This window comes from Kitasatospora sp. NPDC088742, assembly GCF_055584905.1.
The window spans coordinates 271653-327569 of the sequence record NZ_JBVJLD010000002.1; the positions used below are offsets into that span (position 1 = coordinate 271653).

50 protein-coding genes and 1 riboswitch (1 of these 51 cut by a window edge) are annotated in these 55917 nt (G+C 72.6%); of the genes, 22 read left to right on the top strand and 28 right to left on the bottom strand.

Features of this window, described 5'->3' with window-relative positions; genetic code table 11:
- The 6 genes from ACZ6ZR_RS03395 to ACZ6ZR_RS03420 form a co-directional block, all read right to left on the bottom strand.
- A protein-coding gene (locus ACZ6ZR_RS03395) for a sensor histidine kinase (protein WP_465638889.1) crosses the window boundary here: on the bottom strand, nt 1-49 show its start. 1112 nt of this gene lie to the left of the window's left edge; 49 of the gene's 1161 nt are visible here — the first part of the coding sequence; the start codon lies at nt 47-49; the stop codon falls past the left edge of the window.
- Between the two features lie 14 nt (nt 50-63).
- Nucleotides 64-618 carry a hypothetical protein gene (locus ACZ6ZR_RS03400; RefSeq protein ID WP_465638891.1) on the bottom strand — a complete coding sequence of 185 codons (555 nt, stop codon included), beginning with the start codon at nt 616-618 and terminating at the stop codon, nt 64-66.
- A 187-nt stretch (nt 619-805) separates the two neighbouring features.
- Nucleotides 806-2521: an SDR family oxidoreductase gene (locus ACZ6ZR_RS03405; protein WP_465638893.1), complete on the bottom strand. Its 1716-nt coding sequence runs from the start codon at nt 2519-2521 to the stop codon at nt 806-808.
- On the bottom strand, nt 2518-3375 hold the full coding sequence (locus ACZ6ZR_RS03410) for a M24 family metallopeptidase (RefSeq protein WP_465638894.1): 858 nt from the start codon (nt 3373-3375) through the stop codon (nt 2518-2520). Before ACZ6ZR_RS03410 ends, ACZ6ZR_RS03405 begins: the two co-directional genes overlap by 4 nt.
- On the bottom strand, nt 3372-4445 hold the full coding sequence (locus tag ACZ6ZR_RS03415) for a PDR/VanB family oxidoreductase (RefSeq protein ID WP_465638896.1): 1074 nt from the start codon (nt 4443-4445) through the stop codon (nt 3372-3374). Before ACZ6ZR_RS03415 ends, ACZ6ZR_RS03410 begins: the two co-directional genes overlap by 4 nt.
- 189 nt (nt 4446-4634) lie before the next feature.
- The gene (locus ACZ6ZR_RS03420; protein WP_465638898.1) at nt 4635-5528 is read right to left on the bottom strand and encodes a metal-dependent hydrolase; all 894 of its coding nucleotides are present in this window, start codon (nt 5526-5528) and stop codon (nt 4635-4637) included.
- A 194-nt stretch (nt 5529-5722) separates the two neighbouring features.
- Between ACZ6ZR_RS03420 and ACZ6ZR_RS03425 the strand changes: the two genes are divergently transcribed.
- A complete protein-coding gene (locus tag ACZ6ZR_RS03425) occupies nt 5723-6685 on the top strand; it encodes a DUF6528 family protein (RefSeq protein ID WP_465638900.1) in 963 nt (320 codons plus the stop codon).
- Nucleotides 6686-6716: 31 nt separating this feature from the next.
- Here the strand turns inward: ACZ6ZR_RS03425 and ACZ6ZR_RS03430 are convergent, their stop codons facing one another.
- On the bottom strand, nt 6717-7475 hold the full coding sequence (locus ACZ6ZR_RS03430; RefSeq protein ID WP_465638902.1) for an IclR family transcriptional regulator: 759 nt from the start codon (nt 7473-7475) through the stop codon (nt 6717-6719).
- Between the two features lie 200 nt (nt 7476-7675).
- Here ACZ6ZR_RS03430 and ACZ6ZR_RS03435 point away from each other — a divergent pair, with 200 nt between their 5' ends.
- Both ACZ6ZR_RS03435 and ACZ6ZR_RS03440 read left to right on the top strand, forming a co-directional pair.
- Nucleotides 7676-8713, top strand: coding sequence for an SPFH domain-containing protein (locus ACZ6ZR_RS03435; RefSeq protein ID WP_465638904.1), 1038 nt, complete (start codon nt 7676-7678; stop codon nt 8711-8713).
- A complete protein-coding gene (locus tag ACZ6ZR_RS03440; RefSeq protein ID WP_465638906.1) occupies nt 8710-9606 on the top strand; it encodes a hypothetical protein in 897 nt (298 codons plus the stop codon). Before ACZ6ZR_RS03435 ends, ACZ6ZR_RS03440 begins: the two co-directional genes overlap by 4 nt.
- A gap of 6 nt (nt 9607-9612) precedes the next feature.
- Here ACZ6ZR_RS03440 and ACZ6ZR_RS03445 read toward each other — a convergent pair whose 3' ends face one another.
- From ACZ6ZR_RS03445 to ACZ6ZR_RS03475, 7 genes are all read right to left on the bottom strand, one after another.
- A complete protein-coding gene (locus ACZ6ZR_RS03445) occupies nt 9613-10809 on the bottom strand; it encodes a L,D-transpeptidase (RefSeq protein WP_465638908.1) in 1197 nt (398 codons plus the stop codon).
- A 147-nt stretch (nt 10810-10956) separates the two neighbouring features.
- Nucleotides 10957-12420, bottom strand: coding sequence for a catalase (locus tag ACZ6ZR_RS03450; protein ID WP_465638910.1), 1464 nt, complete (start codon nt 12418-12420; stop codon nt 10957-10959).
- Between the two features lie 151 nt (nt 12421-12571).
- Complete coding sequence (gene alc, locus ACZ6ZR_RS03455; RefSeq protein WP_465638912.1) at nt 12572-13837, bottom strand: allantoicase; 1266 nt, start codon at nt 13835-13837, stop codon at nt 12572-12574.
- The gene (gene allB / locus ACZ6ZR_RS03460) at nt 13834-15219 is read right to left on the bottom strand and encodes an allantoinase AllB (RefSeq protein ID WP_465638914.1); all 1386 of its coding nucleotides are present in this window, start codon (nt 15217-15219) and stop codon (nt 13834-13836) included. The genes alc and allB overlap by 4 nt, the downstream gene beginning before the upstream one ends.
- A gap of 125 nt (nt 15220-15344) precedes the next feature.
- Nucleotides 15345-16469: a glycerate kinase gene (locus ACZ6ZR_RS03465; protein ID WP_465638916.1), complete on the bottom strand. Its 1125-nt coding sequence runs from the start codon at nt 16467-16469 to the stop codon at nt 15345-15347.
- Nucleotides 16470-16772: 303 nt separating this feature from the next.
- The gene (locus ACZ6ZR_RS03470) at nt 16773-17660 is read right to left on the bottom strand and encodes a 2-hydroxy-3-oxopropionate reductase (protein WP_465638918.1); all 888 of its coding nucleotides are present in this window, start codon (nt 17658-17660) and stop codon (nt 16773-16775) included.
- A gap of 35 nt (nt 17661-17695) precedes the next feature.
- Entirely contained in the window at nt 17696-18535 is an 840-nt protein-coding gene (locus ACZ6ZR_RS03475; protein WP_465638920.1) for a TIM barrel protein, read from the bottom strand.
- A gap of 169 nt (nt 18536-18704) precedes the next feature.
- On the opposite strand from ACZ6ZR_RS03475, the gene ACZ6ZR_RS03480 reads away from it, so the two are divergent.
- The 11 genes from ACZ6ZR_RS03480 to ACZ6ZR_RS03530 all read left to right on the top strand — a co-directional run bounded on the left by ACZ6ZR_RS03480 (nt 18705) and on the right by ACZ6ZR_RS03530 (nt 30234).
- Entirely contained in the window at nt 18705-18959 is a 255-nt protein-coding gene (locus ACZ6ZR_RS03480; protein WP_465639194.1) for a thiamine-binding protein, read from the top strand.
- Nucleotides 18956-19333 (top strand): helix-turn-helix domain-containing protein, encoded by a 378-nt coding sequence (locus tag ACZ6ZR_RS03485; protein ID WP_465638922.1) that lies wholly within the window; start codon nt 18956-18958, stop codon nt 19331-19333. Before ACZ6ZR_RS03480 ends, ACZ6ZR_RS03485 begins: the two co-directional genes overlap by 4 nt.
- A 180-nt stretch (nt 19334-19513) precedes the next feature.
- Entirely contained in the window at nt 19514-20026 is a 513-nt protein-coding gene (gene uraD, locus ACZ6ZR_RS03490) for a 2-oxo-4-hydroxy-4-carboxy-5-ureidoimidazoline decarboxylase (protein ID WP_465638923.1), read from the top strand.
- 40 nt (nt 20027-20066) lie between these two features.
- Nucleotides 20067-20402 (top strand): hydroxyisourate hydrolase, encoded by a 336-nt coding sequence (gene uraH / locus ACZ6ZR_RS03495; protein ID WP_184912256.1) that lies wholly within the window; start codon nt 20067-20069, stop codon nt 20400-20402.
- Between the two features lie 28 nt (nt 20403-20430).
- Nucleotides 20431-21351: a factor-independent urate hydroxylase gene (gene pucL, locus ACZ6ZR_RS03500; protein ID WP_465638926.1), complete on the top strand. Its 921-nt coding sequence runs from the start codon at nt 20431-20433 to the stop codon at nt 21349-21351.
- 264 nt (nt 21352-21615) lie between these two features.
- A complete protein-coding gene (locus tag ACZ6ZR_RS03505) occupies nt 21616-23079 on the top strand; it encodes a nucleobase:cation symporter-2 family protein (protein WP_465638928.1) in 1464 nt (487 codons plus the stop codon).
- Between the two features lie 62 nt (nt 23080-23141).
- Complete coding sequence (locus ACZ6ZR_RS03510; protein WP_465638930.1) at nt 23142-24524, top strand: 8-oxoguanine deaminase; 1383 nt, start codon at nt 23142-23144, stop codon at nt 24522-24524.
- A 177-nt stretch (nt 24525-24701) separates the two neighbouring features.
- The gene (locus ACZ6ZR_RS03515) at nt 24702-26213 is read left to right on the top strand and encodes a sensor histidine kinase (RefSeq protein WP_465638932.1); all 1512 of its coding nucleotides are present in this window, start codon (nt 24702-24704) and stop codon (nt 26211-26213) included.
- A 51-nt stretch (nt 26214-26264) separates the two neighbouring features.
- Entirely contained in the window at nt 26265-26948 is a 684-nt protein-coding gene (locus ACZ6ZR_RS03520) for a response regulator transcription factor (protein WP_465638934.1), read from the top strand.
- A gap of 57 nt (nt 26949-27005) precedes the next feature.
- Nucleotides 27006-29285, top strand: a complete 2280-nt coding sequence (locus tag ACZ6ZR_RS03525) for a PE-PPE domain-containing protein (RefSeq protein WP_465638936.1) — start codon at nt 27006-27008, stop codon at nt 29283-29285.
- Nucleotides 29286-29319: 34 nt separating this feature from the next.
- The gene (locus ACZ6ZR_RS03530) at nt 29320-30234 is read left to right on the top strand and encodes a hypothetical protein (protein WP_465638938.1); all 915 of its coding nucleotides are present in this window, start codon (nt 29320-29322) and stop codon (nt 30232-30234) included.
- On the opposite strand, the gene ACZ6ZR_RS03535 is transcribed toward ACZ6ZR_RS03530, so the two are convergent.
- Nucleotides 30212-30598, bottom strand: a complete 387-nt coding sequence (locus ACZ6ZR_RS03535; RefSeq protein WP_465638940.1) for an allophanate hydrolase-related protein — start codon at nt 30596-30598, stop codon at nt 30212-30214. The genes ACZ6ZR_RS03530 and ACZ6ZR_RS03535 overlap by 23 nt on opposite strands.
- 134 nt (nt 30599-30732) lie before the next feature.
- Nucleotides 30733-32385 carry a malate synthase A gene (gene aceB / locus ACZ6ZR_RS03540; RefSeq protein WP_465638942.1) on the bottom strand — a complete coding sequence of 551 codons (1653 nt, stop codon included), beginning with the start codon at nt 32383-32385 and terminating at the stop codon, nt 30733-30735.
- Nucleotides 32386-32574: 189 nt separating this feature from the next.
- Here aceB and ACZ6ZR_RS03545 point away from each other — a divergent pair, with 189 nt between their 5' ends.
- A complete protein-coding gene (locus ACZ6ZR_RS03545) occupies nt 32575-33369 on the top strand; it encodes an IclR family transcriptional regulator (RefSeq protein ID WP_465638944.1) in 795 nt (264 codons plus the stop codon).
- Nucleotides 33370-33392: 23 nt separating this feature from the next.
- On the opposite strand, the gene ACZ6ZR_RS03550 is transcribed toward ACZ6ZR_RS03545, so the two are convergent.
- Nucleotides 33393-33722, bottom strand: coding sequence for an antibiotic biosynthesis monooxygenase (locus ACZ6ZR_RS03550; protein WP_465638945.1), 330 nt, complete (start codon nt 33720-33722; stop codon nt 33393-33395).
- An 82-nt stretch (nt 33723-33804) separates the two neighbouring features.
- Here ACZ6ZR_RS03550 and ACZ6ZR_RS03555 point away from each other — a divergent pair, with 82 nt between their 5' ends.
- Nucleotides 33805-34272, top strand: a complete 468-nt coding sequence (locus ACZ6ZR_RS03555) for a hypothetical protein (RefSeq protein ID WP_465638946.1) — start codon at nt 33805-33807, stop codon at nt 34270-34272.
- 22 nt (nt 34273-34294) lie between these two features.
- On the opposite strand, the gene ACZ6ZR_RS03560 is transcribed toward ACZ6ZR_RS03555, so the two are convergent.
- Nucleotides 34295-35500: a glycoside hydrolase family 16 protein gene (locus tag ACZ6ZR_RS03560; RefSeq protein ID WP_465638948.1), complete on the bottom strand. Its 1206-nt coding sequence runs from the start codon at nt 35498-35500 to the stop codon at nt 34295-34297.
- 5 nt (nt 35501-35505) lie between these two features.
- Nucleotides 35506-35674, bottom strand: a riboswitch (cyclic di-AMP (ydaO/yuaA leader).
- Between the two features lie 136 nt (nt 35675-35810).
- Nucleotides 35811-37049 (bottom strand): esterase/lipase family protein, encoded by a 1239-nt coding sequence (locus ACZ6ZR_RS03565; RefSeq protein ID WP_465638950.1) that lies wholly within the window; start codon nt 37047-37049, stop codon nt 35811-35813.
- A 202-nt stretch (nt 37050-37251) separates the two neighbouring features.
- Here ACZ6ZR_RS03565 and ACZ6ZR_RS03570 point away from each other — a divergent pair, with 202 nt between their 5' ends.
- Nucleotides 37252-37647, top strand: coding sequence for a guanyl-specific ribonuclease (locus tag ACZ6ZR_RS03570; protein WP_465638952.1), 396 nt, complete (start codon nt 37252-37254; stop codon nt 37645-37647).
- A 60-nt stretch (nt 37648-37707) separates the two neighbouring features.
- On the opposite strand, the gene ACZ6ZR_RS03575 is transcribed toward ACZ6ZR_RS03570, so the two are convergent.
- From ACZ6ZR_RS03575 to ACZ6ZR_RS03585, 3 genes are all read right to left on the bottom strand, one after another.
- Nucleotides 37708-38562, bottom strand: coding sequence for a hypothetical protein (locus ACZ6ZR_RS03575; protein ID WP_465638953.1), 855 nt, complete (start codon nt 38560-38562; stop codon nt 37708-37710).
- Nucleotides 38563-38633: 71 nt separating this feature from the next.
- Nucleotides 38634-39752, bottom strand: a complete 1119-nt coding sequence (locus ACZ6ZR_RS03580; protein ID WP_465638955.1) for a fatty acid desaturase family protein — start codon at nt 39750-39752, stop codon at nt 38634-38636.
- A gap of 7 nt (nt 39753-39759) precedes the next feature.
- Complete coding sequence (locus tag ACZ6ZR_RS03585; RefSeq protein ID WP_465638957.1) at nt 39760-40815, bottom strand: ferredoxin reductase; 1056 nt, start codon at nt 40813-40815, stop codon at nt 39760-39762.
- A gap of 88 nt (nt 40816-40903) precedes the next feature.
- Between ACZ6ZR_RS03585 and ACZ6ZR_RS03590 the strand changes: the two genes are divergently transcribed.
- Nucleotides 40904-42043 carry a PucR family transcriptional regulator gene (locus ACZ6ZR_RS03590; protein WP_465638959.1) on the top strand — a complete coding sequence of 380 codons (1140 nt, stop codon included), beginning with the start codon at nt 40904-40906 and terminating at the stop codon, nt 42041-42043.
- Nucleotides 42044-42087: 44 nt separating this feature from the next.
- On the opposite strand, the gene ACZ6ZR_RS03595 is transcribed toward ACZ6ZR_RS03590, so the two are convergent.
- Complete coding sequence (locus ACZ6ZR_RS03595) at nt 42088-42993, bottom strand: LysR family transcriptional regulator (RefSeq protein WP_465638961.1); 906 nt, start codon at nt 42991-42993, stop codon at nt 42088-42090.
- Between the two features lie 114 nt (nt 42994-43107).
- Between ACZ6ZR_RS03595 and ACZ6ZR_RS03600 the strand changes: the two genes are divergently transcribed.
- The 4 genes from ACZ6ZR_RS03600 to ACZ6ZR_RS03615 all read left to right on the top strand — a co-directional run bounded on the left by ACZ6ZR_RS03600 (nt 43108) and on the right by ACZ6ZR_RS03615 (nt 48483).
- A complete protein-coding gene (locus ACZ6ZR_RS03600; protein ID WP_465638963.1) occupies nt 43108-43890 on the top strand; it encodes an inositol monophosphatase family protein in 783 nt (260 codons plus the stop codon).
- Nucleotides 43891-43960: 70 nt separating this feature from the next.
- Nucleotides 43961-44557 carry an NADPH-dependent F420 reductase gene (locus ACZ6ZR_RS03605; protein ID WP_465638965.1) on the top strand — a complete coding sequence of 199 codons (597 nt, stop codon included), beginning with the start codon at nt 43961-43963 and terminating at the stop codon, nt 44555-44557.
- 178 nt (nt 44558-44735) lie between these two features.
- Nucleotides 44736-48053: a carbohydrate binding domain-containing protein gene (locus ACZ6ZR_RS03610; RefSeq protein WP_465638967.1), complete on the top strand. Its 3318-nt coding sequence runs from the start codon at nt 44736-44738 to the stop codon at nt 48051-48053.
- 100 nt (nt 48054-48153) lie between these two features.
- Nucleotides 48154-48483 carry a MoaF-related domain-containing protein gene (locus tag ACZ6ZR_RS03615; RefSeq protein ID WP_465638969.1) on the top strand — a complete coding sequence of 110 codons (330 nt, stop codon included), beginning with the start codon at nt 48154-48156 and terminating at the stop codon, nt 48481-48483.
- A 17-nt stretch (nt 48484-48500) separates the two neighbouring features.
- Here the strand turns inward: ACZ6ZR_RS03615 and ACZ6ZR_RS03620 are convergent, their stop codons facing one another.
- From ACZ6ZR_RS03620 to ACZ6ZR_RS03640, 5 genes are read right to left on the bottom strand one after another with little or no spacing between them, the layout of a single operon-like run.
- A complete protein-coding gene (locus tag ACZ6ZR_RS03620; RefSeq protein WP_465638971.1) occupies nt 48501-50822 on the bottom strand; it encodes an arylsulfatase in 2322 nt (773 codons plus the stop codon).
- A complete protein-coding gene (locus tag ACZ6ZR_RS03625; protein ID WP_465638973.1) occupies nt 50819-52444 on the bottom strand; it encodes a dipeptide ABC transporter ATP-binding protein in 1626 nt (541 codons plus the stop codon). The genes ACZ6ZR_RS03620 and ACZ6ZR_RS03625 overlap by 4 nt, the downstream gene beginning before the upstream one ends.
- Entirely contained in the window at nt 52441-53289 is an 849-nt protein-coding gene (locus ACZ6ZR_RS03630) for an ABC transporter permease (RefSeq protein WP_465638974.1), read from the bottom strand. Before ACZ6ZR_RS03630 ends, ACZ6ZR_RS03625 begins: the two co-directional genes overlap by 4 nt.
- A gap of 4 nt (nt 53290-53293) precedes the next feature.
- The gene (locus ACZ6ZR_RS03635; RefSeq protein WP_465638976.1) at nt 53294-54238 is read right to left on the bottom strand and encodes an ABC transporter permease; all 945 of its coding nucleotides are present in this window, start codon (nt 54236-54238) and stop codon (nt 53294-53296) included.
- Between the two features lie 59 nt (nt 54239-54297).
- Complete coding sequence (locus ACZ6ZR_RS03640; RefSeq protein WP_465638978.1) at nt 54298-55857, bottom strand: ABC transporter substrate-binding protein; 1560 nt, start codon at nt 55855-55857, stop codon at nt 54298-54300.
- Nucleotides 55858-55917 lie beyond the last annotated feature (60 nt).

The following is a 55917-nucleotide window of genomic DNA, read 5'->3' on the forward strand; positions in this document are numbered from 1 at the left end:
CCAGGGCGAGGTCCTGCGCCCAGGGCGAGCGCGGCCAGCGGACGGACACGGCCGTCGCCCCGCTCAGCGGACCGCCGCGCAGGGCTTGCAGTAGCTCACGCAGCAGATCGGGTTGAGGAAGGAGTCGAGGCCGTCGTGGCCCTTCTCGTACCACCAGTCCCCCGGGCCCCGGTCCACCTCGGGCCGGGCCACCGGGTAGCCGAGCTCGGCGAAGGTCTCCCAGAGGTCGCCGTGGTGACGCTGCAGGGTCTCGCCGAGCCGGGCCCGGGTGTGCACGGCCACCGCGTTGCGGTAGCGGGAGGCGCTGACCAGGGTGAGCACGGCGGCCGAGACGTCGAAGTCCGCGCCCCGGTACGCGGTGAGGAAGAGGCCGCCGGCCCGGATCGCCTCGGGCGGGGTCTCGCCCTCGGGCCCGGCGCCGCCGTCCGGCACCTCGGCGATCCGGACGAACAGCCGCTGCCAGGGGTCGGCCAGCTCGGCCGGCGGGCTGGGCACCAGTACCGTGCGGGGCGCGGCCAGCAGGCCGTAGCCGAGCAGCTCGCCGGAGCGGTCCTCGGGTGCGGCCAGGTGCACGGTGACCCGGAGCGCGGGCAGCGGGGTGGGGGCGGTGGTGGTCATGGTCGGTCCTCCGCTTCGCCGCCGGGGCGGCTGGCTGGACGGCGGTGGGCCCGGCCCGTTCTGACGGTGCGTCGGGAACGACGGTGCGTCGGAGCGGGCCGGGCCGTTCGTCCACCCCAGTGTGCGGTGGGACCGGTCCCGGACGGATGAGGCCGGGGTCCCGGGTGTGTCCCGGGCGGAGCGAGCGTCAGGTCACGTTGAGCCGGGCGGCCAGCCGGAGCAGGCCGGGGGCGAAGCGGCTGAGCAGGTAGGCGCCCTTGGCCTCGGGGGTGACGGGGACCACGGCCTTGCCGGTGCGGACGGCCTTGAGGATCTCGGTGGCCACCTTCTCCGGCGGGAAGTTGCGCCGGGCGTAGAGCTTGGAGGCACGCTCCTGCTTGGCCGTCTGCTCCGCCTCGGTGGTGGCCGAGAAGGTGGAGGTACGGGTGATGTTGGTGTTGACCAGGCCCGGGCAGATCGCCGAGACGCCGACGCCGGAGGAGGCCAGCTCGGCCCGCAGGCAGTCGGAGAGCATCTTCACCGCGGCCTTGCTGGTGGCGTACGCGGCCAGCGCCTTGGAGGGCAGGTAGGCGGCGGCCGAGGCCAGGTTGACGATGTGTCCGCCGTGGCCGCGCTCGGCCATCAGGGTGCCGAAGGCGCGGCAGCCGTGGATCACGCCCCAGAGGTTGACGTCCAGGACGCGCTGCCACTCCTGCTCGGTGGTCTGCAGGAAGGTGCCGGAGTGGCCGATGCCGGCGTTGTTGACCAGCACGTCCGGCACGCCGTGCTCGGCGGCGACCTGCTTGGCGAAGGCGTCCACGGCCGGGCCGTCGCTGACGTCCAGCCGGTACGCGTGGCCGGTGCCGCCGCTCAGGGTGCACAACTCCGCGGTGCGGGCGGCGGATTCGAGGTCGAGGTCGGCGACCACCACCCGGGCGCCCTCGGCGGCGAAGGCCAGCGCGGTGGCCCGGCCGATGCCGCTGCCCGCGCCGGTGACCACCACCAGCTCGCCGGGCGCGGCCGGGCCCCGGTCCTGCCCGGCCGAGACGGCGGCGGTGAACTCCCGCACGTGCCCGGCCACCACCGCGCCGTGCTCCAGCAGGGCGGACCAGTGGGTGCCGTTGACGGTGCGCCGGGTGAGCTTGGGCGCCCAGTGCTCCAGGCCCTCGGAGAGGAAGGGCTCCACGTAGTGGTCCCGGCTGAGGGTGAGCAGCTGGACGGGGACCTCGGTGTAGCGCTCGCGCGGGTCGCGCACGGCCGGGCGCATGTTGGCCCGGTAGAGCTCGATGCCGCGCACCGCGTCCTGCTTGAGGGTGGGCTGCGGGTGCCCGGGGCGCGGGTTGACGCCCTCCAGGTCGTGCAGCACCCGGGGCCAGGCCCGGGCCAGCCAGAGCCGCCAGGTGGCGGGGGCGAGCAGCGGCAGGTGGAAGGCGGTGATGTACCAGGAGTGCGCGCCCTGCACCAGCAGCTGGCGCAGGTGACGGGGCGTCGGACGGCGGAAGCGCTTGCGCATCCAGAAGCCCATGTGGTCCAGGCAGGGGCCGGACATCGAGGTGTAGGAGGCGATCCGCCGCTCCGAGCCGGGCTCGGTGACGGCCTCCCAGGACTGCACCGAGCCCCAGTCGTGGGCCACCACGTGCACCGGCCGGTCCGGGCTGACGGCCTCCGCGACGGCGAACAGGTCGGCGCCCAGCAGCTCCAGCCGGTACCCGGCGCGGTCGGCCGGGACGCCGGACTCGCCGGCGCCGCGCACGTCGTAGCGGACCACGTGGTGGTCGGCGGCGAGGTCCGCGGCGACGTCGTCCCAGACCACGTGGGTGTCGGGGTAGCCGTGCACCAGGATCACGGTCGGGTGCGTCGGGTCGCCCTGCTCGAAGACGGCCAGAGGCAGGCCGTTGGAGTGGACGGTACGGCGGCGGATCATCGGGCGGCCCCCTCGGTGGTGGTCCAGCGGCGGACGTGCGGCAGGTCGTCGTCGAGCCAGTAGGCGTCGTCGTCGGTGACCACCAGCAGTTCCTCGAACTTGATGCCGACCTCGCGGAAGCCGATGTGCGGCTCCACCGCCCAGATCCCCGGCGTCGGCGCGTGCCGGGAGGAGCGGCCGTCGGCCCAGAGCGGCGAACGGCCGTGCAGCCGCTCGCTGATCAGCTCCCGGCCGAGCGTCTGGAGTGTACGCACGCCGAAGCCGAAGACGTTCACCCCGGCCGGGCCGCGCGCGGTGTTCCTGGTCACCTGGTGGCCGATCACCCGGCCCGGGTAGACCTGGTGCCGGTTGTCGTAGCCGTGCGCGGCGATCTGGGCGTCGACGGACCGGTAGATCTCGTTCAGCGGCTTGCGGGCCCGCACCTCGGCGAGGATCAGCTCCCGGTAGACCTTGAGGTCGGCGGCCAGCCGGTCCCAGATCGGGTTCTCGCCGACCTTGCCGCCGTAGCCGATGTCGGCGGTGTAGCCGTCCACCACCGGCGCGCAGTCCAGCACGTACGGCATGCCCTCCTCCAGCTTGCGCTTGCCGGCGAAGAACTGGAGCGGGGTGTGGAAGTGCCGGAACGCGGTGCGGTCGCCGAACCAGGCGAACGGCACGTGGAAGAAGTCCTGCACCCCGGCCTTGACCAGGCACTGGCGCAGCTTCAGGGTGGCCTGACGCTCCGTCACGCCCGGCTCGATCCAGGCCGCGACCTGCTCGGCGCAGTGGTAGGCGAGCTGCTGGGTCTCCCGGAAGCGGGTGAGGTCCTGCTCGGTGTAACCGAACACTCCAGCCTTCGGAACACTGGTGGTCATCGGTCCTCCAGGGTGAGGTGCTCCCCCTCGGGGGCGCGGGAGACGCAGGGCAGGAAGGCGTCGGCGGCACGGTCCTCGGGGGTGAGGCGGCGGTCCCGGTGAACTGGTGTGCCGGAGGTGACGCGCAGTCGGCAGGTGCCGCAGAAGCCCTGGTGGCAGGAGTAGGCCAGGGCGGGGTACTGCTCGCGCAGCACGTCCAGTGCGGAACGGTCGGCGGGGACCTGGAGCTCCGGGCCGTCGCCGAGGCGGACGGTGAAGGGCCGGCCGTCGACGACCGGGGCGGCGCCGAAGCGTTCGAAGTGCAGCGAGGCGGCCGGTGAGGCGTCCAGCGCCTGTTGGACCGCGGCCAGCATGGGGGTCGGGCCGCAGCAGTAGACGGCGGAGCCGGGGCGGGCGCGGGCGAGCAGCTCTCCGGCGGGGGTGGGCGGGCCGGTGAGCACCTCGACCCGCTCACCCCCCAGGGCGCGCAGTTCGGAGAGGAAGGGCATGGACGCCTCGTCGCGGCCCGCGTAGACCAACGTCCAGTCCAGGCCCAGGCGTTCGGCCTCGTACGCCATCGGGAGGACGGGCGTGACGCCGATGCCGCCGGCCAGCAGCAGCACGGTGGGCTCGCCGCAGAACGCGAAGCCGTTGCGCGGGCGGCGGGAGGTGAGGCGCACGCCCGGGTGGAGCGCGTCGTGGACCTCGACGGAACCGCCGCCGCCCGCGTCGATGCGGCGCACCGCGATCCGGTAGGAGCGGCGGTCGGACGGGTCGCCGCAGAGCGAGTAGTGCCGCACCAGCCCGGAGGGGAGGGTGAGTTCGAGCCGGGCGCCGGGCTGCCAGCCGGGCAGCGGGGAGCCGCCCGGGTCGGCCAGCCGCAGCTCGGCCACGCCGTCGGCGATCAGCCGGTGCGAGGTGACCACCAGCTGGAGCGCCGGAGTCGGCCGGGCGGCCGGCCGCTTGGGGTTCCGGCGCAGCCCGGGCCCGCCGTACCGCGGGTCGAGCCAGTCGGCGAAGGCCGTCAACCGGCTCAGGTACCGGTCCGCCCGGGGACGGCCGTACAGGTCGGGCGGCAGGTCCAGGTCCATCCGGACGGGGTCCTCTCGGTGCAGGAACAGTGGGGCGTGGAACGGATGGGACGGGCGGCGGAGCAGGTGGACGCGAGCGGGCTCCGGCCTCGCGGACGGTGCGCCGGCGCCCGCACGCAGCGTCCTGCGGACCCGCCGCTCCGCCGCTTCTGCCTGAAGCCCCGTCAGCAGCCGTCCGCAGGGCGGGCGTCAGTGCGTGGCGGCGGCGCGGGCGGCCGGGGAGGCGGCCAGGTAGGCGAGGGCCTGGGAGGAGGAGCCCTCCTGGGTGGGGTGGTAGCCCGGGCGGAAGTAGCGCAGGGCGGAGCGGAGCGCCTTGGCCGGTTCGGGGAGCAGGCCGCGGCGGGCGATCCGCTGCGCCTCCCGCCAGGTGGGCCGGACGGAGCCGCGCAGCGAGGGGTCGGCGGCGAGCAGGAAGCGGACGCCGCGGATCCACAGGTGGACCAGGGTCGGCCCGGAGATGGCCATGCCGCGCAGCCGCCGCAGGTAGCCCGGGTCCAGGTGGACCATCAGGTCGTAGGCGACGCTGCGGTGTTCGACCTCCTCGGCGCCGTGCCAGCGCAGCAGGTCGAGCATGGTGGGGTCGGCCTTGGCCCGGTCCAGCCCCGGGGAGTTGAGCACCCAGTTGCCGAGGAAGGCGGTGAAGTGCTCGATCGCCGCGACGAAGGCGACCCGCTCGATCAGGTAGTCGCGCTGCTGGAGCGGGGACTGACTGGGCCGCGGCCCGAGGATCCGGTTGAACAGCCAGCTGACCTGCCGCACGTACGGGCGGGGGTCGAGGCCCTGGCCGAGCAGGTGGTCCAGCACCTCCTGGTGCGCCTCGGCGTGGATCGCCTCCTGGCCGATGAAGCCGAGCACCTCCTCGCGGAGCTGGTCGTCGGTGATCAGCGGCAGGGCGTCCTTGAAGACCTCGACGAACCAGCGCTCGCCCTCGGGGAGCAGCAGGTGCAGGACGTTGATGGTGTGGGTGGCCATCGGCTCGTCCGGGATCCAGTGCAGCGGCAGCGCGGCCCAGTCGAAGTGGACGTCGCGGGGCTCCAGCACCAGGGAGTCGTGGACGGCGGGGGGCGCAGGGGGGCGGGACACGGGGGCCTCCTGACCGGCGGGTGGACGAGGTCTCGACACGGGGAAAACTACTCGTGGGTATGGCGGCCCACAAGGGTTTCGACCATTCTTATCGACAACGTGTCTAATAGCTTTCGGGTGACGTTCCGACCAGCGCGGTCGCATCGGCGGTTTCACCCCGAACGATCAGCTATCAGCGGTTAACCTGACGAATCGTGAGCAGCCTCCGCCGCCCGCCCCGTTCACTCCTCGCCCTGGCCCTCTGCGTCTCGGTGCTCACCGGGGCGACGGAGGCCCGCGCCTCCCACCCCGCCGTCACCCCGATCGCCCTGACCGACCAGCTCTCCGGCACCGTCCTGGTGCTGGCCGGGCCGCTGCCCCGGCTCGGTGCCCGCCGCCCGCCGGTGGTCTGGTCCTGGAGCCCGGAGCGCGACCCCGGGCTGGCCGCCCTGCGCGACTCCGCCTGGGGCCTCACCGAGGCCAAGGCCCGCCGGTGGCGCGGCCACCGCTACCTGCTCGCCACCTCCTCCGGCGGCCTGGCCGCCCTGGTCGACCAACGCTCACGCAAGGTCCGCTGGGCGGTCGACACCGGACCCGCGAACCCACACAGCATCGAGCTGCTCCCGGACGGGAACGTCGCGGTGGCCGCCAGCAACACCGGGCAGCTCCGCCTCTACGCCGCCTCGCAGGGGCCGCACGGCGACCACTACACCTGGCACCCGCTGATCGGGGCGCACGGGGTGCACTGGGACGGCGCGCGCGGACTGCTCTGGGCCCTCGGAAGCACCGAGTTGACGGCCCTGCGCCCCGGTGGCACTCCGGCCGCTCCGACCCTGACCACCGTCCGGACCGTCCCGCTGCCCGGACCGGGCGGGCACGACCTGGCCCCGGTGGCGGGCGCCCCGGGGCGGCTCTGGATCGCGGCCCGGGACCGGGTCTGGCAGTACGACCCGGAAGCCGACGCCTTCGCGCCGTTCGCGCTGCCGGAGGGCGGCGGCCCGGTCAAGAGCGTGGACGACGACCCCGTCACCGGCCAGGTGATGACCGTCTCCCCCGACCCGGACGCCGCCTGCCCGTGGTGCAGCTCCACCCTGACGCTCCGCCGGCCGGACGGCCGCCGCGAACTGGCCGGCCTGCGCTTCTACAAGGCCCGCTGGTGGTACCCCCAGGACCGCTGAGGCGGCGTCAGGCGCGGCGCCCGAGGCGGCGTCAGACCGCCATCGCCAGCATCAGCGGGGCGGCCCGCTCGGCGAGCAGCTCGGCGGCGGCGCGCAGGCGGTGGGCCTGTTCGACCGGCAGCGAGGTGGCCAGGCAGCCGACGGTGGTGCCGGCCGAGACCGGGACGGCGGCGCAGACGGTGCCGAGCGAGTACTCCTGGATGTCCAGCACCGGCACGGTGGCGGGCTGGCGCTCCAGACGGTGCATCAGCTGCTGCTGGTCGGTGATGGTGCGGGCGGTCAGCCGGGCGGCCGGGTGGCGGGCCAGGTGGTCCCGCCGGCCGTCGTGGTCGAGCTGGCTGAGCAGGCACTTGCCGATCGCGCTGGCGTGCGCGGTGGCCCGGAAGTCCGCCCACTCCAGCACCGCGGGGGCGTGGTCGTCGGCGGCCACCGCCTCCACCGACAGCTCGCCGTCGTGGTACCGGCTGAAGTAGACGGCGGCGCCCAGCTCGTCGCGCAGCTCGGCCAGCTGCTGCTCCAGCCGGGACCGCACCAGCTGTTCGCGGTTCTGCTGCCCGAGCACCGCGACCGCGCCGCCGAGCATCCAGAGCCCGTCCACCCGGGCCAGGTAGCCCTCGAGTTCGAGCGCCTCGGCCAGCTCCCGCACGGCGGGCAGCGGCACCCCCAGCTCGCGCGCCAGCGCCGCCTCGGGCACGCCCCCGGGATGGCGGTCGACCGCCTCCAGCACCCGCAGCGCCCGCCGCAGCACTCCGAACGGCCCGGCCGAGACCGGCAAACCCCGCACCGACATGGCGACCCCCTCCGTACGCACCGGCCGCTCCCAGCGTATCCCCAGGGAGCGTTCGAGCACGGGCCACCGCCGGGATTGCCCGACAGGTCGTCAACAGGTCCGTCAGCTCGGCCGGATGATCATCTCGTCATCTTGACGACAACTGCCGCGCAGGGTTATCGTCGCTATGACGATAAAGAAGGACGAAGGAGCAGAGAGTCATGGCAGACATCACCCGACGGTTCGGCTACCGGCACCTGCGGGCCGCCCCCACCTCGTACATCCGGCACCTGGAGCGCGGCAAGATCCGCCGGGAGGGCGCCGGGCTGGCCTTCTGGTTCCGCCCGCTGGCCGCCAGCATCTCCGAAGTACCGGCGGACGACCGGGAGTTGACCCTGCTCTTCCACGCCCGGACGGCCGACTACCAGGACCTCACCGTGCAGGCCACCGTCACCTTCCGGATCACCGACCCGGCGGTCGCGGCCACCCGGGTGGACTTCGGCGTCGACCTGGCCACCGGCCGTTGGCGGGCCGAACCGCTGGACCAGATCGGCGGGCTGCTCACCGAGACCGCCCAGCAGCACGCCCTGGAGCTGATCGCCCGCACCAGCCTGGCCGCCGCCCTGGCCGACGGCATCACCCTGCTGCGGCAGCGGATCGGCGAGGGCCTCGGCGGGGACCAGCGGCTGGCCGAGACCGGGCTCGCGGTGATCGCGGTCCGGATCACCGCCCTGCGGCCCGAGGCCGAGCTGGAGCGCGCCCTGCGCACCCCCGCCCGCGAGCAGGTCCAGCAGGAGGCCGACCGGGCCACCTACGAGCGGCGCGCCGTCGCGGTCGAACGGGAGCGCGCGATCGCCGAGAACGAGCTCGCCAACCAGATCGAACTGGCGCGCAGGGAAGAGGAGTTGATCGAGCAGCAGGGCGCCAACGCCCGCCGCCAGGCCGAGCAGGCGGCCACCGACGACGGCATCCGGGCCGAGGCCGAGGCGGTCCGCCGCACCCGGCTGGCCGCCGCCGAGGCGCAGGCCGCCACCATCCTGGCCACCGCGAAGGCCGAGAGCGACCGCGCGCTCGGCGAGGCGCGGGCGGCCGGCGAGGCGGCCTGGCTGGCGGCGCACCAGCAGGCCGGGCCCGAGGTGCTCAAGGCGCTGGCGCTGATCCGGCTGGCCGAGCACCTGCCGAAGATCGACAGCGTCACCCTGACCCCGGACGTGCTGACCGGTCTGCTGGCCAAGCTGGGCGGCGGGCAGTCGTCGTGACGCTCACCCCGAGGGTGGTGCTGGTGCACCGCCGCACCGAGTACGAGGAGCTGCTCGCCCGGCACGGCTCGCGTGGGCAGGCCTCCTTCTTCCTGGCCTCGCGCGGCCGTTCGCTGGCCGAGGCGGAGCGGCGGCACGACCACACGACCGCCGCGCTGGCCGAGGTCTCGGCGGCCGTCCCGCTGGACTGGCGGCGCAGCCGGGTGGAGCGGGCCGACCTGGACCGCTTCCTCTTCACCCCCGAGGACGTGGTGGTCGTGGTCGGCCAGGACGGGCTGGTGGCCAACACCGCCAAGTACCTGGCCGGGCAGCCGGTGATCGGGGTGGACGCCGACCCGGGCCGCAACGCGGGCGTGCTGGTCCGTCACCGGCCGGAGCGGGCCGGGCAGTTGCTGCGGGCGGCGGTCGGGGCGGGGGCCGACCGGCGCTTCGAGCAGCGGACCATGGTGGAGGCGGTGGCCGACGACACCCAGCGGCTGCTCGCCCTCAACGAGGTCTACCTGGGCCAGCGCGGCCACCAGACGGCGCGCTACCGCCTGGCCGCCCCGGAGGCAGAGGAGGAGGCGCAGGCCTCGTCAGGCGTCCTGGTCGGCACCGGTACCGGGGCGACGGGCTGGTGCCGCTCGGTCTGGCAGTCCAGCCGCAGCACCCTCCCCCTGCCGGGGCCGGACGCGGCCGGCCTCGCCTGGTTCGTCCGCGAGGCCTGGCCCTCCCCGACCACCGGCACCTCCCAGACCCAGGGCCTGCTGACGGAGGGTCAGGCCCTGTCGCTGACCGTCGAGTCCGACGAACTGGTGGCCTTCGGCGACGGGGTCGAGGCGGACACCCTCAGCCTCGGGTGGGGCCAGACCGTGCGGGTCGGCATCGCCGCCCAGCGGCTGCGGCTGCTCTGAGCACCGTCACCACTTGCTCCACGGCAGGGTCCAGCCGCTCAGGCCGTTCTCCGGACTGACCGTCTCCCCCTTGGAGTTGACGATCTCGACCACGTCGCCGATCCGGGACTCCTCGTAGAACTTGCCCGCGTCCGAGGTCTTGCTGCCGGCCTCGGTGTCGAACAGGCCGACGCAGCCGTGGCTGTAGTTGCCGCGGCCGATGTTCTCGTTCCAGGAGTTGCCGTGCACGTAGGTGCCGCTGTCGGTCAGCTTCAGGGCGTGCGGGACGGCCGCCAGGTCGTAGGGCTCGCCCTTGACCCCGGGCACGGTGGCCGAGTTCATCCGGGTCACCCGCTCCCGGGAGAAGATGACCATCGTGCCGTTCCAGGACGGGTTCTCGTCGCTGCCCGCCGATATCGGCACGGACCGGGAGCCGGCCGCCGTGCTGACGGTCATCCGGTGGGTCTTGGTGTCCACCGTGCTGATCCGCTTCTCGCCGACGGTGAAGCTCTCCTCGGCGTCCTTGTCCCCGTACAGGCCGGGGGCGATCTCGATGCTCTTCAGGCGGTGCCTGACGGTGACCTTGGTACCCGGCTTCCAGTACTCCTCCGGGCGGAAGTCCAGCCGGGTGTCGTCCTCCAGCCAGTGGCCCCGGGCGACGGTGCCGTCGCTGCCCCGCACGCCGATCGCCTTCAGGACGGCTTCCTTGTTCTTGACCTGCTTGCCGAAGTTCACCGAGACGATCATCCCGACCCCGTAGGTCTCGTCGGAGCCGATGTTGTCCCGGACCGACACCGTGCCGGCCGGCACCAGCGTGGTGAAGCCGCTGCTGACCGCCGATACCAGCCCCCGGCCGTCCTTCGCCTGGGCGCTGACGGAGTAGGCCGTCCCGGCCACCAGGCCGCCCTCCGGCGTCCAACTCCGGCCGTCGGCACCGGTGTTACCGGCCACCTTCTGCCCGTTCTTGTCCGTCACGACGACCTCGGACAGCGTGCCGCCGTCCACCTCCACCTTGAGCGCCCCGTCGAGCCGCACGTCCTGCGCCCCGTTCGTCGGGCTCACCCGCAGCACGGCCGCCGAGCTCTTCGGCAGCACCTCCGCCGGGGAGGCGGACGCGGACGCCACCGGCGCCGGTGCCTTCTCCGCCGTACTGCCGCACCCCGTACCCAGCACCAGCACACTGCCCATCACCGCTGCGACCTCGGCCGCCCGTCCGTACCTCACGTGCTCTCCCCCTCAGGCTCTCGACGCTCTATACGCTCCGAGCACCCCCTGAGGTTGCACCGGAAAGCCGACCGGGCCGGGCCCCTCCCCCACTGCCCGAGGGGGAAGGACCCGGCCCGTGAGGGTCGGTCAGGTGGTACTGGTGCCTCAGTTGTCGCTGCCGGCGCGGAGCTTGGTGACGGCGGCCTCCAGGCGGGCGCCGTACTCCTCGTCGGCCGCGTGGAAGTGGGCGAGGTTCTTCTCGACCACGTCGTCGCGGGTGACCTGGGAGAGGAAGCCCGCGATGTTGTCGATCAGGCGGGTCTTCTCGCCGGCCGACATCAGGCGGTAGAGCTCACCGGCCTGGAAGAAGTCGTCGTCCTTGGTGTGCTGCGGCGTCACGTAGGTGCCGGTGTGGCCGGTGACCGCGACGGGGGCCGCCAGCGGGGCGTCCGTCTGGGCCGGGCCGTCGTACGAGTTGGGCTCGTAGTTCTTGGCGTCCTTGCCGTTGCGGGCCACGGCGGAGAGCCCGTCCTGGCCGTAGTTCTGCGCGGTGGTCGCCTTGGGGGCGTTGACCGCGAGCAGGGTGTGGTTGACGCCGAGGCGGTAGCGCTGGGCGTCCGCGTAGGCGAAGAGGCGGCCCTGGAGCATCTTGTCCGGGGAGGCGCCGATGCCCGGCACGAAGTTGTTCGGCGAGAACGCGGACTGCTCGACCTCGGCGAAGACGTTGTCGGGGTTCCGGTTCAGGACCAGGCGGCCGACCTTGACCAGCGGGTAGTCCGCGTGCGGCCAGACCTTGGTCAGGTCGAAGGGGTTGAAGCGGTAGTCGGCGGCCTCGGCCACCGGCATCAGCTGCACGTACAGGGTCCAGGACGGGAAGACGCCCCGCTCGATCGCCTGGTGCAGGTCGCGCTGGTGCGAGTCGGCGTCGGCGCCGAGCACCTCGGCGGACTGGCCGCCGTCGAGCGAGCGGATGCCCTGGTTGGTCTTGAAGTGGTACTTGACCCAGAAGGACTCGCCCTGCTCGTTGGTCCACTGGTAGGTGTGCGAGCCGTAGCCGTTCATGTGGCGGTACGAGGCCGGGATGCCGCGGTCGCCGAACAGCCAGGTGATCTGGTGGGTCGAGGCCGGCGAGTGGGCCCAGAAGTCCCAGACGTTGTCGGCTTCCTGGATGCCGGTGTACGGGTCGCGCTTCTGCGAGTGGATGAAGTCGGGGAACTTGATCGGGTCCTTGATGAAGAACACCGGGGTGTTGTTGCCGACCAGGTCGTAGTTGCCCTCGCGGGTGTAGAACTTCAGCGCGAAGCCGCGGGGGTCGCGGACGGCGTCCGAGGAGCCGAGGGCGCCGGCCACGGTGGAGAAGCGGAGGAAGACCTCGGTGCGGCGGCCCACCTCGCCGAGGAAGTCGGCCTTGGTGTACTGCGAGACCTCGTCGGTGACCTCGAAGTACCCGTAGGCGCCGGAGCCGCGGGCGTGCACGACGCGCTCCGGGATGCGCTCGCGGTTGAAGCGGGCCAGCTTCTCCAGCAGCTGCTGGTCCTGGATCAGCAGCGGGCCGTACTCGCCGGCGGAGGCGGAGTTCTGGTTGTCGGCGACCGGGGCGCCGGACTCGGTGGTGAGGAACTTCGACATGAGGGTCCTTCAAGTAGCAGCGGTGCAAGGTGATTTGGGGGCGGCAACGGGACGTGACGCGGAACGTGCGGGCAGTGGTGGGCTGGCAGCGCCCACGCGGCGGAGCCGCAAATCAGCAGGGTCTCGCGCCCCTTGAGTGAGCGCTTCGCGCTCAGACGCCGAGCAGGCGCCAGATGGCCGAGCGGCGGCGGGAGGACTGCTCGCCGTCGGGGCCGTCGGTCGGCTGCAGGGCAGCGACGGCGGCGGTGGTCGCGGCGGCGTCCGCGAGCGGGCGGGCGGCGGTCAGCGCGGTGGCCTCCGCCGGGGTGAGGCCGGCCTCGGCGAGGGCCTGCTCGGCCTCGGCGGCGGGGACGGCGTTGAACCAGCGGAGCGCGAGGGCGGCGCGGCCGGCCTCGGAGAGCTTGCCGGTGAGGCGCAGGCGGGCCAGGCCGCCGTCCGGGTAGACGTTGATCCGCACGTGGGTGACGGTCCGTCCGGCGGCGAGCCGGAAGCGGTGCCGGGTGTCGGGCTGCAGCCGGGTGCGGGGCAGCAGCTCGAACCAGCCGTCGGCGTCTGCGGAGGGGTCCCCTCCGGACGAGGCGTCGTAGCCGACCAGGTCGGCCCAGCCAGGGGCGTTGGCGACGAAGTAGGAGGTGTCCACCTCCGCCGCCAGGACCTCGCCGCCCCCGGCCAGGGCGATCTGTACCCAGTCGTTGGCCTTGTCGCGCCGACGCCGGGTCTCCCAACCGTCGCCCATGACGGAGGCACGGCCGGGAGCGTTCAGGTTGTGCGGGGAGGAGAAGTAGCGGTCGGAGGCCGCCTCGGCCACGCCGCCGAGCTCCTGGGCCGCCAGGTCGAAGGTGAGGCCGTCCAGTTCGCGCGGGTCGGGCAGCACCTCGCCGTGCACCCGCAGGCGGGCCACGCCGCCGTCGGGCCAGATGTTCAGCCGGACGTGGGTGTAGCGGGTCGGGTCGGTGACCTCGAACTCGTGGGCGGTGTTGCCCTGGAGCGCGGTGCGCGGCACCAGGTCGGTCCACTCGGCGGCGGCCAGCTCCTCGGGCGAGGGGTGGCCGGGGACGGAGGCGCCCTGGACGGAGCCGGTCTCCGGGTAGTTGCCGGTGAAGAAGGCGGTGTCGACTATGACGCCGCGGATCACGCCCGGGACGCCGAGCCGGACGACCGCCCAGTCGTGGTCCTCGTCGGTGGGGTGCGGCTGCTCGGCCGAGACGCCGCGGCGGCGCTTGGACTCCCAGCCGTCCATGATCTGGCCCTTGTGGCCGAAGGTGTGCGGGCGGAACTCGGCGGGCTTGGCGACCAGCAGGTTCTCCGCGTCCGCGAAGGTGTCCTCGTTGGTGTCGACGACGCCCGCGCCCAGCAGGCGCGAGGCCAGGTTGACCAGCTCGGTGAACGGAGCGCCCGTGGTCTGACCGGTACTCAACTGAGGTCTCCTTCTTCGTGGTTGCTGGTGAGCTGACGGCCGAACGGGGCGGCCTCGACGTCCACCACCCGGCCGCGGAGCCAGGTGGTGCGGACGGAGCCGCTCAGGGTCTTGCCCGCGTACGGCGTCACGGGGTTGCGGTGGTGGAGATTCTCGGCGACCACGGCGAACTCGGCGTCGGGGTCGAAGGCGACCAGGTCGGCGTCGTACCCCACGGCGATGGCGCCCTTGGTGCCGGTCAGGCCGGCCAGCTCGGCGGGGCCGCTGCTCATCCAGCGGACCAGGTCCGAGAGGGTGTGGCCGCGGCGGCGGGCCTCGGTCCAGACGGCCGGCAGGCCGAGCTGGAGGGAGGCGATGCCGCCCCAGGCGGCGGCGAAGTCGCCGCTGCCGCCGTAGCGCTGAAGGAGCTTCAGGTCCGGGGTGGAGGGCGAGTGGTCGGAGACCACGGCGATGAACTCGCCGGCCGCCAGGGCCGCCCAGAGCTGGTCGCGGTTGGACTCGTCGCGGATCGGCGGGCAGCACTTGAAGGCGGTGTCGCCGTCCGGCACCTCCTCGGCCGCGAGGGTGAGGTAGTGCGGGCAGGTCTCGGCGGTCACCCGGACGCCGTCCTCGCGGGCCTGGCGCAGCAGCGGCAGCACGGCGGCGGAGGAGACGTGCAGGATGTGGACGCGGGCGCCGGTGCGGCGGGCCGTGTCGAGGAGCCGGGCCACGGCGGCGGCCTCGGCGTCGTCGGGGCGGGAGGCGAGGAAGTCGCGGTAGTGCACGCCCGGGTGCTGCGGGGCGGCGTCCAGCACGGCCGGGTCCTCGGCGTGGATGATGGCCAGCGAGCCGATCCGGGCCTGCTCGGCCAGCGCGGCCTCCAGGTCCTCCTGCTCGACGTGCGGGAACTCGTCCACCCCGGAGGGGGCGAGGAAGCTCTTGAAGCCGAACACGCCCTCGCGGTGCAGGGGTTCGAGGTCGGCGACGTTGCCGGGGACGGCCCCGCCCCAGAAGCCGAGGTCGACCCAGGCCTGGCCCTCGGCGATCTTCCGCTTGGCCTCCAGGCCCTCGACCGTGGTGGTCGGCGGGATGGAGTTGAGCGGCATGTCGATGATCGTGGTGACGCCGCCGGTGGCGGCCGCCTTGGTGGCGGTGGCGAAGCCCTCCCACTCGGTGCGGCCGGGCTCGTTGACGTGCACGTGGGTGTCGACCAGACCGGGCAGCAGGACGGTGTCACCGAGGTCGGTGAGGTGGGCGTCGCCGACCAGCAGGGAGCCGTGCTCGGCGATCTGCTCGATCCGGCCGTCCCGGACCAGCACGTCAGCGGGGCGCTCGCCGTCCGGCAGGACCACGCGGCGGGAGCGGATCACCGCCGTGCTCACGGGCGTCTCGCTGATGGGCATGGGGACCTCCGGGGATCACGAAGGCGGACAAGGCAATTGAGGCCCGTGCACCGGGTCGTCAGCTGCGATTGTTCGGAGCCTAGGCCCGCCTTCAACAAAACGTCAATGTAGGAAAGTACGATGAGTCAGGCCTGGAGGAGATCGGCCGCCAGCCGCTCCCCCGCGACCTCGGCCAACTCCCCCGCCTTGGTCATGGAGTCCCCCGGCTGTTCGGCCAGGTCGGTCAGCGCGTACGCCGCGGCGAAGCCGGCCGCCCGCCACTGGGGCTCGGAGAGCTCCAGCCGTCCGGCCACGGCGGCCACCCGAACCCCCGCCCGAGTGGCCGCCGCGGCGACACCGGCGGGGGCCTTGCCGTGCAGCGTCTGCGCGTCCAGGCATCCCTCACCGGTCACGACGAGTCGTGCCCCACGCACGGCCTCGTCGAAGCCCAGCAGTTCGAGCAGCAGCTCGATGCCGGGTCGCATGGTGGCGCCGAGCAGGGCCAGGGCGGCGAAGCCGACCCCTCCTGCCGCCCCGGCGCCGGGGGCGTCCCGGAAGTCCCGGCCGCTGACCTGGCGGACTACGTCCGCCCAGCGGGTCAGGCCCTCCTCCAGGACCACCAGGTCGTCGCCGTCGGCACCCTTCTGCGGGCCGTAGACGGCGGTCGCGCCGCGCGGGCCGAGCAGCGGGTTGTCCACGTCGCAGGCGACCACGACCTGGACGCCCTTCAGGGTGTCGGCCAGCGCGCCCGGGTCGATCCGGTCCAGCTTGCGCAGCGCGGCCCCGCCCGGGGCGAGTTCGATGCCGTCGGCGTCGTAGAGGCCGACCCCGAGGGCCTGGACCATGCCGGCCCCGCCGTCGGTGCTGGCGCTGCCGCCGAGGCCGAGCACGATCCGCTTGGCCCCGAGGCTGACGGCCCGTCCGATCAGGGTGCCGACGCCGTAGGAGCCGGCCGCGAGCGGCGCGGTGCGGCCGCCGGGGAGCCGGGCCAGGCCGCTGGCCTGGGCCAGCTCGACCACGGCGGTGTCCCCGCGCAGGGCGATCGCGGCGTCCACCGGGAGGCCGGTCGGACCGGCCACCTTGACGGCGACCCTCTTGAAACCGGCGGCCAGCGCGGCGGCCAGGGTGCCCTCGCCGCCGTCGGCGACCGGGAGTTCACGGATGTCCGCACCGGGGGCCACCCGGCGGATGCCGGCCGCGATCCTGGCGGCGACCTCGGCGCCCTCCAGGGTGCCCTTGAACTTGTCAGGGGCTACCACGATGTGACCCATGGGGACTCTCCGTTGCTCGCGCTCGATACGTCGTCAGGCCGATCATCTGCCCGGAACCGTCCGGGTGCGACCCCCTCCCCGCCGTTCCCCCCGCTCCGCTTCCGACGTACGGGGGGCTCCCCTCGGCGGGGAGGGGGCCGGGCGGCGCTGATGTTCGGAACGACCGAAGAACCGAACGCGCCGCCGGCTTGGAACGGTCGGCGGACGGGCGATGAGCACCAACCCGTCTGCCGACCGAACCGTGGCCCCCTGGCGGCGCGGGCACGACCGGACAGGTACACGCCGCCAGGGGGAGCTATGGGGTTACTTGACCTCGCGGCCCGAGAGGCGCTCGACGCCGCGCAGCAGGGCCGAGTGGTCCAGCGAGCCGTCGCCGTTGGCGCGGGCCGAGGCGACCAGCTGGGCCACCACGGCGCCGACCGGGAGGGCCGCACCGACGGCGCGGGCGGCGTCGGTGACGATGCCCATGTCCTTGTGGTGCAGGTCGATCCGGAAGCCCGGGGCGAACTGACGGTCGATCATGTTGGCCTTCTTGCGGTTCAGCACGGTGGAACCGGCCAGACCGCCGCCGAGCACGTCGAGCGCGGCCGGCAGGTCCACGCCCGCGTTCTCCAGGAAGACCACGGCCTCGGCCAGCACCTGGATGTTGACCGCCACGATCAGCTGGTTGGCCGCCTTCACGGTCTGGCCGGCACCGGCCGGGCCGACGTGGATGACGGTGGTGCCGAGCGCGTCGAAGAGCGGCTTGGCCTCGGCGAAGTCCGCCGCGTCGCCGCCGACCATGATGGAGAGCACGGCCTCGACCGCGCCGGCCTCGCCACCGGAGACCGGGGCGTCCAGGGTGCGGACGCCCTTCTCCTTGGCGGCCGCGGCGACCTTGATCGAGGTCTGCGGGGTGATGCTGGACATGTCGATGACCAGGGTGCCCGCGGCCACGTTCTCGAGGACGCCGCCCTCACCGAGGATGGCCTGCTCCACGTGCGGGTCGGCCGGGACCATGGTGATGACGACCTCGGCGTCCTTCACCGCGTCGGCGATCGAGGTGGCACCGTGGCCGCCCGCCGCCACCAGGGCGTCGATCTGGGGCTGGGTCAGGTTGTAACCGGTCACGTGGTGGCCGGCCTTGACCAGGTTGGCGGCCATCGGGCTGCCCATGATGCCGAGGCCGATGAAGGCGATCTTGCGGCTCATCGCGATACGTCCTTTTGGTGCGGGGGAAATGAGGGTCAGTTGGAGCGGAGCTCGCGCGGGAGCCACTCGAAGCTGTCGGCGGAGACGCCGGTCGACGGCTTGTACTCCAGGCCGATCCGGCCGGTGTAGCCGGCGGCGGTCAGGCGCGAGAACAGGTCCTCGAAGTCCAGCTCGCCGGTGCCGGGCTCGTTGCGCGCCGGGGTGTCGGCGATCTGCACGTGGCCGATCCGGTCGGCGTACTTGGTGATCACCTCGGCCAGGTCCTCGCCGTTGCGGGCCAGGTGGTAGAGGTCGCAGAGGAACTTCGCGTTCCCGAGGCCGGTGGCGGCGTTCACCTTGTCCACCACCTCGATCGCGGCCTCGGCGGAGAGCAGCGCGTACGCCGGGGACTCGACCTTGTTGAGGGTCTCGATCAGCAGCACGGCGCCGATGGAGTGCGCGGCCTGGGCGGCCAGGGTGAGGTTCTCCAGCGCGAGCTCGTCCTGCTCGGCGGCGGGGACGCCCTCCACCCGGTTGCCGTAGAGCGCGTTGAGCGCCTTGGTGCCCAGCGACTCGGCGAGCGCGACGGTCACCGGCAGGTTCTCCCGGAAGCGCTCGCGCTCGGCCGGGAGGGAGACGGTGCCGCGGGAGCCCTTGGTCAGGTCGTCCAGGAAGTTCAGGCCGGTGAGCTGCACGCCCGCGTCCGTGAAGGCCTTGCGGAGCGCGTCCAGCTCGGCCTCGGACGGCGTGTGGTTCTCCCCGAAGGGCCACCAGAGCTCGGCGGCGGTGAAGCCGGCGGCCGCGGCGGCGGCGGGGCGCTCCAGGAGCGGGAGCTCGCCGAACAGGATCGACAGGTTGACCGTGTAGCTGTGCTGGGAAGCGGCAGTCACGCCCATCACCTTTCACTCTTCCATTCCACAACTTCCATGATGCGGAAGAGGGATTCTGTCTGGTGGAAGCATGCCCGGCGATTCGATGGACCGTCAAGACCGCCGCAACATTTTGTTGAAGTACTCGACCCCTTCCGCCAAAACGCCTGGTCGATAGAGTGACCGGGTGCGATTGATGGTGGAGTTCACGACAGAACCGTTCGAGCGGGACACGTTCCCCGAGCACGCCGAGGCGGCCCTGAAGGCGGTGACCGACGCCGGACTCGAGGTGGCGGTCGGCCCCTTCGGGACCGACGCCCGGGGCGAGGCCGAGGACGTCGTCACCGCGGTGACCACGCTGCTGCGCGAGACCCTGGCGGCCGGCGCGACCCGGATCTCCGTCCAGGTCAGCGTGCTGGACCAGGAAGTGGAAGGAGGGGGTAGCGCGTGAGCGAGGCCCTGGAACACCCGCTGGCATCGGCGATAAAGCCGCTGCTGGAGGCCGTCGGCGCGACCGAGGTCGCGCTCGACGAGGCCCGTCCGGACGACGTGGTGCTGGAGTGGGACGGCCGGGCGGCGATCGCCGTCCGCCTGCCGCACCTCAGCAGCGCGTTGGACCGGCTGCTGACCGAGATGACCCGTCAGTTCGACGGCCGTCCGCTGACCGAGCTGGACCGGTACGAGAAGCAGCGCGTGGTCGCCCTCCTGGAGGAGCGCGGCGCCTTCACCGTCCGGCACGGCGTGGAGACCGTCGCCAGCGCCCTCGGCGTCAGCCGGTTCACGGTGTACAACTACCTGAACCGACAGGACGGCTCGAAGGGCTGACCTGACGGACCCAGTCTCGTCGCCACGACGGGCCGGGCACACTTGGCGAATCGCACACCAAAAGGGCCGGTCAGAGCACCTGGCCCAAAACGTAACCACCAACAGTTCAACAAAGTGTTGACGGCTACGGGTGGCGGATCTAGCTTTTCCGGGTGGCACCACTCTTCAGGAGGCCCACCCGTGACCAGCCCCATCGACGCTCTTGACGCTCTGGCGGCGGCCCCCGCCGCCGAGCTGACGGAGACCCTGCTGGAGATCTGCTCCAGCCCCAGCTGGGCCGCCTTCGTGGCGGAGACCCGGCCGTGGTCCGACCGGGCCGAGCTGCTCGCCGCCAACGAGGCGGCGATGGCGAAGCTGACGGTCGAGGACCTGAACGACGCGATGGCCGGCCACGCCCGGATCGGCAAGCCCAAGTCGGGCGACGCCACCTCCGAGCGGGAGCAGGCCGGCATCCGGGGAGTCGACTTCGCACTCCTCGACGAGCTGCACGAGGCGAACGCCGCCTACGAGGCGAAGTTCGGCCACGTGTTCCTGATCTGCGCGACCGGCCGCACGGCCGACACCATGCTCACCGCGCTCCGCGGGCGCTTCCCCAACGACGCCGCCACCGAGGCGGAGATCGTCCGGGGCGAGCTGCGCAAGATCAACGACATCCGGATCAACCGACTGCTGGACGAGCCCCCCGGCTCCTGACAGCACGTCAACTCCTGCCATCAGTAAGGTCATTCAACCCATGACTGGCATCTCCACGCACGTGCTCGACACCAGCCTCGGCCGTCCGGCCGAGGGGGTTCCGGTCGAGCTCGCACTGCACACCGAGGGTGGCTGGCAGGTGCTCGGCACCTCCGCCACGGACTCCGACGGCCGGGCCAAGGACCTGCCGGCCGTGGAGGCGGGCTCGGTCGTCCGGCTGCTCTTCGACACCGCCGCGTACTACGCGGCGAAGTCCGAGGAGCCGCCGTTCTTCCCCGAGGTCTCGATCGTCTTCACGGTCGCGCCCGCGCAGCACCACTACCACGTGCCGTTGCTGCTCAACCCGTTCGGATACTCGGTCTACCGCGGAAGCTAGTAGACCGCTGGAACCCTTAGGAGCCGTCATGGCCCACGTGCTCGGTCAGAACCAGTACGGCAAGGCGGAGAACCGCATCGTCCGGGTCTACCGCGACTCCACCCGCCACGAGATCAAGGACCTGAACGTCTCGGTCGCCCTGCGCGGCGAGTTCGACGACGTCCACCTCACCGGCTCGAACGCCAACTGCCTGCCCACCGACACCACCAAGAACACCGTGTACGCCTTCGCCAAGGAGTACGGCATCGAGTCGGCGGAGGCCTTCGGCATCCTGCTGGCCCGCCACTTCGTGGACGACACCGAGCGCGGCGTGGTGCACAGCGCCCGGATCCGGATCGAGGAGTACACCTGGGACCGGATCAAGACCCCGGACAACTCGGCCCGCTTCATCGGCTCCGAGGAGGTCGGCCACTCCTTCGTCCGCAACGGCGGCGAGGTGCGCACCAGTGAGATCGTCTACGACGGCACCACCGTCTCGGTGATCTCCGGCCTCAAGGACCTGACCGTCCTGAACTCCACCAACTCGGAGTTCTGGGGCTACATCAAGGACAAGTACACCACCCTCCAGGAGGCGTACGACCGGATCCTCGCCACCCAGGTGACGGCCCGTTGGAAGTACTCCTTCGACGGCACCGAGGGCTCGGCCGAGCCCAATTGGAACCGCTCGTACCAGCACGTCAAGCGCCACCTGCTGGAGGCGTTCGCGGAGACCTACTCCTACTCGCTGCAGCAGACCCTGCACTCGATGGGCACCCGCGTGCTGAACAACCGGGCCGAGGTGGACGAGGTCCGCCTGGAGCTCCCGAACAAGCACCACTTCCTGGTGGACCTCTCGCCCTTCGGCCTGAAGAACGAGAACGAGGTCTACTACGCCGCCGACCGGATGTACGGCCTGATCGAGGGCACCGTGCACCGCGAGGGCGTCACCCCGGTCATCCCGGTCGCCTGATCGCCGAACCGAGGCACCGTCATGACCGCCGTCCAGCACCGCTGCACCCACCGGCCGCACCCGGCCGGACGGTGCCGGACGGCCCGCTCCGCCCGCTCCACCTGTTTCTCCACCCCCACCTACCGGAGATCGTGCTCGCCTCGCGGCGGCCGGCCCGGGGACCTGGAGAAGCACCCCGAGGGACCCTTGCACCGCCGTCCCGCCCTCGGGCATTCTCCAGCGCCACGGGCACGCCGGGAGTCACGAGCACAAGAGGGGCTCGACATGGCACTCCCCAACACCCGTACCACTGACGGCGGTTCCACCCCAGACGGGCCTGTACGGCCGGCCGGGGTGTCGACCAACCTCCCCGACACCCCGGCCGGCCGTACGGTCCACCCCGTGGACGAGCTGCTGCCGACGGTGAAGCTCTTCACCACCGGACTCCAGCACGTCGCCGCGATGTACGCGGGTGTGGTCGCACCCCCGCTGATCGTCGGCGCCGGTGTGGGTCTCTCCCCCACCGAGCTCGCCCTGCTCATCTCGGCCAGCCTGTTCACCGCAGGCCTGGCCACCCTCCTCCAGACGCTCGGCGTCTGGAAGATCGGCGCCCGGCTGCCGTTCGTCAACGGCGTCTCGTTCGCCGGCGTCGCGCCGATGCTGGCGATCGCCAAGGAGCACGGTCCCCAGGACGCGCTCCCGGTGATCTTCGGCGCGGTGATCGTCGCGGGGATCCTGTGCTTCCTCGCGGCTCCGTACTTCTGCAAGCTCATCAGGTTCTTCCCGCCGGTCGTGCAGGGCACCGTGATCACCCTCATCGGGGTGTCGCTGCTCCCGGTGGCGGTCAACTGGGCCCGCGGCGGCACCCCCGGTGCCCCCGGCTACGGCTCCGTGAAGGCCATCGGCCTCGCCGCGTTCACCCTCACCGCGGTGGTGCTCTGCAACAAGCTGCTCCGCGGGTTCTGGCAGCAGCTCTCGCTGCTGATCGGCCTGGCCATCGGCACCGCCCTCGCCTTCCCGCTCGGGCTGGCCGAGTTCGGGGCGGTCTCGCAGGCCAAGGTCTTCGCCCTGCCCTCGCCGTTCCACTTCGGCGCCCCGGTCTTCGAGGTCACCGCGATCGTCTCGATCTGCATCGTGATGGTCGTCTCGATGACCGAGTCCACCGCCGACATGCTGGCCCTGGGCCGGATCGTGGACCGCGAGGCGGACGAGCCCACCCTGGCCGCCGGCCTGCGGGCCGACGGGCTGGCCACCGCGATCAGCCCGGTCTTCAACGGCTTCGCGGCCAGCGCCTTCGCCCAGAACATCGGGCTGGTGGCACTGACCAACATCCGCAGCCGCTTCGTGGTCGCGGCCGGCGGCGGGATCCTGATCCTGCTCGGGCTCTTCCCGGTGCTCGGCTCGGTGGTCTCGCTGGTGCCCTCGCCGGTGCTCGGCGGCGCCGGGATCGTGCTCTTCGGCACGGTGGCGGCCAGCGGCATCCGGACCCTGGCCGAGGCGGGGATGGAGTCCAGCGCCAACACCATCCTGGTCTCCGTCTCGCTCGGGGTCGGCATCATCCCGATCGCCGCCCCGACCTTCTACGACGCCTTCCCGGAGGCCGTCCGCACGCTGATGCACTCCGGGATATCCGCCGGCTGCGTGCTGGCCGTCCTGCTCAACCTGCTCTTCCACCACGTCGGTGCCAACCGCTCTGCCCCGCAAGGCGGTTCGCACGGCGCGGCGGCGTCAACGGCGACGCCGTCCTGACCGGTGCGGGGCGCACAGCGCTCACTGCGCGCCCCGCACCCTCCCCCCATAGGAGACACACCATGGCAGTCCAGCCCCCGCCCGCCGACCAGCGGATCGTGATCGAGAACGTCGCGATCGCCACGGTCGACGCCAACGACACCGAGTACGCCCGGGGCCACGTGGTGGTCCTCGGCAACAGGATCGAGTCGGTCGGCGCGGGCCCCGCCCCGGCGTGGCTGGACAACGTGGTGCGCCGGGTCAACGGCGAGGGCCACCTGGTCACCCCGGGCCTGGTCAACACCCACCACCACTTCTACCAGTGGATCACCCGGGGCCTGGCCCAGGACAACATCCTGTTCGACTGGCTGGTGGCGCTCTACCCGACCTGGGCCCGGATCGACGACAAGCTGGTGCACGCGGCCGCCCAGGGCTCCACCGCCGCGCTGCTCAAGTCCGGCTGCACCACCGCCTCGGACCACCACTACGTCTTCCCCAAGGACGGCGGTGACATCCTCGGCGCCGAGATCGAGGCCGTCCAGGAACTGGGCATGCGCTTCACCGCGCTGCGCGGCTCGATGGACCGCTCGCAGAAGGACGGCGGCCTGCCGCCGGACCACGCGGTGGAGAAGACCGAGGACATCCTGATCGCCTCCGAGGCGGCCGTCGACAAGTACCACGACGCCTCCTCCGACTCGATGCTGCAGATCGCCATCGCGCCCTGCTCGCCCTTCTCGGTCTCCACCGAACTCATGCGCGAGGCCGCCCTGCTGGCCCGCCGCAAGGGCGTCCGCCTGCACACCCACGGCTCCGAGACGGCCGAGGAGGAGGCGTTCTGCAAGGAGCTCTTCGGCATGGGCCCGACGGACTACTTCGAGTCCACCGGCTGGCTAGGCGAGGACGTCTGGATGGCGCACTGCGTCCACATGAACGACTCCGACATCGCCAAGTTCGCCGAGACCGGCACCGGCGTCGCGCACTGCCCGTCCTCCAACGCCCGCCTGGCGGCCGGCATCGCCCGGGTCCCGGACATGCTGACGGCCGGCGTACCGGTCGGCCTCGGCGTGGACGGCACCGCCTCCAACGAGTCCGGCGAGCTGGGCACCGAGCTGCGCAACGCGCTGCTGATCAACCGTCTGCACGGCAGCCCGAAGGCGCTCACCGCCCGCTCGGCGCTGCGCCTGGGCACCATGGGCGGCGCCCGGGTGCTGGGCCGTCAGAACGACATCGGCTCGATCGAGGTCGGCAAGCTGGCCGACCTGGCGCTCTGGAAGATCGACGGCGTGATGCACTCCTCGATCGCCGACCCGGTCGCCGCCCTCACCTTCGGCGCCCTGCCCCCGCTGGCCCTGCTGCTGGTCAACGGCAACCCGGTGGTGGAGAAGGGCCTGCTCACCACCGTGAACGAGGACCGGATCGCGCAGAACGCGGCCCGCGCCGCCCGCGAGCTGGCCGCGCGCGGCTGATCCCCCCTCAACTCCGGGACCGCGTCAGGGACGGCGCGGCGCCCGGATCCACCCCCCGGGGTGGAGGCGGCCCCGGACCCACGGCGAGGATCCGGGGCCGTCCCGTGCCCCCACGTTGCCACCGCGCCCCGGACCGTGCCAGGCTGACGGCCTTTCGAACGGTTCGACGGGGGCCCGGTGCGTTCACTCCTGCTGCTCCCGATCCGGCTGCGGTCCGCCCTCGCTGCAGCACTGGCCACCGCGCTGGTGCTCGGCACGGTCACCTGGTGGATCGGGGAGCAGACCTACCAGCAGGGCCTGCCGTCCGCGAAGCTGGCAGCCCTCAAGGACGCCATCGTGCTGGACGAGGCGGTGCCGGCGGCCGAGTGGGAGCAGGCCCTTCGCTTGAAGCACCCCCAGACCTCGTACGTGCTGCTGCTGGCCGACGGCACCTGGGCCCGTCACGAGGTGATCGGCGACCTCGACGCGCTGCGTCCGCTGCTGCCTCCCAAGCCGCCCGTGCCCGACCCGGGCGACCCCGTCGGCGCCACGGTCCTCCGCGGCCGCAGCGACGAGGTGGCGGTACACCTCCCTCCGGACATCTCCGTGGTCATGCCCAACAGCCCCCAGCTCACCCCGGGCAGCCGGGACGTGGTGTTCCAGCGCTACCTCGGCCAGGTCTGGGACGCCAAGGCGCTGGAGGCCCTGACGGGGCGTCCGAACCTCCCCGCCCAGCAGGTCACCACCTACGTCCTGGTGAACGACAACGCCGCCCGGGAGAACGCCACCGCGCTCACCACCGCGATGCTGGGCTACGTGCTGCCGCTCGGATCGCTGTTCGTGGGGCTGGTCGCCTGGCTGGTGGTCGGCTACGCGCTCCGCCCGGTGGAGGCGATCCGGCGTCAGATGGCCCGGATCGGCGGCGGCGACCTGCACGAACGGGTGCCCGTGCCGCCCGCCCGGGACCAGATCGCCGGCCTGGCCGCCACCACCAACGAGACCCTGGACCGGCTGGCGGACGCGCTCGCCGAGCAGCGCCGGCTGGTCGCCGACGCCTCGCACGAACTGCGCACCCCGGTCTCGGTGCTGCGCGGCTCGCTGGACGTCGCGCTGGCCCACCCCGAGCGGGCCGACTGGCCCGAGGTGGCCCGCACGGCCGTGGCCGGGGCCGAGCGGCTGGAGCGCCTGACCGCCGACCTCCTGCTGCTGCACCGGGTCGACGAGCGGGCCGCCGATGGCCGGCTCACCCCGCTGCACGACCTGATCACCGAGCTGGTCGCCGAACGGGCCTTCCTCGGCCGGCCCCCGGTCGAGGTGCTCGCGCTGGACGAAGTGCTGCTCCCCGCCGGGGAGTCGCTGCTCGGACGGCTGGTGGGCAACCTGCTGGACAACGCCGAACGGTACGCCGCGTCGCGGATCACCCTGGCCCTGCGGGTCACCGGCGGGACGGCCGGGCTGACCGTGGCCGACGACGGCCCGGGGATAGCGGCGGCCGACCGGGAGCGGGTCTTCGAACGCTTCGTCAGACTGGACGAGTCGCGGGACCGCCGGCACGGCGGCTCGGGCCTCGGTCTCGCCCTGGTCCGCGGCATCGCCGAAGGCCTGGGCGGGACCGCCACCGCCGTGGCCCCCGCCGCCGGCCGGGGTGCCGAACTGCTCGTCAGGATCCCCGTCCCGCCCGTTGCCGACGCCCGCCCGCACTCCGCCTAGTGCCGTGCCCGGCAAGGTTTGCCTTGCCGGGCACGGCACTAGGCTGGCCGGATGCGACTGCTGTTGGTGGAGGACGAGGACGAGCTGGCCCGCTCGCTGAGCCAGGGCCTCCGGGCCGAGGGCTACACGGTGGACGTGGCCGGCGACGGCCTGGAGGGCCTGGCGCTGGCCGAGAGCGGCGGCTACGCGGCCGTGGTGCTGGACCTGATGCTGCCCGGGCTGAACGGCTTCCGGGTCTGCCGGCGGCTGCGCGAACGCGGCTCCACCGTCCCGGTGCTGATCCTGACCGCGAAGAACGGCGAGTACGACGAGGCCGAGGCGCTGGACAGCGGGGCGGACGACTTCCTCGGCAAGCCCTTCTCCTACGTGGTGCTGACCGCCCGGCTGCGGGCGCTGATCCGCCGGGGCGCGGCCGGCCGCCCCGCGGCCCTGACGGTCGGTGACCTGACGGTGGATCCGGCCACCCGGCGCTGCCGGGTCGGCGGCGCCGAACTGCACTTCACCGCCAAGGAGTTCGGCGTACTGGAGTGCCTGGCCCACCGGGCCGGGCTGGCCGTGCCGAAGACCGAGATCCTGGACGCCGTCTGGGACCACGCCTTCCGGGGCGATCTGAACATCGTCGAGGTGTACGTGGCCGCGCTGCGCCGCAAGCTGCTGGCCGCCCAGGCCCGGTGCGGCATCGACACCGTCCGGGGCGTCGGCTACCGGCTGGCCGAGCGGCGCGAACTCCGTTGACAACTCCCCCGCCCTGACCCAGAGTTCCAGCAGCACGGCGAGCTCCGGGGGTGCGGCATGGGCGACGGGGACGACCACGACTACCCGACCGACGTGGACGAGGACGGGGTGACCGAGCTCGTCGTCCACGGGGTCGGCGGCGCCGGGCCGGCCGAGGTGCTGGACGACCCGGAGGCCCGGCAGGTGACCGGCTCCAAACTGGCCGGGATCTGGCGCGGGCGGGACGCCCGGCCGTCCGGGCGGCACCGCGAGGTCTACTCCTGGGGCGGGCTGACCTCGCGCTCCTGGGCCACCGCGCTCTGGTTCCTGCTGCTGCCCTTCGCCTTCGTCAACACGGCCGGCTGGATGGCCCACGGCGGGCCGCGCCAAGTCCGCTTCCAGCAGGCCATGGTGAGGATCATCGCGCTCTGCGTCACCGCCACCTACCTGCTCTTCCTCACCCACGTCCTGGTCGACCAGGCCGCCTGGCAGTGCCTGGCCGTCGCCAACTGCCGCGCCCAGCCGTTCTGGCACGCCCTCCAGCTCCAGGGCCGCCCCTACGTCGCGGTCGCGGTGGCCGCGCTGCTGCCCGCCCTGCTGGTGCTGCTGCTGCACCTCGGCACCAGCCCCAACCGGCGCTGGGAGGCCGGGGACGGCACCGGCGGCGAGAACGACCGCCCCGCCCACAGCGACCTGGCCCGGGCCGAACTCACCGACCCCGGCTTCTGGGAGGGCGGCGCCTACTCCACCCGCTACCGCACCGTGCACACCTGCTCGGCCCTACTGCTGCTCGCCCTGGTGCTGCTGCGCACCGCGCGCACCGGCGGCCGGGCCGGCGGGCCGCTGACCGCCCTCGAACTGCTCACCGTGCTGGGCCTGTTGCTGTTCGCCGCCGCCGCGCTCGGCGACCGGCCGCGGGCCCGGCTGGCCGGCAGCCGGACCTCCCGGCGGGTGGCCTGCACCTCCACCACCGTGCTGCTGGCCGCCGCGATGCTGCTCTGCGCCGTCCAGCCGAGCTCCCGCCGGGAGGGGGCGGCCGGGGTGAGCGGGGCCGCGATCGGCACCCCTGACCTGCTGGAGCTCTTCAACCTGCTGCTGTTCGTGCTCTACACCGCCGCGGTGGCGATGCTGGCCTGCGCCTGGTGGGCCAAGGGCTCGGCCGGGCAGCGCGGCCTGCCCCGGCTGCCGCCCTCCTTCACCACCGTGGCGGTCAGCGGCGGGCTGCTGTTCGCGATCTGGTCCGGGGTGGCGCTCTCCGCCGCGCACTGGCTCAGCCCGCCCGGCGAGAAGGGCGCGGCCGCGGTGACGCAGGTTCAGATCCTGCCCGGCTCGGAGGTGCTGGCCAGGTTCAGCATCGACGGGATGGTGCTACTGACGGCCTGGTTCGGCCTGGTCTGGTTCTGGCACCGGCTGCGCCACCCGGTCGGCCTGGAAGGGGAGTTGGACCTCTGGGAGCAGCGCGGCCCAACCCTGCGGCTGCGCGCCCCCGCGCCGCACCCGGAGAGCCCGCGCGGGCTCTGGCTGGCCGAGGTGCTGCGGCGCAAGCGCAACGGCGAGCTGCTGCTGCGCCGGATGGAGGGCCTGACCTCCGGCGCCGCCGTCCTGCTCGGGGCCTCGGCCATCGCCTTCGGCCTCAGCTACGGCCTGGCCTGGAGCGGCGGGCCCAAGCCGGACCCCACCCGGATCTGGACCGGGATCCCCGCGCCCAGCGCGGCGCTGGCCGGGACGATCCTGGTGCTGGGCCCGGTGCTGCTGCTCCTGCTGGTCCGTCAGTCCCTGGCCGACCAGAACACCCGCCGGGTGGTCGGCATCGTCTGGGACGTCGCCACCTTCTGGCCCCGCGCCTTCCACCCGTACGCGCCGCCCAGCTACGCGGAGCAGGCGGTGCCCCAACTCGCGGAGCGGGTACGGCACCTGACCTCCCGGGGCGGCTCGGTGGTACTGCTCGGCCACAGCCAGGGCGCGGTGATCGTCACCGCCACGGTGGCCCGGCTGGCCGGCACCGCCCCCGAGACCGGCGAGCGCCTCTCGGTGGTCACCTACGGCAACCCCGTCCCCCGCCTCTACCGCCGCTGGTTCCCCCGCCACCTGGCCGACACCGCCACCGCCACCCGCCTGGCGGGCTTCCCGGTCCCCCCGCGCTGGTCCAACTTCCACCGCGCCACCGACCCCTTCGGCGGCCAGCCCCTCACCACCCCCGGCATCACCGACGTCTGGCTCCCCGACCCACCCACCGCCGAACGCCGCCCCGGCAGCGACCTCCCGGTCATCCGGGGCCACCACCACCGCGGCTACGTCCGCCAGTCCGAGTTCACCACCCACCTGGACACCGAGACCACCCGCCTGACCGGCCCCTGACGTGCTGTCAGCGGGTGCGGGTAGCCTGCCGGGCATGAAGCACACCACCCAGCGCCTGGTCGACGGCGTGATCCACGCGTACGACCTCACCAGCGGGCCGGGCGAGCTGGCCCCGGTCGCCCGGTACACGCCGGCGGTCGGGGACGAGCCGGTCTCGACCACCGTCACCGCCGACCTGCGGCGGGCCTGCTACGCGACCCTGAACGCCGTGGTGTGCGTCTCGGCCGACGGCGCCGAGCTCTGGCGCCACCCGCTGGAGCCGCACTCCTCCAGCCGGTACGGCCACCGGCCGAACTGCGCGTACGCCCCTGACGAACGGACGGTCTGGGTCTACCGCCCCGACGCAATGGCCGAGCGCTGCCAGCGGGACCACTGGATGGTCCTGGACGCCGTGACGGGCGAGCAGATCGACCAGGTCGGGCTGGACACCGTCGGCCACGGCGGCTCGCAGTACTTCCACCCCACCGACGGCCACGTCCTGCTGGAGATCGGCGAGGGCCAGGACGGCGTGGTCACCTTCCGGGCCCGCCTGGTCGGCGGCCGGCTCGAGGTGGTCCGCTACCCCTGGGACGACCGCTGCCTGATGGACCTGTCGCCCGACGGCACGCAGTTCATGACAGTGGATCACAGCCAGAACGACGTCACCTTCCACCGCTACCCCGGTGGCGAGGAGCTGCTCACCCTGGCCGTCGACGCCTTCGGGCCCGACCCGGAGGACGGCTTCGTGGAGTGGAACGGCGGCTACCTGACCGACTCCACCGCCGTGGTCACCATCGCGGGCGAGGACGAGGAGACGGAGGAGGAGTGGCACCGCGACCACGTGGTCGACCTGACCACCGGCGCCGTCAGCGCGTTCGCCTCCGGGAGTACCCACGCCTACGAGACCACCCCACTGGGCGACGGCAGTTGGCTGCTGGACGGCCCGGTCAGGCGGTGCGCCCCAGCGTAGCCAGGTAGGCGCGCCAGCCGCCGAAGTCGGTGATCTCCTTGTGGACGCCGCGCTCCAGCTGGCCGCGGGCCAGGAGCATCGAGAGGCAGGCCGAGCCGTCGGCCAACTCGATGACGCCGAGCTCCAGTTCGGCGGGCTCGCCGGGCAGGATGACGTCGCGCAGGTGGGCCAGGTCGACCTCGTAGAGCTCGCCCTCGATGGCGGTGGTGACCGCCGGGTCGGGGAGCAGGCCGGGGCACTCGTCGCGGATGGAGAAGAAGCGGTAGCCGGGGGCGGTGGTGACGGGGCCGAGCAGGGCGTCGGCGACCGAGGCGTGGAACGGGCCACCGACCATGGCCTGGCCGTTGAAGAAGATGCGGGCCACTGCGTGGACTTCCTTCCGTGGAAAGGCCGTACGGCCACCCCGACCGGGGGTGGCCGTACGGTTCGTAGTAATCGGCGCGGCCAGTGCTCCAGCACGGCAGGCGGCGGGGCGGCCGCGCCTCGCTAGATTGGTGGTCAGTCGAGCAGCGGCAGCGCGGGCAGGGTGAGGAAGTCGACGAACTCCTCGGCCAGCGAGACCTGTTCGAACAGTCTGGCGGCCTCGGCCCAGCGCCCACCGGCGTACGCGGCCTCGCCCAGCTCGGCCTTCAGCCCGTCCAGTTCCTCGGCCACCAGCCGGCGGACCAGGTCCGCGCTGGCCTTCTCGCCGGTGTCGGCGAGCACCACGTCGTTGCGGATCCACTGCCAGATCTGCGAGCGGGAGATCTCCGCGGTGGCGGCGTCCTCCATCATGTTGAAGATGCCGACCGCGCCGAGCCCGCGCAGCCAGGCCTCGATGTAGCGGACGCCGACCTGGACGGCGTTGTGCAGCCCGGCCTCGGTGCAGCTGCCGCCCGCACCGGCGATGTCGAGCAGCTGAGCCGCCGTCACCGGCTCGGCGGGGCCGGGGTTCTGCTTCTGGTTCGGCTGGTCGCCGAGCACCGCGTCGAAGGAGGCCCGGGCCACCGCGACCAGGTCGGGGTGGGCGACCCAGGAGCCGTCGAAGCCGTTGCCGGCCTCGCGGTCCTTGTCGGCCTTGACCTTGGCCAGCGCGGCGGCGTTGACCTCGGGGTCGCGGCGGGACGGGATGAAGGCGGCCATGCCGCCGATCGCGTGGGCGCCGCGCTTGTGGCAGGTCTGCACCAGCAGGCGGGTGTAGGCGGCCATGAACGGGGCCGCCATCGTGACGGAGTTCCGGTCCGGGAGGATGTAGTGCTCCCCGGCGTCCCGGAAGTTCTTCACGATGGAGAACAGGTAGTCCCACCGGCCGGCGTTCAACCCGGCGGCGTGGTCCCGGAGTTCGTAGAGGATCTCGTCCATCTCGAACGCGGCGGTGATGGTCTCGATCAGCACCGTGGCACGGACGGTGCCGTGCGGGATGCCGAGCGCGGCCTGCGCGTGGGTGAAGACGTCGTTCCAGAGCCGGGCTTCCAGGTGGCTCTCGGTCTTCGGCAGGTAGAAGTACGGGCCGGAGTTCGGGTCCGCCTCGCCCTTGGCGATCAGCCGGGCCGCGTTGTGGAAGAAGTACAGACCGAAGTCGAAGAGGCCGCCGGAGACCGGCACGCCGTCGACCAGCAGGTGGTTCTCGTCCAGGTGCCAGCCGCGGGGGCGGACCACCACGGTGGCCAGCTCGGCGGCGGGCTTGAGGGCGTAGGACTTGCCGGCCTCGGTGGTGAAGTCGATCCGGCCCTCGTAGGCGTCGATCAGGTTGACCTGACCGCTGACCACGTTCTCCCAGGTGGGGGCGGTGGCGTCCTCGAAGTCGGCGAGCCAGACCTTGGCGCCGGAGTTGAGCGCGTTGATGACCATCTTGCGGTCGGTCGGCCCGGTGATCTCGACCCGGCGGTCCTGGAGCGCGCGGGGGGCGGGGGCGACCTTCCAGTCACCGGCGCGGACCTCGGCGGTCTCCGGGAGGAAGTCGAGGGTGCCCGCGGCCGCGATCTCGGCGCGGCGGGTCTTGCGGCGGGCCAGCAGCTCCTGCCGGCGGCCTTCGAAGGCACGGTGGAGGCCGACCACGAACGAGACCGCCTCGGGAGTGAGCACCTCCTCGCTGCGGGGGACGCGCGGACCGGCGACAGTGACGACCGGAGCGGCGGAGGGGGCGCCGACGGGGTCCTGGTCTGCAGCCATGGGCAGAACACTCCTTGGACAGTTGAGCCAGCAGGGAGGCTCCGGTGCGAGCCTCCTCGATACCGACCCACCTACTGGCGGGTTCGGTTCTGTAAGGTGGAGACTAGTTTCCGCGATACAGAATTTCAACGGTTTGTTGAGGTAGATCGCCGGGACTCTACTCCTCCTCCACAGCAGAAGGGAACGCCGGTGGCCACCACCCCCGCAGCAGCACCGACCGGGGCCGAGCGTGCCGGCGGCGGCGTCCAGTCCGTCGAGCGCGCCTTCCAGCTGCTCGAAGCACTCGCCGACTCCGGTGGCATCGCGACCCTGAGCGAGCTCTCCGCCACCTCCGGCCTGCCGATGCCGACCATCCACCGCCTGATCCGTACCCTCGTGCAGCAGGGATATGTCCGCCAGGACACCGCCCGCCGCTACACCCTCGGCCCCCGGCTGATCCGCCTCGGCGAGACCTCCGGCCGCCTGCTGGGCAGTTGGGCCCGCCCGTACCTGGCCGAGCTGATGGAGGCCACCGGCGAGACCGCCAACCTCGCGGTGCTGGAGGGCGGTGAGGTGGTCTACGTCGGCCAGGTGCAGTCCCGCCGCTCGATGCGGATGTTCACCGAGGTCGGCCGCCGGGTGCAGCCGCACTGCACCGGCGTGGGCAAGGCCCTGCTCGCCCAGCTGGACGAGCCCGAGGCGCGCGCGGTGCTGGGCACCCAGCCGCTCCAGTCGCACACCCCGTACACCGTCACCGATCCGGACGAGCTCTTCGCCCAACTGGCCCACGCCCGGGCCTCCGGCTACGTGGTCGACGACCAGGAGCAGGAGATCGGGGTGCGCTGCATCGCCGTCGCCGTACCCGGCGCACCCACTCCCACCGCCCTCTCGGTCTCCGGCCCGGAGGCCCGGATCCGGGCCCTGGAGGCGCAGGCCGGGGAGAGCTCGTTGGTCCCCGTGATGCGGCAGATCGCGGCCCGGCTCGGTCAGGTCCTGGCCCCCTGACGTCAGGTCAGCGACGCCCGGCCTCAGTCCGCATCGAGGCCGGGCGTCCCGAGCTGTGCCCCGACCTGGGCCGCCGTCAGCTGGAAGACCGTCAGCTCCGGCTCCACGCCCACCTCGCGGAACAGCCGGGGCGCGGCGGCCAGCTTCGGATCCGCCCGGACGGCCTCCAGCGCGGCCTTGTCCCGCCACAGGCTCTGCACCCGCCAGCGGCCGCCCGGCCCTCGCAGCAGCTCCGTCCTGATCAACCCCTCCGGCAGCTCCCCGGCCACCAACTCCCGGTAGGACGTCACTAGTTGGGCCTCCCTGTCGGGGCCGACCACTCCGGAGACCTCGCTCAACACCTGTCCGGACACCGTCCTCACCTCCACCTGTCCTCCACGCTACGCCAATACATTCTGTACAGGGCGTGACACGGAGAGCGAACGGGAGTGGACCATGGGTGGACGGAAGCTGACGGCGGTACTCGCCGGGGCGGCGGCGCTGGTGCTGGCGGTGGCCGGGCCGGCGAGCGCACTGCCCTCGCGCTCGGACCTGGAGGTGGTCCGGCTGGACCCGGACGCGGCCCCGCCCGGAGGCACCACCACGGTGCACGGCTTCGTCGGCAACGGGGGCCCGGACCGGACGGGCTCCGCCTTCACGGTGCTCCTGGATGTGCCGGACGGCTTCACCTTCGTCGGCCCGGACTTCCCGACCACCTGCCACCGGACGGCCGACGGCCACCTCCTGAGCTGCTCCTTCGGCGCCGGACTCCCCCGCTACCGGACCGCCACGGTCCTCGCCCCCGTCCGGGTGAACGCCGACGTGCCCCCCGGCACGAAGGCCGAGGGGCACGTCAAGGTGATCAGCGCGGACGACACGAACCTCGCGAACAACTCCACGCCGTTCACGCTGTCCGTGGCCTGAGTTCCTAGTGCCGGGCACGGCACTAGCGGTAGACGCGGACCCAGTCCGCGGCGAAGTCGATCGGCGCGGTGCCGGCGGGCGCCGGGTGGTACTTCCCGGCGCCCACCGAGAGGTTGAGGATCAGGTAGGCCGACCAGTTCGTCCCGACACCCTGGTTGTCGGAGAAGACCTTGACCCCGTTGACGTACCAGTCGACGGAGTTCGCGCCGTAGTACGTGCCGACGGTGACCCACTTGTCGTGGCCGAGGACGGCGGCGTCGGCGTGGTACTTCTGGGCCGGCTTGACGTGGTTGGTCAGCTCCAGCAGGGCGGCGTTGTCCGGGTGGTACTCGAAGCTGTCGATCTCCCCGTTGCCGTCCTTCCAGGTCCACAGCGCGGGCCAGGCACCGGCCTCGGAGGGCAGCTGGACGCGGGCCTCGGCGTAGTCGCCGGTCCGCACCTGGAAGCCCTGCGAGGAGTACTCGGTGGTGAGCAGCCCGGTCTCCCAGGCCTGCTTGCCGTTCTCCAGGGTGTGCGCGGAGGGCTTGGCGGTGAAGGTGGCCACACCGTTCGCGACCGAGACGCCGGACGGGTTCAGCCAGTCCAGCTTGTTGTCGTCCGGGTTGTGGGTGCCGTAACGGTAGCTGCTGCTGCGGTCGCTGACCCACTTGCTGCCGAGCGCGACGGGCGCGTCGAACTCCTCCGACCAGGTCAGCGCCTTGCCCGGGACGGGCGACCCGCCGGGGATGGGGGTCGGCGTGGGCGTCGGAGTGGGGGTGGGGGTCGGCGTGGGAGTCGGTGTCGGGGTGGGCGTGGGAGTCGGTGTCGGGGTCACCGAGCCGCCGCCGACGACCAGTTGACGGGACGGCAGGTTGTGCCAGCCCCCGTTCTGGTCCTGCCAGAAGCCGAACTGGGTGTACGTCCCGGCCGGCAGCGCCCGGGCACCGCTGGTGAAGGTCACCCCGCCCGGGCAGATCCGCACGTTGCTCGCGTTGCCGGGGAAGTCGAGGTTGCGCCCGGCGGTGTCCCGGACGCCGACACCCAGGGTCTTGGCGGTGAAGCAGGAGCCGGAGTGCACGGTCAGGCTGGCCCGGCCGGCCACGTCGGCGGCGAGCGTGCCCGGGCCGAGCCGGTCCTGGGTGACGACGGTCACGGCCTCGGCCTGGCCGGCCAGCGGGGCGGCGGCGACCAGCGGGACAGCCACCAGGGCCGCCGCGCCGAGGCGCGCCGGGGTGAGGGAGATACGCATGGGCAGGGTCCTCTTTCGGCGCCTGCGAGGTGAGCTGTCGGGTTCGGGCATGAGGGAACGCCCGGCCGCCTGTGGTGCGGCTTCACCCCGAGTGCCCCGGCGCCGGACAGGCGGGCAGGGGTCACGGACTGACCTGGTTCCCCCGCTCCTGCCCGTACTCGATGTGGTCGAGTGACCGTCGACGGGCAGGCAGGACTCGGCGCCCCGGCGACGGCGTCCGCAGCTGCACGAACTCCATGCAGGCTAGGCAGCTACCCCGCCGCGCGACAACGAGACCTCGCTCACAGGCAACGGCCGCGGCCGCCCCGCGTCAGGCCAGCCAGGCGCCGACCTGGGCGGCGGCGGCCGGGGCCCAGCCGAGTTCGAGGTGGTTGAGGTCGGCAAGCAGCTTCGTGCCGCCGACCGTTCGGATGCCGGTGGTGTCCAGGGCGCTGGCGGTGAAGACGATGCCGTCGCTCGGGCCGCGGTTCTCGTTGAGCAGGCCGGGGAGGTCGGCGGAGCCGCCGGCCAGCAGGTAGGCCGGGACGGTGGCGGGGGTGCCGGCCTGCTGGAGCGGGGCGATCAGCGAGCCCGCGTCGATCGCGGCCTGGATGCCCTGGCCGGAGGTGTAGAAGCCCTGGCCGCCGTAGTAGGTGGTCCACCAGTCCTGGGTGAGCTGGTCCACGCCGTACCTGCCGTCCCAGCGGGCCAGCAGCTGGCGCTGGCCGGGGAAGCAGTCGGAGCCGTTGACCGGCAGCACACCGAGGCAGGGCTGGGAGGTGTAGGTGCCGTAGCAGGTCATCCAGAGGTGCGGGGAGGGCGCGTCGGCCGTGCCGCCGCAGGCGGGCCAAGTGGCCAGCGAGAAGCTCCAGCCGTGCGCGTAGACGTAGTCGAGGCCGCCGTTCGGGCCGCCGAGGGTGACCAGGCGGCGGACGTCACCGGGGTAGGCCCGCCCCCAGGAGGGCCGGACCGAGGAGACCCAACTCCGGGCCGCCACCTCGCCCTTGCTCCAACTCACCAGGTCGACCTGCCCCACCCCGAGGCGGTCCCGGATCACCGCGATCGCGTCCCCGACGGCCTGAGCCTGCATCAGGTTGTCACCGTGCCTGTGGGCGAAGCCGATCGCGAAGACCCGGTGCCCGGCGGCGGCCAGCTGCTGCGCCAGGCCGGTCGAAGGGCAGTTCGCCGCACCGCAGTTGCCGCTCTCGCCGGGGTTGGCCCAGGCCCGGTCCGCGTTGTCGTTGGCCCCGTGCACCAGGAGCACGGCGGACTTGGCGCCGGTGTTCCAGCCGGCCGCCGAGTACAGCAGGAAGCGGGCCGAGGAGGGGCGCTTCACCCCGCCGAAGTACGTGACCCGCGCGCCGTCCTGGTCGCCCCGGCCGTCGGCGGGGAACTGCTCGGCGCGGAAGCCGGTGGTGGTGTCGTACCAACGCTCCACCGCGGCCCAGCCGTTGCCGGGGGCGGAGTAGGCCGCCTCCAGCTTCAGGTAGGCGGGGGGCGCGGCGACGGCCGGACCGATTCCCAGGGCCAGTGCGGCGCAGCTGAGCAGCAGGACGAGGAGTCGTCTCACAGGGGGGCTCCGTCGGGTCGGAGGAGAGGTCCGGCCACGGTAGGCGCACCGGTACCGCTCCCCCATGTGACGGTCACACACCCACCACGTCCGCAGCATGTCGGCAATCCACAAGTCACCTGGATTCACGGCGAGTTACCCGCTGATGAAGTGTTTCCGCAGCACTTCCTCCGGGACCTGACAAACCCTCAGACTGAGGGACATGCGAATCACTCTACGCGCGTTGAAGACCCGTGCCGCCTCCGTCGCCGCCGTCGGTCTCCTCACCCTCGCCCCCACAGCCGTGTTCGCCACCGACGCCTCCGCCGCCGTCAGCGGGAGCATCTGCTACACCGCCCTCCCGCCCGAGGGCCGCACCACCATCAAGCTGATCGACCAGGGCGGCCCGTTCCCGTACAGCCAGGACGGCGTCGTCTTCCAGAACCGCGAGGGCATCCTCCCGAAGCAGACCGCCACCTACTACCACGAGTACACCGTGAAGACCCCGGGCTCCTCCACCCGCGGCGCCCGCCGCATCATCACCGGCAAGGTCTTCCACGAGGACTACTACACCGCGGACCACTACGCGACCTTCTACAAGGTCAACTTCGGCTGCTGACACCCCCGTTCACCCCCCGACCGCCCGCCCCACTTCCCCGGGGGCGGGCGGTTCCGCGCCTCACCCGCGGGGCAGGCGCCGGGAGAGCACCGGGCCGGCCAGCTCGACGAGACCGGGTACGTGCCGGTACCGGTCCGCCCAGCGGAGCAGCCCCATCGCCGAGAGGTCGTCCACGGCACCGGCGGCCGCGACGGCGGCGATCGGGTCCAGACCCTCCAACAGGCCTCGGACCAACCGGCCTTCACCGCCGTCCGACTCGGTCGGCCACGGCAGCCGGCCGAGCCAGGCGAGCAGCAGCCTCGCCCGCTCGAGGCCGTCCGGGCACTCCGCGGCGAGGACCGCCGCCAACTCGCGGACCCGGCCCTCGGGGAGGGCCCCGGCCTCCATGCCGGAGAGGCCGACCAGGTGCGGCCAGAGGCAGCGCGGCACCTGACGCGACGCCAACAGGCCCGCGCCGTGGGTGCCCCGGCCCGGCAGGCGGATCTGCGGGCGGCCCTCCTCCAGGCCGAGCGCCTCGGCAAGGTCACCCTCGAAGCGCGTCAGCCAGCCCGAGAACCCGTGCCGCGCCAACAGCAGCGCCAACGCGAGCGGGTCGGCGATCGTCACGTCGTCCCGGAACCTGGAACGTCCCCAGGACACCCGGCCCACGCCGTGCACGCTCGCACTGCCCAAGCCCTCCCCGTCCGCGCCGTACAGACCGAGCGTCAGGGAACCGTGGCACCGGCAGATGTCACCGTCGAACTCCCCGGTCGTCGTGAGCCCGCGCAGCTCGGCGAGTTCGGCCACGTCCTCGACCACGGCGAGCAGCTCACGCTCCGGCGCGTCCGGCGCCGGACCTTCGCCGCCCGTCAGCACCCGGACCTCCGCCGTACGCGACCACACCTGCGCCAACCACTCCTCGACCGGCCGCCCCATGGCTCCCCCTCCTCGTCCCGGGCCCGGACGGTACGCGGCCCGCCCACGGGCGGCAAGCGGGATTCGCCGGATCAGACCGCAACCAACTCCCGCTCGCGGTCCGGGATCCCGGCCTTGGGCTTGCGGTTGGGCAGGGAGAGGCGGAAGACCTTGTGCCAGGCGGAGAACACCTGCTTGGGCAACGGGCCGGTGACGTAGGCCAGTTCGTACTTCTCGAACAGCGCGCGCACCTTCACCGCGACCTCGGCGTAGCGGTTGCTCGGCAGGTCGGGGAAGAGGTGGTGCTCGATCTGGTGCGACAGGTTGCCGGTCATGAAGTGCATGGCCTTGCCGCCGCTGATGTTCGCCGAGCCCATCATCTGGCGCAGGTACCACTGGCCGCGCGTCTCGCCCTCGATCGACCGGCGCTCGAAGACCTGCACGCCCTCGGGGAAGTGGCCGCACATGATCACCGAGTGGGTCCAGAGGTTGCGGACCAGGTTGGCGGTGAACGTCGCGGCGAGCGTGGGGAGGAAGGACGGGCCCGAGAGCAGCGGGTGGATCACGTAGTCCTTGAGCACCTGCCGGCGGATCTTGCGGCCCACGGCCCTGGCCCGCGCGCGGAACTCCGGGTTCTTGCGGCGGCGCTTCTGGAGGTTCTTGCCGAGCTCCAGGTCGTACGCGGCGATGCCGTACTCGAAGAAGCAGGCGTTGAGGAAGTTCCACAGCGGCTGGCCCAGGTGGAACGGGTGCCACCGCTGGTCCTCGTCGACGCGCATGATGCCGTAGCCGAGGTCGTTGTCCTTGCCGATCACGTTGGTGTAGGTGTGGTGCAGCTCGTTGTGCGAGTGCTTCCACTGGTCGGCCGGAGAGACGTGGTCCCAGTCCCAGGTGGTCGAGTGGATCTTCGGATCCCGCATCCAGTCCCACTGGCCGTGCAGGACGTTGTGGCCGATCTCCATGTTCTCCATGATCTTCGCCACCGACAGGCCGGCGGTGCCGACCAGCCAGGCGGGCGGGAAGATCGAGAACAACAGCACGGCCCTGCTGGCCAGTTCGAGCTTGCGCTGCGCCGAGATGACCTTGCGGATGTAGGCGGCGTCCCGCTCGCCGCGGGCGGCGATCACCTCGTCGCGGATCGCGTCCAGCTCGCGGCCGAGCTCCTCGATCTGATCGGCGGTCAGGTGGGCGGTGGGGTCGATCGCGGTCACGTTGCCTCTACCGTTCGATGTCGCAGGGGCCCGCCGCGGCGGACACACAGGTCTGGACGAGGACGCCCGGCGCGGCCTCGGTGATCGCGCCGGTGCGCAGGTCGCGGACGGCGCCCGCCTTGAGCGGCGTGACGCAGCCGAAGCAGACGCCCATCCGGCACCCGGACGGCATGAGCACTCCGGCCTCCTCGCCGACGTCCAGCAGCGGCGTGGCGCCGTCCGCCTCGACGGTCCTGCCGGTGGTGCTGAACGTGACCGCACCGCCGTCGCCGGTCACGACGACATCGGGGCGGAAGCGTTCGATGCGCAGGCGCTCCGGGACGCCGTGCCCGGCCCAGTGCTTCTCGGCGGCGTCCAGCAGGCCGGCGGGCCCGCACGCCCAGGTCTCGCGCTCGGCCCAGTCGGGGACGAGCTCGTCGAGACGGGCGAGGTCGAGCCTGCCGTCCGTGTCGGTGTGCACCTCGATGAGCCGCAGCTCCCGGCCCGCGGCCAGGTCGTGCAGGTCGGTGCGGAAGATCACGTCGTCCCGCCGCGGCGCGGAGTGCACCAGGACGACGTCGTCGAGCCCGGTGTCGCGCAGCATGCCCATCACCGGTGTGATGCCGCTGCCCGCCGTCAGGTAGAGCACCTTGGCGGGCTTGGCCTCCGGCAGCACGAAGTCACCGGCCGCCTGGTCGAGCCGGACCAGCGTGCCCGGCTTCGCGGAGCGGACCAGATGGTTGCTGACCTTGCCGTCCGGGACCGCCTTCACGGTGATCGTGATGCGGCCGTCCTGACGGTTCGTCGGCGAGGTGACGGAGTAGGAGCGCCACAGGCGCACCCCGTCGACGTCGACCCCGATCCGCACGTACTGTCCAGCGGTGTGGCCGAGCCAGCCCCGCCCCGGTCTGATCACGACGGTCGCCGCATCACCCGTCTCGGGGTGCACGGCCTCGATGCGCCCCCGCAGGTCGGCGCCCGCGCGCAGCGGGCTGACCAGGTCGAGGTAGTCCGACGGCAGCAGTGGCGTCGTGACCATCTCCAGCAGCTTCCACGCCCTGCTGCGGAGGGCTGTACTCGTCATGGGCCCAGCTTCATACGCCGCTGAGGGTAAAGTCCTGTTCGTAGGACGTGAATCTGGTCGCCGAAACTATGCGCAGGGAACAGAAGACGTGAGCCAGCCAAGCCGGAGGGCCGGTGAACTGGCCCTGGACGAGACGACACTCACCGCGCTCCGGGCCGTACTGAGGACCACCGCCGACGAGGTCGTCCAGGCGATCATCGACGAGGTCCCGCCCTACGCCAACGCCCTCTCGGGTCGGATGGGCTCCACGATCCGGCGGGCCGTCCGCACCGCCCTGGGCCACTTCCTGGACCGAGCGAGCGGCAACACCACGGGCGGCGACGCCGGGGACGCCGCCTACGAGCTGGGCCGCGGCGAGGTCCGCGACGGCCGTTCGATGGACGCCCTGCTCAGCGCCTACCGGGTCGGCGCCCGGGTGGCCTGGCGTGGGCTGGCCGCGGGCGCGGTGCCGGCCGGTCTGCCCGCCGCCGAGGTCGCCCGGTTCGCCGAGCTGACCTTCGCCTACATCGACGAGCTCTCCGCCGCGAGCGCCGCCGGCCACGCCGACGAGCTGGCCGCCCGGGGCCGGGTGCACGAGCGCCACCTGGAACAGCTGGCCCGCGACCTGCTCGCCGACGCGAGCCCGGACGTGCTCCTCGCCGCGGCCCAACGGGCCGGGTGGCAGCCTCCGGGCTCGCTGACCGCCGTCCTGCTGCCCGCCGCCCAGGCCCGGCCCGCCCACCGCACGCTCGACCCCGCCACCCTCGTCCTCGACGACCTGCCGGACGCCTCCGGCGTGCTGCTCGTCCCCGACGCCGACCGGTCGCACCTGCTGAGGCAGCTGACCGACCGCACCGCCGTGGCCGGCCCGGCCCGGCCGTGGACCCGCGCGTCCGCCTCGTACGCCCGGGCCGTCCGAGCTCGCTCCCTCTCCCCCGACATCCGCGACACCGAGGAGCACCTGCCCGAGCTGGTGCTGAGCGCCGACGCGGAGGCGTTCGCGGACCTGCGCGCCCGGGCCCTCGCACCGCTGCGCGCCCTGCCCGCCGCCACCGCGCGGCGCCTGGAGGAGACCCTGCGGGCCTGGCTGCTGCACCAGGGCCGGCGGGACGAGGTGGCGGCGGCGCTGTTCGTCCACCCCCAGACCGTCCGGTACCGGATGTCCCAGCTGCGGGAGCTGTTCCCTGACCTCGGCTCGCCGCAGCGGGTCCTCGAACTGACACTGGCGGTCGGCCTCCGGGCGGGCTGAGGCCAGCTGAGGCCGGGAGTTGACGGGGGATCGGGCGCGGCCGGCTACGCGGCGCCGTCCATGGTCAGCGCGGTGCGCGCCAGGCCGCGCAGCCAGGTGTGGGCGGGGTCGGTGTCGTAGCGCTGATGCCACGACAGGTACACCGGTGCCGACGGCAGTTCGAGCGGCAGGGGGAGTGCGACCAGGCCGAGGTCGGTGACCGCGGAGCGCGTGGTGGCTTCGGGGACGCTGACCAGGAGGTCGGAGCCGCGCGCGAACTCCAGCGCGGCCGCCTCGGTGGGGGCGGTCGCGACCACGCGGCGGGTGAGGCCGAGCCCGGCGAGGGCGTCGTCGAGAGCGTTGCCGAGGTTGCCGCGCCGGGAGACGGTGACGTGCTCGGCGGCGGCGTACTGAGCCGGGGTGACGGGGCCGACGCGGGTGAGGGAGTGCCCCTGCCGCACGGCGATGACCAGGCGGCTCTCGCCCACCTTCTCGGCACGGATGTCCGGCGCGCTCGGGCGGTTGGCGTTCGCCTCCAGGTCGACCTCGCCGCGCCGCAGGCCCGGGGTGTCGGTGCCCGACTCCGCGACGAAGCGCAGCCGCACCCCCGGCGCCGGTCCACGCACCGCCGCGAGCAGCGCGGGGCCGCTCAGGGCGACCAGGGAATCGTGCCAGCGGAGGGTGAAGGTGCGCTCCAAGGACGCCAGCTCGAGTTCACGGCTCGGTGCCAGCAACTCCTGTGCCTGCTGCAGGAGTTCGTGCACCTGGGCCCGGACGGCGATCGCGTACGGCGTCGGTGTCATGGTGCGGCCGGTGCGCACCATGATCTGGTCCCCGGTCGTGCGGCGGATCCGCCCGAGGCTCCGGCTCATCGCGGGGGCGGTGACGTGCAGGCGCGCCGCCGCGCCGGCCACGCTGCCCTCCTCCAGCAGCGCGTCGAGGGCGGTGAGCAGGTTCAAATCCAGTTGCATGGGAGTAACTCTATGAGTGCCTGACATGCATTTGAAGTCAACGATGCGGCTCCATATCGTCGTTGACGCAAGCGAACGACAAAACCTCCTCCTCACTCAGACAGGAGCACCACCATGTCCACTTCCCTGCTCGCCGAGACCGTGACCGCCCTGCGCGAGGCCGGCTCCGTCCTGCGGGAGCGCTTCGGCGACGTGGTCCGGTACCGGACCCGTGAAGAGCTGATGCTCGCGCTCGCCGCCAACGACGACGCCGCGCTCGCCGTCCTGCGTCCCCGCCTCACGCAGCTGCGCCCGCAGGCCGGCTGGGTGGAGGACGAGCTCGACGGCGGGGCGCTGCCGGCCGGCGAGTGGTGGGTGGTGGATCCGGCCGAGGGCAACGTCAACCACCTGCACGCGCTGCCGGATTGGGCCGTCACCGCCACCCTCGTCCGCGACAACCGGCCGGTGCTCACCGCGGTCCACCTGCCGCTGACCGGCGAGACCTACACCGCTCTCACCGGCGCGGGCGCCCACCTCGACGGCCGGCCGCTGCACGTCTCGGGGACGACGGACCTCGGCCTGGGCATCGTGGCGACCAGCCAGGCCCGGCCCGACGAGGACGAGGAGGTCGTGCGACGCGTGGGCTCCTCGATCACCGCGATGCTCTTCGACGCGCTCGTGGTCCGCACCTCCGTGCCCGCGACCCTGCACCTGGTGGACGTGGCCGCCGGCCGGACCGACGGGTTCTGGCAGTTCGCCGGGGCCCGTGCGGACCTGCTGCCCGGGGTGCTGCTCGTCACCGAGGCCGGCGGGCGGATCTCCGACGCCGAGGGCCGCCCCTGGACTCCGCAGAGCGAGGGCTTCCTGGCCACCGCTCCGGGCATCCACGCCGAGGCCGTCGCCACGCTCTCGCGCTGACCGCACACCCCCAGCTCACCCCGACTCCCCCAACTCACCCCAACTCACCCCGCAGAAGGATCACTTCACCATGACCACGATCGCAGTTCTCGGAAACGGCCGCGTCGGCGGCAACCTCGCCACGGCCCTCGCCGGGGCGGGACACGAGGTGACGGTGGCGGACCGCACGCCCGGTGCCGCCTCCGCTGCCGCCCGGTCCGCCGAGGTCGTCATCAACGCCACCCCGGGCGCCGGCTCGCTGGAGCGGCTCGCCGCCCTGCGTGAGGAGCTGCGGGGCAAGATCCTCGTCGACGTCTCCAACGCCACCGTCGACGGACCTGACGGACTGCCGGCCGATCTGCTCCACCCCGGCTCGAGCCTCGCCGAGCAGCTCCAGGAAGCGCTCCCCGACACCCGCGTCGTCAAGACGCTCAACACCATGCTCTTCCCGGTGATGACCGCGCCGGCCATCCTCGCCCAGGCGCCCGACGCCTTCCTCTCCGGCGAGGACCCGCAGGCCAAGCAGACCGTCCGTGAGCTGCTCACCGACCTCGGCTGGCGCCCGGAGTGGATCACCGACCTCGGCGGAATCCGGACCGCCCGGGCCACCGAGGCCGCCATCCTGTTCGTCCCGCACGTGATCCGGTCGAGCGGATTCGCGCCGTTCGCGATCTCGATCGCCCGCTGACGTCGGGTCTTTACGAGGGATTTACGGGCGGGTACCCTCCTGAAACATCTTGCAGAGTCTTGCGCAAGACGGAGCGTCAACTCCGGCCGTGGCGTGCGCCGCAGGGCCCCACCCCTGTGCCTCCGCCGGAGCGGGCGACTCCCTCCCCCCACCCGTCAGGCATTCGAGGAGTCCCTCCGTGGACCGTGAAGTCGCACGCCACCGTCGCAGATCCCGCCGTCCGCTGGCGGCCGTACTGGCCGTCGTGGCCGGGCTGTTGGCCACCTTGCTCCCGGCGCTCACCGCGAGCGCGGCCACCAGCACCGCCACCGTGTACTACAAGCCCGCCACCTCCTGGAGCTCCGTCTACCTGCACTGGGCCCCCAGCGGCGGGAGTTGGACCACCGCACCGGGCACCGCCATGGAGGCGGCCTGCGCCGGCTGGTACCGGAAGAGCGTCGAACTCGGCGCCGCCACCGGCCTCCAGGCCACCTTCACCAACGGCTCCGGCACCTGGGACAGCCGGGGCGGCGCCAACTACCAACTGGGCACCGGGATCAGCGCCGTCTCCGGCGGCACCGTCACCACCACCGACCCGTGCACGGCCGCCACGCCCACCTCGGCGACCGTCTTCTACTCCACCACCAGCCGCAACTGGCCCGCGTACTACGTGCACTGGGCGCCGACCGGCGGCAGCTGGACCACCGCGCCCGGGACGGCGATGACCACCGCCTGCACCGGCTGGGTGAAGCAGACCGTGGCCCTCGGCCACGCCGCCACCTGGCAGGCCGCCTTCACCAACGGCACCGGCACCTGGGACAACAACGGCGGCGCCAACTACCAACTGGGGACCGGCTCGATCACCGTCAAGGACGGCGTCGTCGCCCACTCGGACCCCTGCGGCAGCACCACCCCCGAGCCGACGCCGAGCCCGAGCCCGACGCCCACGCCTACGCCGGCCACCGAGGCCACCGTCTGGTACGCGACCACCAGCGTCGGCTGGTCCACCGTCAACCTGCACTGGGCCCCCACCGGCGGCGCCTGGACCACCTCCCCCGGCACCGGCATGACGGCCGCCTGCACCGGCTGGGTCAAGCGCACCGTGAGCCTCGGCGCCGCCACCACCTGGCAGGCCGTCTTCAACAACGGCAACGGCGTCTGGGACAACAACAACGGCGTCAACTACCAACTCCGCGGCGGCAACAGCACCGTCAAGGACAAGACCGTCACCGCCGACGCCACCGACCCGTGCGCCGCCGTCGTCCCCGACACCACCGCGCCCACCGCCCCGACCGGCGTCGGCGCGAGCGCGACCGGCACCGCCACCGTGCTGACCTGGACGCCCGCCACCGACGACCGCGGGGTGACGGGCTATCAGGTCACCCGCACCGGCGGCACCAAGGGCACCTCCGTCGTCGACACCACCTCGACGGTGTACTCGCAGAGCGGCCTGGAGCCCACCACCTCCTACTGCTGGACCGTCAGGGCCCGCGACGCGGCCGGCAACCTCTCCACCGCCTCCGCCCCGCCCGCCTGCGCCACCACCGGCACCGCCGAGCCCGCCCCCACCGCCGGGACGCCGCTCGGCGGGGACCCGCGCAAGGACCCGATCTACTTCGTGCTCACCGCCCGGTTCTACGACGGCGACGTCTCCAACGACCGGGGCGGCAGCCAGGACGTGAAGTCGGGGAACGCGGCCAACGGCGACCCGATGTTCCGGGGCGACTTCAAGGGCCTGGTGCAGAAGCTGGACTACGTCAAGGCGCTCGGCTTCTCGGCGATCTGGATCACGCCGGTGGTGCTCAACCGCTCCGACTACGACTACCACGGGTACCACGGCTACGACTTCTACGAGGTGGACCCGCGGCTGGAGTCAGCCGGCGCCTCCTACCAGGACCTGATCAACGCCGCGCACGCCAAGGGCGTCAAGATCTACCAGGACGTGGTCTACAACCACAGCTCCCGCTGGGGCGCCAAGGGCCTGTTCACCCCGACCGTCTACGGCGTCCGGGACAGCCAGTGGAGCTGGTACTACGACGCCCCCGACTCCGGCTTCGAGTACGACGGCCTGACGGTGGATCCGGTCTCCGGCAAGTCGTACTACAACGGCGACCTCTGGTCCACGGCCGAGCCGAGCGGCAACACCTGCCTCAACTGGGGCAAGCCGACCGGCGCCAGGAGCCCCGAGGGCTACACCATCTACACCTGCCAGTGGCCGGGCGCCACCACCGGGATGTTCCCCAAGGCGCTCTACCACGCCTGCTGGATCGGCAACTGGGAGGGCGAGGACTCCCGCTCCTGCTGGCTGCACGAGGACCTGGCCGACTTCAACACCGAGAGCCCGGTGGTGCAGCAGTACCTGATCGGGGCGTACGACAAGTACATCGACATGGGCGTGGACGGCTTCCGGATCGACACCGCCGTGCACATCCCCCGGGTGACCTGGAACCGCCGCTTCCTGCCCGCGATCCAGGAGGAGGTCGCACGGAAGTTCGGCCCGGAGAAGGCGAACGACTTCTTCGTCTTCGGCGAGGTCGGCGCCTTCGTCAACGACAAGTGGAACCGCGGGTCGGTCAACCACTCGGCGCAGTTCTTCACCTGGAAGGAGCGCAGGGAGTACACCTCGGACGACGTGCAGGCCGCCCTCGACCAGTTCACCTACGAGAACACCATGGGCACCGGCAACCAGCCGACCTCCACGAACGCGGTGCTGAACGGCAACGAGTACCACGCCCCCGACCACTCGAAGTTCTCCGGCATGAACATCATCGACATGCGGATGCACATGAACTTCGGGGACGCCTCCAACGCCTTCAACAACGGCAAGGACAGCGACGACTCCACCAACGACGCCACCTACAACGTGGTCTACGTGGACAGCCACGACTTCGGCCCCAACAAGTCCGCCACCCGCTACGCCGGTGGCACCGACGCCTGGGCCGAGAACATGGCGCTGATGTGGACGTTCCGCGGCATCCCCACCCTGTACTACGGCTCGGAGATCGAGTTCCAGGCCGGGAAGCAGATCGACTGCGGCCCGACCTGCCCGCTGGCCACCACCGGACGGGCGTACTACGGGGACAAGGTGGCCGGTGAGGTGACGGCGAGCCAGTTCTCGGTGGTCTCCTCCGCCTCCGGACCGGTGGCCGCCACCCTCCAGCAGCCGCTGGTGAAGCAGCTCCAACGGCTCAACCAGATCCGCCGCGCGGTGCCCGCGCTCCAGCTGGGCCAGTACTCCACCCAGGGCGTCTCCGGGGACATGGCCTTCAAGCGCCGGTACACCTCCGGCCCGGCGGACAGCTTCGCCCTGGTGGCCGTCACCAACGCCGCCACCTTCACCGGGATCCCGAACGGCACCTACAAGGACGCCGTCACCGGGGACGTGAAGAACGTCACCAACGGCACCCTCGCGGTGGCCGCCTCCGGCAAGGGCAACCTGCGGGTCTACGTGCTGGACCTGGGCGGGGCCAACGCCGCCCCGGGCAAGGTCGGCACGGACGGCCCGTACCTGAAGTAGTCGGCATTCCGGGCCGGTGGTCCGATAGGTTGGTGGTGCGGAGGGCTCGCCGTCCGCACCACCCGCCAGCCGTAGCCACCAGACGAGGACGCCTCCCGAGATGACCGCGCCCCTGCCCGCCTTCGCCGGACACACCTACCTGTTCCAGGTCGACAACGGCGCCGCCTTCCGCAACACGTACTCGGCGGACGGCACCCGGCTGCGCTGGGAGGGCCTCGGCGAGTCGGCCGGCCAGTGGGAGGACGTCGCGCTGCACGTGGCCGAGGTGGCCCCGGCGGTCTACTTCGTCAGCTGGACCGAGAAGAGCGGCATCACCGTCAGCCACGTGATGGACCTCGCGCGGCTGACGGTGCGTGCCTTCTGGACCTACGAGGGCGAGGGCGGCCGGGTCGGCGAGCTGCACACCGGCTCGCTCACCCCGGAGGCCTGAGCCCTCCCCCGGCTCGCTCACTCGAAGGCGGCGGCCGCCTCCTGGAGGGCGGTGGCCACCGTCTCCGGGTCGTACGGGGCCGGGGCACCCGGCAGGTACGTCACCGCGTGCAGGCGCCCGGTGTAGCGGAAGCTGCGGTGGCGCTCGTACACCGGCCAGGAGACCGGGGACTTTCGGTCGACGCCGACGCTGATGCCCTGGAACGGGGCCATCCCGATCAGCTGGTGGACCGGGCCCAGACGGCCCGTCACCTCGCCGTCCACCAGCAGCTCGAACTCCCACTTGAGGTCGGCCACGGCGTGCGCCCGCAGGCCGACCGCCCGGGCACCCGGCGCCAGCGGGCCGCCGTCCGCCTCGAACAGCTCGCCGTACTGGTTGTAGGCGAGGCGGAGCGAGCCGTCCTCCACGTAGAGGCTGTAGCCGCCGCCCTGGTCGCCGTGCGAGACCAGAACCCCTTGGTCGCCCGCGCGGTGCTCGGTGAGCTCGGCCACCACCTCGAAGGAGCGGAAGGCGATCAGCCGGGAGGAGCGGTAGCGCTCCAGCTCGGGGGTGCCGGCCAGCAGGGTGAGCGGCTCGCGCAGCTTCGCGTCCTCCGGGTGCCGCAGGGCCAGCCCGCCGGAGCGGTCGGCCAGCGGGAAGACCCCGTTCCGCCAGGCCGCGTCCTCCCAGGCCTCCGCCAACTCCTTGACCACCTCCGGGTATTCGGCGGAGACGTCGGTGGTCTCGGTCGGGTCGGTGCGCAGGTCGTACAGCGCCCACTCGCCGTCGTCGTACGGGCTGCCCGGACGGTGCAGGGTGACCAGCTTCCAGCCGTCGCGGTAGTAGCTGCGGTTCCCGGTCATCTCGCAGTACTGCTCGGTGTGGGTGGAAGGCTCGGAGGGCGCACGCAGCACGGAGGCGAAGCTGACGCCGTCCAGCTCCTGCACCGTCTGCCGCTGCCGCTCCACCGGCCGCCGCACGCCCGCGAGTTCGAGGATGGTGGGCAGCACGTCGGTGACGTACTGGTACTGCTGCCGGACCCCGTCGTCGCCCTCGGCCCGGGGCAGCCCGGCCGGCCAGGAGAGCACGAAGGGCACCCGGACGCCGCCGGCGTAGGTCTGGCCCTTGTAGAGGCGGAAGGGGGTGTTGGAGGCCATGCCCCAGCCGCGCGGGTAGTGCACCAGGCTCTGCGGGCCGCCGATCAGCTCCACCTCCCGCTCCACGTCCGGGTTCCAGTCGGCGGGCAGGGCCGGGTGGTGGACGAAGCGGCTGAAGTAGCTGCGGGTGCCCTCCGCGCCGCCCTCGCCGGTGCCGCCGTTGTCGGAGGTGAACAGGATGATGGTGTTGTCCAGCTCGCCCAGCGCGGCCAGGGTGTCGGTGAGGCGGCCGAGGTTCTGGTCGACGTTGTCGACCATCGCCGCGTAGACCTCCATGTAGCGGGCGTACAACTTCCGTTCGGACTCGGTCAGTTCGGCCCAGGGGCGGACGTCGTGGCCGGCCTCGCCGTTGCGCTCGGGCAGCCGGGTGCCGTCCGGGAAGTGCCCGGCGGCCAGCTGGCGGGCGAAGCGTTCGGCGCGCAGCTCGTCCCAGCCCTGGTCGTAGCGGCCCCGGTGGCGGGCCAGGTCCTCGGGCTTGGCCTGGAGCGGGCCGTGCACCGCGTTGTGGGCCAGGTAGAGGAAGAAGGGCTTCTCGGCGTCGTGGGCCCGCAGCGACTTCACCATGGCGATGGCCTGGTCGGTGATGTCGTCGGTGTAGTAGTAGCCGTCAGGGAACTCGTCGATGTCCAAGGGGCTGTTGTCGCGCACCAGTTGGTGCGGGTGGAACAGGCTGGTGAGGCCCTCCAGCACGCCGTAGTACTGGTCGAAGCCCTTCTGCAGCGGCCAGTTGGAGCGGTCGTCGGCCGCATTGGAGGCCGAGTCCCGGGTGAGGTGCCACTTGCCGACCGCGTAGGTGGCGTAGCCGCCGTCGTGCAGCAGCTCGGCCAGGGTGGGGATGTCCCCGGCCACCTCCATGCCGTAGCCGGGGAAGCCCGGGTCGGCGTTGGCCACGAAGGAGTAGCCGACCCGGTGCGGGTTGAGGCCGGTGAGCAGAGCGGCCCGGGCCGGGGAGCAGAGCGGCATGGTGTGGTAGTTGGCCAGCTTGACGCCGTTCCCGGCCAGCCGGTCCAGCGTCGGGGTGGGCACCTCGGCGCCGAACGGGCCGATGTCGCTGTACCCGAGGTCGTCGACCAGGACGACCACGACGTTCGGCGCTCCGGTGCGGGCCCGGCGGCGGGGCGGCCAGGCGGCGGTGGACTCGCCGAAGGTGCGGCCGACGGTGCCGGGGAAGCCGGCGTAGGGGTCACGGCGGGTGGTGGTCATGCGGCGGCGCTCCGGTGCTGGTCGGTCGAGGTCAGGTGCGGTACGGCGGCGAGGAGTTCGGCCGTGTAGGGGTCCTGCGGGTCGGTGACGACCCGGTCGGCGGGGCCGGTCTCGACGATCCGGCCCCGGTGCATCACGGCGATCCGGTGGCTCACCTGCCGCACCACGGCGAGGTCGTGGGCGATGAAGAGGATGGCCAGGCCCAGCTCGCGCTGGAGGCCGGAGAGCAGCTCCAGCACCTGGGCCTGGACCGAGACGTCCAGGGCGGAGACCGGCTCGTCGCAGATCAGCACGGCCGGTTCGGGGGCCAACGCCCGGGCGATGCCGATCCGTTGGCGCTGGCCGCCGGAGAAGGCCCGCGGGTGCCGCTCGGCGGCGGAGGGGTCGAGCCCGACCTGGGCCAGCAGCTCACCCACCCGCTCGGCCCGCTCGGCGGGGGTGCCGAGGCGGTGCGCGATCAGCGGTTCGGCCAGGATCTGACCGACCGTCATCCGGGGGTTGAGCGAGGAGTACGGGTCCTGGAAGACCAGTTGGACCTCGCGGCGGGCGGCCCTGGAGCGGCCGAGCTCCCCGCCCCGGTAGGTGATGGTGCCGGTGCTCGGCGCGTGGGCCTGCACCAGCGCCCGCGCCAGGGTGGACTTGCCGGAGCCGGACTCGCCGACCAGGCCGAGGGTCTCGCCGGGGTGCAGCTCCAGGCTGACCCCGGCCAGGGCGGTGGCCGGCCGGCGGCGCGGGCCGTAGGTCTTGGTGACCTCCCGGACGGTGAGCAGCGGCTCGGGGCCGGGGGTGGAGTTGGCGGCGGCGGTGGAGGGGGCGTCGAGGCGGGGCACGGCGGCCAGCAGCTGCTTGGTGTACGGCCGTTGCGGGCTGCGCAGCACCTCCTCGGTGGGGCCGTGCTCGACCACCTCCCCCTGGTGCATCACCAGCACCCGGCGGCAGGTCTGGGCGATCACACCGAGGTCGTGGCTGATCAGGACGAGGGCGGTGCCGCGTTCGCGGTTGATCCGCTCCAGCAGGAGGAGGATCTGCCGCTGCACGGTCGGGTCCAGGGCGGTGGTGGGCTCGTCGGCCACCAGGACCTCGGGGTCACCGGCCAGCGCGAGGGCGATCATGACGCGCTGGCGCTGGCCGCCGGAGAACTGGTGCGGGAAGTCGCGCAGCCGTCCGGCCGCCCCGGGGATGCCGACCAGGTCGAGCAACTCGGCGGCGCGGGCCGCCCGTTCGGCCTTCGCCGGGTACTGTCCGTGCGCCCGCAGGGCCTCGTCCAGCTGGCGGCCGACGGAGAGCACCGGGTTGAGCGAGGACATCGGGTCCTGGAAGATCATCGCGATCCGGCGGCCGCGCAGGCCGCGCAGCTCCGGCTCGTCCAGCCGCGCCAGGTCCTGCCCGCCGAGCCGGATCGACCCACCGGACACCCGCCCGCCGGCGGGCAGCATCCGCAGCAGCGCCAGCGCGGTGGTGGACTTCCCGGAGCCGGACTCGCCGACGATCCCCAGGGTCTCCCCCGCGCCGAGTTCGAAGCCGACCCCACTGACGGCTTCGACGCCGTCGAACTCGACCCGGAGGTCGGTGACTTGGAGGACGGTGGCGACGGCAGTCACCTCGGGCAGCAGAGCCGTCATCGGCGTATCCCTTCGTTCAGTGCCTCCGCGATCAGCGTGAAGCCGAGCACCAGCGCGCTGACCACCACCAGGGGAGCGGCGGCGAAGGCCGGGTGGCTGGACAGGTAGGCCATCGACTGGCTGAGGATGCCGCCGAGCGAGGGCTCCGGGGGCCGCAGCCCGACGCCGAGGAAGCTCATGGCTCCCTCGATGAAGACGGCCAGCGAGAAGGCGATGGCGGCTTGCACGATCAGCGGGTCGGCGGCGTTCGGGAGCACGTGCCGCAGCAGCACCCGTCCCCGGGAGGCGCCGCCGAGGCGGGCCGCCAGGGCGTACTCGCGCTCGCGCTGGACCAGGATCCCGGCCCTCAACTGCCGCCCGAAGCCCGGGATTTCGGCCAGCGCGATGACGATCACCACCGGCCAGCGGCCGGGCCCGAGGACGGCCGTGACGGCCAGTGCGAGGATCAGCCCCGGGAAGGCCAGCAGCAGGTCGAAGACCCGCTGGACGGCGACGTCGGCGCCGCGCGAGGTGGCGGCCAGCAGGGCCAGCGAGCAGCCGAGCACCGCCCCCGCCGGGACGGCGACCACGCTGATCAGCAGGTCGGCCCGGATGCCGTGCAGCACCCGGCTGAACAGGTCCCGGCCCAGGTCGTCGGTGCCGAAGGGGTGGGCCCCGCTCGGGCCGGCCAGGGCGAGGCCGCTCTGGGCCAGCGGGTCGGTGTCGGTGAGCAGCGGGGCGAGCAGCCCGGCCAGGACGACCAGCCCGACCAGGGCCAGGCCGGTGGTGCCCCGGAGGGTGTGCAGGCCCGCCGGGAGGAGGTGGCGGCGTCGGCGGGGTGCGCCGACGAGGGTGGCGGTGGTCAACAGGTCACTCCCACCTGATCCGGGGGTCCAGCCACGTGTACACCAGGTCGGTGAGCAGCTGGACCGCGACGTAGACGGCGACGAGCAGCAGGAGCAGGTCCTGCACCACGGGGTAGTCGCGGCGCAGCACCCCCTGTTCGGCGAGCTGGCCGAGGCCGGGCCAGGCGAAGATGGCCTCCACCAGGACGGCGCCGCCGAGGAGTTGGCCGACCTGGAGGCCGAGCACGGTGACGGTGGGCGGCAGCGCGTTGGGCAGGGCGTGCCGCCAGACGATCCGGCGCCGGGAGACGCCGAGCGCGGTGGCGGTGCGGACGTAGTCCTCGGCCAGGGCCCGCTCCAGCCCGTCCTTGAGGTAGCGGGCCAGGATGGCGGCGCTGGGCAGGGCGAGGCAGAGGGCGGGCAGCAGCAGGTACTGGAGGCCGATGTCCGGCTGGTCGAGGACGGACTCGTGGCCGCCGGCCGGGAGCAGACGGAGCGTCACGGCGAAGACCAGCACCAGCAGCACGCCGGTGACGAAGGGCGGCACGGCCAGCACCGTGGTGGTGAAGGCCCGGACCGCGGCGGCCACCGGGCCGCGCCGCACGGTGGCGCCGAGCACCCCGAGCGGCAGGCCGATCAGGGCGACCAACAGCAGTGCGCCGAGGGTGAGTTCGACGGTGGCGCCGAGGCCGTCGCCGATCAGGGCGGCGACCTCGCCGCCGATCGCGTAGCTGGGGCCGAGGTGGCCGGTCAGCAGGTCGCCGAGCCAGCTCAGGTACTGGGAGAGGAAGGGCTGGTCCAGCCCGAGCCGGGCGCGGATGGCCGCGACCGCCTCGGGGCCGGCGTCCGGCCCGGCCAGGCTGGTGGCCGGGTCGCCGGGGATCAGCCGGAGGATGGAGAAGATCAGGAAGGAGGCGGCGGCCAGCACCAGCAGTCCGGAGGGCAGCCGCCTCAGCAGGAAGGTACGCATCCGTCAGGCCGCCAGGTGGGCGTCGTCGAGGTCGAGGTACGTGCTCATCTGTCAGCCCGTCAGTCGGTCAGGTAGGCGTCGTCGAGGTTCAGGTACGTGAACTTGTTGAGCGTGGCGCCGCGCACCTTGCCCGCCACCTCGATCTGGCCGCCGATGGCCAGGTCGATGACGAACTCCTCGTCCAGCAGGATGTCGGTGATCTGCTGGTAGAGCGCCTTGGCCTCGGGGCTGTCGGCGTCGGGCCGCTTCCAGGCGCGCTGCACGATGTCGGTGTAGGCGGGCGAGGAGAAGTGCGAGCTGTTCTTGGCCTCGTTGAACGGGTAGGCGCTGACCGCCAGGGTGGCGGGGTGGAGCTGGGCGAAGCCGTGGCCGAGGGTCCAGAGCGCGGGCATGGTCTGGGAGATCAGCTGCTTCTGCATGGTCGCCGAGTCGGTGGGCTGGAGCACCGTTTCGATGCCGACCTGCTTGAGGTCGTGCTGGATGATCTGGGCGAAGGCGGTGCCGTCCGGGGTGTTGGAGTGCGCGAACGGCAGGGTCAGGCCGGAGACCCCGGCCTCCGCGAGCAGCTGCTTGGCCTTCTCCGGGTCGTGCCGGTACTTGGTGGCGTTGGCCTCGCTGTACGCGGGCGAGGACTTGGGCCACGGGGCGGCGGAGGGCAGCCCGTAGCCGCCGAGGGCCTGCTGGACCAGCCGCTCGCGGTCCACCGCCCAGGAGATGGCCTGGCGGACCCGCTTGTCCTTGACCTGCTCGGCGCCGACGTTGACGCCGATGTAGTACGCGCCGGAGCCGGTGTCGTAGGGCTTGAGCTGGAACTGCCCGGAGGACTTGAGCGCGGCCAGGTCCTTGCCGGGGACGCTGTAGGAGAGGTGGCTCTGACCGGTCTTCAGGGAGGCGACCAGCGAGTCGGCCTGCGGGATGACCCGGATCTCCACGCCGTCCAGGTAGGGGCGGCCGGGGTTCCAGTACTTCTCGTTGCGGGTGAAGGTGATCGAGGAGCCGGGGGTGCGCTTGCCGAAGACGAACGGGCCGGTGCCGACCAGCTGCTTGCCCGCGACGGCGTCCTCGACGGTGGCCGAGTCCGTGATGATCATGAACTCGAAGAGGTCGAAGAGGTTGCTGACCGGGTGGGCGAGGGTGAGGGTCAGCTCGTGGTCGCCGTTCTTGGTGAACTCGGTGACAGTGGCCGCCGTGGTCCTCAACTGGGCCGAACGGACCGGGTTCTGAAGGTTCTTGACGGCGAAGATGACGTCGTCGGCGGTGAACTTGCGGCCGTTGTGGAAGGTGACGTCCTCGCGGAGCTTGAAGGTGACGGCCTTGCCGTCGGCGGCGAGCTGCCAGGAGGTGGCCAGCTCGGGCTGCGGCTTGAGCTGGTCGTCGTAGCGGGTCAGGGTGTTGAAGACCAGGCGCTGCACCAGGGTGTTGGCGCTCTGGGCGAAGAGCAGGCTCGGGGTGAAGTCGATGGTGGTGGCGATGGCGAGGGTGCCGCCGCGGCGCGGCCCCCCGGATGGGGCGGCGGCGGTGCTCGCGCTCTCGGCCGCCGAGCGGCAGGCCGCCAGCGAGAGCAGGCCGGCCGCGGCGACGGAGCCGCGCAGGAGGGAGCGGCGGGAGAGCGTGGTCATCGTTCGGCGTCCTTCGTGGGGGCGGTGATTCGGTTTCTTTGGCGGTGAAAGTAACGACGG

What these genes read in the sequence shown, in the direction of transcription:
- ACZ6ZR_RS03525 (WP_465638936.1), top strand. Translation starts at nt 27,006, where the DNA reads ATGGGCGACGGGGACGACCACGACTACCCGACCGACGTGGACGAGGAC.
- ACZ6ZR_RS03405 (WP_465638893.1), bottom strand. Translation starts at nt 2,521, where the DNA reads ATGATCCGCCGCCGTACCGTCCACTCCAACGGCCTGCCTCTGGCCGTC.
- ACZ6ZR_RS03605 (WP_465638965.1), top strand. Translation starts at nt 43,961, where the DNA reads ATGACCACGATCGCAGTTCTCGGAAACGGCCGCGTCGGCGGCAACCTC.
- ACZ6ZR_RS03410 (WP_465638894.1), bottom strand. Translation starts at nt 3,375, where the DNA reads ATGACCACCAGTGTTCCGAAGGCTGGAGTGTTCGGTTACACCGAGCAG.
- ACZ6ZR_RS03595 (WP_465638961.1), bottom strand. Translation starts at nt 42,993, where the DNA reads ATGCAACTGGATTTGAACCTGCTCACCGCCCTCGACGCGCTGCTGGAG.
- ACZ6ZR_RS03430 (WP_465638902.1), bottom strand. Translation starts at nt 7,475, where the DNA reads ATGTCGGTGCGGGGTTTGCCGGTCTCGGCCGGGCCGTTCGGAGTGCTG.
- ACZ6ZR_RS03510 (WP_465638930.1), top strand. Translation starts at nt 23,142, where the DNA reads ATGGCAGTCCAGCCCCCGCCCGCCGACCAGCGGATCGTGATCGAGAAC.
- ACZ6ZR_RS03505 (WP_465638928.1), top strand. Translation starts at nt 21,616, where the DNA reads ATGGCACTCCCCAACACCCGTACCACTGACGGCGGTTCCACCCCAGAC.
- ACZ6ZR_RS03555 (WP_465638946.1), top strand. Translation starts at nt 33,805, where the DNA reads ATGGGTGGACGGAAGCTGACGGCGGTACTCGCCGGGGCGGCGGCGCTG.
- uraH (WP_184912256.1), top strand. Translation starts at nt 20,067, where the DNA reads ATGACTGGCATCTCCACGCACGTGCTCGACACCAGCCTCGGCCGTCCG.
- ACZ6ZR_RS03465 (WP_465638916.1), bottom strand. Translation starts at nt 16,469, where the DNA reads ATGGGTCACATCGTGGTAGCCCCTGACAAGTTCAAGGGCACCCTGGAG.
- ACZ6ZR_RS03570 (WP_465638952.1), top strand. Translation starts at nt 37,252, where the DNA reads ATGCGAATCACTCTACGCGCGTTGAAGACCCGTGCCGCCTCCGTCGCC.
- ACZ6ZR_RS03620 (WP_465638971.1), bottom strand. Translation starts at nt 50,822, where the DNA reads ATGACCACCACCCGCCGTGACCCCTACGCCGGCTTCCCCGGCACCGTC.
- pucL (WP_465638926.1), top strand. Translation starts at nt 20,431, where the DNA reads ATGGCCCACGTGCTCGGTCAGAACCAGTACGGCAAGGCGGAGAACCGC.
- ACZ6ZR_RS03600 (WP_465638963.1), top strand. Translation starts at nt 43,108, where the DNA reads ATGTCCACTTCCCTGCTCGCCGAGACCGTGACCGCCCTGCGCGAGGCC.
- ACZ6ZR_RS03585 (WP_465638957.1), bottom strand. Translation starts at nt 40,815, where the DNA reads ATGACGAGTACAGCCCTCCGCAGCAGGGCGTGGAAGCTGCTGGAGATG.
- ACZ6ZR_RS03400 (WP_465638891.1), bottom strand. Translation starts at nt 618, where the DNA reads ATGACCACCACCGCCCCCACCCCGCTGCCCGCGCTCCGGGTCACCGTG.
- ACZ6ZR_RS03625 (WP_465638973.1), bottom strand. Translation starts at nt 52,444, where the DNA reads ATGACGGCTCTGCTGCCCGAGGTGACTGCCGTCGCCACCGTCCTCCAA.
- allB (WP_465638914.1), bottom strand. Translation starts at nt 15,219, where the DNA reads ATGCCCATCAGCGAGACGCCCGTGAGCACGGCGGTGATCCGCTCCCGC.
- aceB (WP_465638942.1), bottom strand. Translation starts at nt 32,385, where the DNA reads ATGGCTGCAGACCAGGACCCCGTCGGCGCCCCCTCCGCCGCTCCGGTC.
- ACZ6ZR_RS03560 (WP_465638948.1), bottom strand. Translation starts at nt 35,500, where the DNA reads ATGCGTATCTCCCTCACCCCGGCGCGCCTCGGCGCGGCGGCCCTGGTG.
- ACZ6ZR_RS03520 (WP_465638934.1), top strand. Translation starts at nt 26,265, where the DNA reads ATGCGACTGCTGTTGGTGGAGGACGAGGACGAGCTGGCCCGCTCGCTG.
- ACZ6ZR_RS03470 (WP_465638918.1), bottom strand. Translation starts at nt 17,660, where the DNA reads ATGAGCCGCAAGATCGCCTTCATCGGCCTCGGCATCATGGGCAGCCCG.
- ACZ6ZR_RS03415 (WP_465638896.1), bottom strand. Translation starts at nt 4,445, where the DNA reads ATGGACCTGGACCTGCCGCCCGACCTGTACGGCCGTCCCCGGGCGGAC.
- ACZ6ZR_RS03615 (WP_465638969.1), top strand. Translation starts at nt 48,154, where the DNA reads ATGACCGCGCCCCTGCCCGCCTTCGCCGGACACACCTACCTGTTCCAG.
- ACZ6ZR_RS03575 (WP_465638953.1), bottom strand. Translation starts at nt 38,562, where the DNA reads ATGGGGCGGCCGGTCGAGGAGTGGTTGGCGCAGGTGTGGTCGCGTACG.
- ACZ6ZR_RS03435 (WP_465638904.1), top strand. Translation starts at nt 7,676, where the DNA reads ATGGCAGACATCACCCGACGGTTCGGCTACCGGCACCTGCGGGCCGCC.
- ACZ6ZR_RS03475 (WP_465638920.1), bottom strand. Translation starts at nt 18,535, where the DNA reads ATGGGCGTGACTGCCGCTTCCCAGCACAGCTACACGGTCAACCTGTCG.
- ACZ6ZR_RS03530 (WP_465638938.1), top strand. Translation starts at nt 29,320, where the DNA reads ATGAAGCACACCACCCAGCGCCTGGTCGACGGCGTGATCCACGCGTAC.
- ACZ6ZR_RS03635 (WP_465638976.1), bottom strand. Translation starts at nt 54,238, where the DNA reads ATGCGTACCTTCCTGCTGAGGCGGCTGCCCTCCGGACTGCTGGTGCTG.
- ACZ6ZR_RS03480 (WP_465639194.1), top strand. Translation starts at nt 18,705, where the DNA reads ATGGTGGAGTTCACGACAGAACCGTTCGAGCGGGACACGTTCCCCGAG.
- ACZ6ZR_RS03640 (WP_465638978.1), bottom strand. Translation starts at nt 55,857, where the DNA reads ATGACCACGCTCTCCCGCCGCTCCCTCCTGCGCGGCTCCGTCGCCGCG.
- ACZ6ZR_RS03450 (WP_465638910.1), bottom strand. Translation starts at nt 12,420, where the DNA reads ATGTCGAAGTTCCTCACCACCGAGTCCGGCGCCCCGGTCGCCGACAAC.